At 74.2% G+C, this 57671-nt stretch carries 43 protein-coding genes, 3 tRNA genes and 3 pseudogenes (1 of these 49 only partly in view); 22 read left to right on the top strand and 27 right to left on the bottom strand.

The genetic code is table 11. The annotated features are described in order from the left end of the window. Positions 1-990, top strand: partial view of a chitinase gene (locus tag HUT16_RS11795; protein ID WP_176188027.1) — the 3' portion only. Its footprint begins 693 nt before the window's first position; 990 of the gene's 1683 nt are visible here — the last part of the coding sequence; the start codon falls outside the window, past its left edge; it ends in the stop codon at positions 988-990. A gap of 141 nt (positions 991-1131) precedes the next feature. Then, entirely contained in the window at positions 1132-1518 is a 387-nt protein-coding gene (locus tag HUT16_RS11790; RefSeq protein ID WP_176188025.1) for a VOC family protein, read from the top strand. Positions 1519-1569: 51 nt separating this feature from the next. Here HUT16_RS11790 and HUT16_RS11785 read toward each other — a convergent pair. Continuing rightward, positions 1570-1643: transfer RNA gene (locus tag HUT16_RS11785), tRNA-Lys, on the bottom strand. Positions 1644-1756: 113 nt separating this feature from the next. Here HUT16_RS11785 and HUT16_RS11780 point away from each other — a divergent pair. Both HUT16_RS11780 and pgi read left to right on the top strand, forming a co-directional pair. After that, entirely contained in the window at positions 1757-3337 is a 1581-nt protein-coding gene (locus tag HUT16_RS11780; RefSeq protein WP_176188023.1) for a Na+/H+ antiporter, read from the top strand. A gap of 172 nt (positions 3338-3509) precedes the next feature. Continuing rightward, complete coding sequence (pgi, locus tag HUT16_RS11775) at positions 3510-5171, top strand: glucose-6-phosphate isomerase (RefSeq protein WP_176188021.1); 1662 nt, start codon at positions 3510-3512, stop codon at positions 5169-5171. An 84-nt stretch (positions 5172-5255) separates the two neighbouring features. Here the strand turns inward: pgi and HUT16_RS11770 are convergent. Then, a pseudogene (locus HUT16_RS11770) lies at positions 5256-5789 on the bottom strand (GntR family transcriptional regulator); the annotation flags it as partial. Positions 5790-5846: 57 nt separating this feature from the next. On the opposite strand from HUT16_RS11770, the gene HUT16_RS11765 reads away from it, so the two are divergent. Genes HUT16_RS11765 through HUT16_RS11755 form a run of 3 tightly spaced genes read left to right on the top strand, consistent with a single transcriptional unit; the run spans position 5847 to position 8679 of the window. Then, a complete protein-coding gene (locus tag HUT16_RS11765; RefSeq protein ID WP_176188019.1) occupies positions 5847-6641 on the top strand; it encodes a (Fe-S)-binding protein in 795 nt (264 codons plus the stop codon). Beyond that, positions 6638-8056 carry a lactate utilization protein B gene (locus HUT16_RS11760; RefSeq protein WP_176188017.1) on the top strand — a complete coding sequence of 473 codons (1419 nt, stop codon included), beginning with the start codon at positions 6638-6640 and terminating at the stop codon, positions 8054-8056. Before HUT16_RS11765 ends, HUT16_RS11760 begins: the two co-directional genes overlap by 4 nt. After that, positions 8053-8679: an LUD domain-containing protein gene (locus HUT16_RS11755; RefSeq protein WP_176188015.1), complete on the top strand. Its 627-nt coding sequence runs from the start codon at positions 8053-8055 to the stop codon at positions 8677-8679. Before HUT16_RS11760 ends, HUT16_RS11755 begins: the two co-directional genes overlap by 4 nt. Positions 8680-8693: 14 nt before the next feature. Here HUT16_RS11755 and HUT16_RS11750 read toward each other — a convergent pair whose 3' ends face one another. The 7 genes from HUT16_RS11750 to HUT16_RS11720 form a co-directional block, all read right to left on the bottom strand. Continuing rightward, complete coding sequence (locus tag HUT16_RS11750; protein WP_176188013.1) at positions 8694-8936, bottom strand: hypothetical protein; 243 nt, start codon at positions 8934-8936, stop codon at positions 8694-8696. A gap of 112 nt (positions 8937-9048) precedes the next feature. After that, positions 9049-9122, bottom strand: a tRNA-Lys gene (locus HUT16_RS11745). Positions 9123-9196: 74 nt separating this feature from the next. After that, complete coding sequence (locus HUT16_RS11740; protein WP_176188011.1) at positions 9197-9739, bottom strand: bifunctional DNA primase/polymerase; 543 nt, start codon at positions 9737-9739, stop codon at positions 9197-9199. A gap of 138 nt (positions 9740-9877) precedes the next feature. Further along, on the bottom strand, positions 9878-10276 hold the full coding sequence (locus HUT16_RS11735; protein ID WP_254897766.1) for a hypothetical protein: 399 nt from the start codon (positions 10274-10276) through the stop codon (positions 9878-9880). A 181-nt stretch (positions 10277-10457) separates the two neighbouring features. Beyond that, entirely contained in the window at positions 10458-11861 is a 1404-nt protein-coding gene (locus HUT16_RS11730; RefSeq protein WP_254897765.1) for an AAA family ATPase, read from the bottom strand. Then, positions 11858-13456: a hypothetical protein gene (locus HUT16_RS11725; RefSeq protein ID WP_176188009.1), complete on the bottom strand. Its 1599-nt coding sequence runs from the start codon at positions 13454-13456 to the stop codon at positions 11858-11860. The genes HUT16_RS11730 and HUT16_RS11725 overlap by 4 nt, the downstream gene beginning before the upstream one ends. Continuing rightward, positions 13453-14673 carry a hypothetical protein gene (locus HUT16_RS11720; protein ID WP_176188007.1) on the bottom strand — a complete coding sequence of 407 codons (1221 nt, stop codon included), beginning with the start codon at positions 14671-14673 and terminating at the stop codon, positions 13453-13455. Before HUT16_RS11720 ends, HUT16_RS11725 begins: the two co-directional genes overlap by 4 nt. A 136-nt stretch (positions 14674-14809) precedes the next feature. Here HUT16_RS11720 and HUT16_RS11715 point away from each other — a divergent pair, with 136 nt between their 5' ends. Further along, complete coding sequence (locus HUT16_RS11715) at positions 14810-15460, top strand: histidine phosphatase family protein (RefSeq protein WP_176188005.1); 651 nt, start codon at positions 14810-14812, stop codon at positions 15458-15460. Between the two features lie 116 nt (positions 15461-15576). Here HUT16_RS11715 and HUT16_RS11710 read toward each other — a convergent pair whose 3' ends face one another. Beyond that, positions 15577-16959: a tetratricopeptide repeat protein gene (locus HUT16_RS11710; RefSeq protein WP_176188003.1), complete on the bottom strand. Its 1383-nt coding sequence runs from the start codon at positions 16957-16959 to the stop codon at positions 15577-15579. Positions 16960-17294: 335 nt separating this feature from the next. Here HUT16_RS11710 and HUT16_RS11705 point away from each other — a divergent pair, with 335 nt between their 5' ends. Continuing rightward, positions 17295-17711 carry a hypothetical protein gene (locus HUT16_RS11705; protein WP_254897764.1) on the top strand — a complete coding sequence of 139 codons (417 nt, stop codon included), beginning with the start codon at positions 17295-17297 and terminating at the stop codon, positions 17709-17711. A gap of 192 nt (positions 17712-17903) precedes the next feature. After that, positions 17904-18782: a spermidine synthase gene (locus tag HUT16_RS11700; RefSeq protein WP_176188001.1), complete on the top strand. Its 879-nt coding sequence runs from the start codon at positions 17904-17906 to the stop codon at positions 18780-18782. A gap of 15 nt (positions 18783-18797) precedes the next feature. Here HUT16_RS11700 and HUT16_RS11695 read toward each other — a convergent pair whose 3' ends face one another. The 6 genes from HUT16_RS11695 to HUT16_RS11670 form a co-directional block, all read right to left on the bottom strand. Beyond that, positions 18798-19364: a Uma2 family endonuclease gene (locus tag HUT16_RS11695; protein WP_176187999.1), complete on the bottom strand. Its 567-nt coding sequence runs from the start codon at positions 19362-19364 to the stop codon at positions 18798-18800. A 91-nt stretch (positions 19365-19455) separates the two neighbouring features. Further along, positions 19456-20178 (bottom strand): hypothetical protein, encoded by a 723-nt coding sequence (locus HUT16_RS11690; RefSeq protein ID WP_176187997.1) that lies wholly within the window; start codon positions 20176-20178, stop codon positions 19456-19458. A gap of 166 nt (positions 20179-20344) precedes the next feature. Continuing rightward, positions 20345-21793 carry a glycoside hydrolase family 1 protein gene (locus HUT16_RS11685; RefSeq protein ID WP_176187995.1) on the bottom strand — a complete coding sequence of 483 codons (1449 nt, stop codon included), beginning with the start codon at positions 21791-21793 and terminating at the stop codon, positions 20345-20347. 81 nt (positions 21794-21874) lie between these two features. Continuing rightward, positions 21875-22789 (bottom strand): carbohydrate ABC transporter permease, encoded by a 915-nt coding sequence (locus tag HUT16_RS11680; RefSeq protein WP_176187993.1) that lies wholly within the window; start codon positions 22787-22789, stop codon positions 21875-21877. Between the two features lies 1 nt (position 22790). Beyond that, the gene (locus tag HUT16_RS11675; protein WP_176187991.1) at positions 22791-23747 is read right to left on the bottom strand and encodes a carbohydrate ABC transporter permease; all 957 of its coding nucleotides are present in this window, start codon (positions 23745-23747) and stop codon (positions 22791-22793) included. A gap of 109 nt (positions 23748-23856) precedes the next feature. After that, positions 23857-25176, bottom strand: coding sequence for an ABC transporter substrate-binding protein (locus tag HUT16_RS11670; RefSeq protein ID WP_176187989.1), 1320 nt, complete (start codon positions 25174-25176; stop codon positions 23857-23859). Positions 25177-25627: 451 nt separating this feature from the next. On the opposite strand from HUT16_RS11670, the gene HUT16_RS11665 reads away from it, so the two are divergent. Beyond that, entirely contained in the window at positions 25628-26692 is a 1065-nt protein-coding gene (locus tag HUT16_RS11665; protein ID WP_176187987.1) for a LacI family DNA-binding transcriptional regulator, read from the top strand. A 439-nt stretch (positions 26693-27131) separates the two neighbouring features. On the opposite strand, the gene HUT16_RS11660 is transcribed toward HUT16_RS11665, so the two are convergent. The 4 genes and pseudogenes from HUT16_RS11660 to HUT16_RS11645 form a co-directional block, all read right to left on the bottom strand. After that, positions 27132-27578, bottom strand: coding sequence for a DUF4442 domain-containing protein (locus HUT16_RS11660; protein WP_030462090.1), 447 nt, complete (start codon positions 27576-27578; stop codon positions 27132-27134). A 496-nt stretch (positions 27579-28074) separates the two neighbouring features. Continuing rightward, positions 28075-28150 (bottom strand) — tRNA-His (locus tag HUT16_RS11655). A 114-nt stretch (positions 28151-28264) separates the two neighbouring features. After that, a complete protein-coding gene (orn, locus tag HUT16_RS11650; RefSeq protein WP_176187985.1) occupies positions 28265-28867 on the bottom strand; it encodes an oligoribonuclease in 603 nt (200 codons plus the stop codon). Between the two features lie 684 nt (positions 28868-29551). Next, positions 29552-30544 (bottom strand): annotated as a pseudogene (locus HUT16_RS11645) (helix-turn-helix domain-containing protein); the annotation flags it as partial. Between the two features lie 2232 nt (positions 30545-32776). On the opposite strand from HUT16_RS11645, the gene HUT16_RS11640 reads away from it, so the two are divergent. Next, positions 32777-32995, top strand: a complete 219-nt coding sequence (locus HUT16_RS11640; protein ID WP_176187983.1) for a hypothetical protein — start codon at positions 32777-32779, stop codon at positions 32993-32995. A 210-nt stretch (positions 32996-33205) separates the two neighbouring features. Here the strand turns inward: HUT16_RS11640 and HUT16_RS38100 are convergent, their stop codons facing one another. Beyond that, the gene (locus tag HUT16_RS38100; protein WP_254897763.1) at positions 33206-34237 is read right to left on the bottom strand and encodes an HAD family hydrolase; all 1032 of its coding nucleotides are present in this window, start codon (positions 34235-34237) and stop codon (positions 33206-33208) included. Positions 34238-35222: 985 nt separating this feature from the next. On the opposite strand from HUT16_RS38100, the pseudogene HUT16_RS11630 reads away from it, so the two are divergent. From HUT16_RS11630 to HUT16_RS11620, 3 genes and pseudogenes are all read left to right on the top strand, one after another. Further along, positions 35223-35654, top strand: a pseudogene (locus HUT16_RS11630) (universal stress protein); the annotation flags it as partial. A gap of 1893 nt (positions 35655-37547) precedes the next feature. Next, entirely contained in the window at positions 37548-37766 is a 219-nt protein-coding gene (locus tag HUT16_RS11625) for a hypothetical protein (protein WP_176187981.1), read from the top strand. A gap of 184 nt (positions 37767-37950) precedes the next feature. Further along, positions 37951-38745 (top strand): DUF4239 domain-containing protein, encoded by a 795-nt coding sequence (locus tag HUT16_RS11620; protein ID WP_176187979.1) that lies wholly within the window; start codon positions 37951-37953, stop codon positions 38743-38745. Positions 38746-38755: 10 nt separating this feature from the next. On the opposite strand, the gene HUT16_RS11615 is transcribed toward HUT16_RS11620, so the two are convergent. The 4 genes from HUT16_RS11615 to HUT16_RS11600 all read right to left on the bottom strand — a co-directional run bounded on the left by HUT16_RS11615 (position 38756) and on the right by HUT16_RS11600 (position 44992). Then, positions 38756-39946 (bottom strand): acyl-CoA dehydrogenase family protein, encoded by a 1191-nt coding sequence (locus HUT16_RS11615; protein ID WP_176187977.1) that lies wholly within the window; start codon positions 39944-39946, stop codon positions 38756-38758. 66 nt (positions 39947-40012) lie between these two features. After that, the gene (locus HUT16_RS11610) at positions 40013-40966 is read right to left on the bottom strand and encodes a hydroxymethylglutaryl-CoA lyase (protein WP_176192620.1); all 954 of its coding nucleotides are present in this window, start codon (positions 40964-40966) and stop codon (positions 40013-40015) included. A 53-nt stretch (positions 40967-41019) separates the two neighbouring features. After that, positions 41020-43197 carry a biotin carboxylase N-terminal domain-containing protein gene (locus HUT16_RS11605; RefSeq protein WP_176187975.1) on the bottom strand — a complete coding sequence of 726 codons (2178 nt, stop codon included), beginning with the start codon at positions 43195-43197 and terminating at the stop codon, positions 41020-41022. A 79-nt stretch (positions 43198-43276) separates the two neighbouring features. After that, on the bottom strand, positions 43277-44992 hold the full coding sequence (locus tag HUT16_RS11600) for a carboxyl transferase domain-containing protein (RefSeq protein ID WP_254897762.1): 1716 nt from the start codon (positions 44990-44992) through the stop codon (positions 43277-43279). A gap of 130 nt (positions 44993-45122) precedes the next feature. Between HUT16_RS11600 and HUT16_RS11595 the strand changes: the two genes are divergently transcribed. The 3 genes from HUT16_RS11595 (at position 45123) to HUT16_RS11585 (ending at position 51563) form a co-directional block, all read left to right on the top strand. Next, complete coding sequence (locus tag HUT16_RS11595) at positions 45123-45812, top strand: TetR/AcrR family transcriptional regulator (protein WP_176187973.1); 690 nt, start codon at positions 45123-45125, stop codon at positions 45810-45812. Positions 45813-46044: 232 nt separating this feature from the next. Next, positions 46045-49785, top strand: coding sequence for an ABC transporter ATP-binding protein (locus HUT16_RS11590; RefSeq protein ID WP_176187971.1), 3741 nt, complete (start codon positions 46045-46047; stop codon positions 49783-49785). Between the two features lie 335 nt (positions 49786-50120). Beyond that, complete coding sequence (locus HUT16_RS11585) at positions 50121-51563, top strand: MFS transporter (RefSeq protein ID WP_176187969.1); 1443 nt, start codon at positions 50121-50123, stop codon at positions 51561-51563. Here the strand turns inward: HUT16_RS11585 and HUT16_RS11580 are convergent. Beyond that, the gene (locus tag HUT16_RS11580) at positions 51502-52398 is read right to left on the bottom strand and encodes an ATP-grasp domain-containing protein (protein WP_176187967.1); all 897 of its coding nucleotides are present in this window, start codon (positions 52396-52398) and stop codon (positions 51502-51504) included. The two genes, HUT16_RS11585 and HUT16_RS11580, sit on opposite strands and share 62 nt — an antisense overlap. Before the next feature lie 116 nt (positions 52399-52514). Here HUT16_RS11580 and HUT16_RS11575 point away from each other — a divergent pair, with 116 nt between their 5' ends. Further along, positions 52515-53054 carry an NUDIX hydrolase gene (locus tag HUT16_RS11575; protein WP_254897761.1) on the top strand — a complete coding sequence of 180 codons (540 nt, stop codon included), beginning with the start codon at positions 52515-52517 and terminating at the stop codon, positions 53052-53054. A gap of 171 nt (positions 53055-53225) precedes the next feature. Here HUT16_RS11575 and HUT16_RS11570 read toward each other — a convergent pair whose 3' ends face one another. Beyond that, positions 53226-54092 (bottom strand): hypothetical protein, encoded by an 867-nt coding sequence (locus HUT16_RS11570; RefSeq protein WP_176187965.1) that lies wholly within the window; start codon positions 54090-54092, stop codon positions 53226-53228. A 182-nt stretch (positions 54093-54274) separates the two neighbouring features. Between HUT16_RS11570 and trpS the strand changes: the two genes are divergently transcribed. The 3 genes from trpS (at position 54275) to HUT16_RS11555 (ending at position 57237) form a co-directional block, all read left to right on the top strand. After that, positions 54275-55345 (top strand): tryptophan--tRNA ligase, encoded by a 1071-nt coding sequence (trpS, locus tag HUT16_RS11565; protein WP_176187963.1) that lies wholly within the window; start codon positions 54275-54277, stop codon positions 55343-55345. Between the two features lie 226 nt (positions 55346-55571). Further along, the gene (locus tag HUT16_RS11560) at positions 55572-56501 is read left to right on the top strand and encodes an LD-carboxypeptidase (protein ID WP_176187961.1); all 930 of its coding nucleotides are present in this window, start codon (positions 55572-55574) and stop codon (positions 56499-56501) included. 10 nt (positions 56502-56511) lie between these two features. Next, on the top strand, positions 56512-57237 hold the full coding sequence (locus HUT16_RS11555) for a nucleoside/nucleotide kinase family protein (RefSeq protein ID WP_176187959.1): 726 nt from the start codon (positions 56512-56514) through the stop codon (positions 57235-57237). The last annotated feature ends 434 nt before the right edge of the window (positions 57238-57671 follow it).

Genomic DNA, 57671 nt, shown 5'->3' with positions numbered 1-57671 from the left:
CTGCACGCCAGCTTCGCCAACGGCGCCGGCTACCTGAAGATGGCGGACGTCCCCGACAGCTGGGACATCATCGACCTGGCCTTCGGCGAGCCGGACTCCATCACCTCCGGCAACATCCACTTCAACCGCTGCCCGGTCACCGAGTGCCCGGGCGTCGAGTCCGACGCCGACTTCAAGGCGGCCATCGCCGCCAAGCAGGCCAAGGGCAAGAAGGTGCTGCTGTCGATCGGCGGCCAGAACGGCGAGGTGCAGCTCACCACCACCGCCGCCCGCGACAACTTCGTCAACTCGGTCTCCGCGATCATCGACAAGTGGGGCCTGGACGGCCTCGACATCGACTTCGAGGGCCACTCGCTGTCGCTGAACACCGGCGACAACGACTTCAAGAACCCGACCACCCCGGTGATCACCAACCTGATCTCCGCGGTGAAGACCCTCAAGGCCAAGTACGGCGCGAAGTTCCAGCTCACCATGGCGCCGGAGACCTTCTTCGTCCAGCTCGGCTACCAGTACTACGGCTCGGGCCCCTGGGGCGGCCAGGACCCGCGGGCCGGCGCCTTCCTGCCGGTCATCTACGGCCTGCGCGACGACCTGACCCTGCTGCACGTCCAGGACTACAACTCGGGCTCGATCATGGGCCTCGACAACCAGTACCACAACATGGGCGGCGCGGACTTCCACATCGCGATGACCGACATGCTGCTCACCGGCTTCCCGGTGGCCGGCAACACCAACAACATGTTCCCGGCGCTCAAGCCCTCGCAGGTCGCGATCGGCATGCCCGCCAACACCTACGCCGGCAACGGCTACGTCGCCCCGTCCGTGGTCAACCAGGCGCTGGACTGCCTCACCAAGGGCACCGGCTGCGGTTCCTACACCCCGCGGGCCGGCAAGCAGCCGAACCTGCGCGGCCTGATGACCTGGTCGATCAACTGGGACAACTACAACAACAACGAGTTCTCGAAGAACTTCCACAGCTACTTCGGCTGAGACCCGGCACGGCACCGACGGAGCCGGCCACCCCCCGCGGGGGGTGGCCGGCTCCGGCCGTCGCGCGGGGCCGGGCCGGTCCGGAACGCCGCTGGTCGACCGGGGTGGCAGGCGCGCCTAGCCTGGGGGGAGGAGGAGGTGATGGCGATGCTGGCAGACGCACCCCTGCTCGCGGTGATCCCGGTGACCGACCTCGAACGGGCCAAGCGGTACTACCACGACACGCTCGGGCTCACGCTCGCCCGGGAGAGCGCCGAGGAGGTGGTCTTCCGCTCCGGCAGCACCGAGTTCGGGATGTACCAGACCCCGTACGGCGGACGGGCCGACCACACCCTGGCCAGCTGGAAGGTCGCCGACCTCGGCGCCGAGATGGCCGAACTGCGCGGCCGCGGCGTGGTGTTCGAGGAGTACGACCTGCCCGGGCTGAAGACCGTGGACGGGGTGGCCGAAGAGGACGGCATGCGGGCCGCCTGGTTCAAGGACCCCGACGGCAACGTGCTGTGCGTCAACGAACTGCACGAGGCCTGAACGGGCCGCGAACGCCGAGAGCCTCCCCGGAGGGAGGCTCTCGACCGTCTGTGCGCCGCCAGGGACTCGAACCCCGGACCCGCTGATTAAGAGTCAGCTGCTCTAACCAACTGAGCTAGCGGCGCCTGCTGACGGAGAGAACATTACCTGGTCAGCGCCCGAAACACACAATCGGCCCGGCCGGGGCGCGGACGTATGCTGAGCCTGGCGCACCCCGCACCTGCCGAGAGGAACCACCGTGGGCCAGCTGACCCTGCTCTTCCTGGTGCTGCTCGCCTCGGTGGTGACGATGCCGCTGGCCCGCCGCAGCAGGATCCCGCAGCCGGTGCTGATGACCCTGGTCGGGCTGGTCTTCGCGCTCGTCCCGCAGATCCCCAACGTGCAGATCAACCCCGAGTTCATCCTGCCGCTGGTGCTGCCCCCGCTGATCTTCGCGGTGGCCCGGCGCTCCTCGGTGCGCTACTTCAAGGCCAACATCCGCTCGATCCTGCTGCTCGCCGTCGCCCTGGTGGTGGTCACCACCACCGCGGTGGCCGGCGTGTTCAGCTGGCTGGTGCCCACCGCGCCGCTGGCCGCCGCCGTCGCGCTGGGCGCGCTGGTCTCGCCGCCCGACCCGGTGGCCGCCGTCGCGGTGGCCGGCGAGGTCGGCCTGCCCCGCCGGCTGACCGCGGTGCTGGAGAGCGAGGGCCTGTTCAACGACGTCACCGCGATCGTCATCTACTCGCTGGCCGTCGAGGCCGTGGTCGACGGCGACCTGTCGGTGGGCCGCGCCGTGGAGCGCTTCCTGCTGTCCGCCGTGGTCGCGGTGGCGGTCGGCATCGGCCTCGGCTGGCTGAACGCGAAGATCGCCGGCTTCCTGGACGACCCCACCCAGCAGGTCGCGCTCAACCTGCTCGTCCCGTTCGCGGCCTACACGCTCGCCGAGGAGGCGCACGGCTCCGGCGTGCTGGCCGTCGTGGTCTGCGCGCTCTACCTGGCCGACCGGGCCTCCGACGCCGACGAGGTCTCCTACCGGCTGGTCGGCAACGCGTTCTGGGAGATCGTCGAGACGCTGATCACCGGCGTCGCGTTCGGCCTGATCGGCCTGGAGCTGTCCACCGTCCTGCAGGACGTCCGGGACACCTGGCACACCATGATCGGCGACACCGCGATCGTGGTCGGCGTGGTCGTGCTGCTGCGCCTGCTGTGGCTGCTGCCCGCCGCCTGGCTCTCCCGGCGGGTCACCCACGGCGAGGAGGACACCCCGATCAGCTGGCGGGAGACCGTCGTGCTGTGGTGGTCCGGCATGCGCGGGGTGGCCACCGTCGCGCTCGCGCTCGGCATCCCGCTCGCCCTGCACGACGGGCCGCCGTTCCCCGCCCGCAGCGAGATCGTCTTCATCGCGTTCAGCGTCGTGCTGTTCACCCTGGTGGTCCAGGGCCTCACCCTCCCGTACGTGGTCCGGCTGCTCGGCCTGGACGACGCCCACGACGAGCACGAGCGGGCCGTCCGCGAGCTGTGGTGGCGCGCCGCCAAGGCCGGACTGCACCGGCTCGCCGAACTGGAGGACGAGGACCAGCTCCCGCCGGAGATCACCGAGCGCCTGCGCGAGCGCCAGCACGACCGCCTCGCCCGGCTCTGCCCCGAGAAGTACGAGGAGGAGGAGGCGTTGGAGGCCAAGCGCCGCGGCAAGCAGTGGCGGCAGGCCTTCGCCGTCGAGCAGGAGATGATCGCCGCCTCCCGCCGGGAGGTCCTGGTCGCCCGCGGCGAGGCCGGTGCCGACCCCGAGGTCGCCGACCGGGTGCTGCGCGCGCTCGACCTCCAGTCGGCGCGGAAGTGACGTCCCGTCGACCTCCCGTGGTGGACCGTTGAACCGCTGCCGACAGGGCATAGGGTTGGGGCGGGCAAGGCCGTCGACGGAGCCGGCACACGCACGCGTACCCGCCGGACCAGCGCAACCCTCCCGCCGGAACCAGCCGGTATCCGCACCCGTATGACGCTAGGAGCAACCGATGTCGGACACCCCCGCCAACGGCCGGACCCCGTTGGACCGCACCCCGCAGTGGGCCGCGCTGGGGAAGCACCGGGCGGATCTCGGCGAACAGCACCTGCGCGGGCTGTTCGCCGCCGACCCCGACCGCGGCGCGCGCTACACCCTGCGGGTCGGCGACCTCTTCGTCGACTACTCGAAGCACCTGGTCACCGACCGCACCCTGGAACTGCTGCGCGAACTCGCCGCCGCGACCGGCGTCGCCGAGCTGCGCGACGCCATGTTCCGCGGCGAGAAGATCAACACCACCGAGGACCGGGCCGTCCTGCACACCGCGCTGCGCGCCCCCCGCGACGCCGTCATCGAGGTCGACGGCGAGAACGTGGTGCCCGCCGTGCACGCCGTGCTCGACAAGATGGCCGCCTTCTCCGAGCGGGTGCGCTCCGGCGAGTGGACCGGCCACACCGGCCGCCGCATCCGCAACGTCGTCAACATCGGCATCGGCGGCTCCGACCTCGGCCCCGCGATGGCCTACGAGGTGCTGCGCTCCTACACCGACCGCGACCTGACCGTCCGGTTCGTCTCCAACGTCGACGGCGCCGACCTGCACGAGGCCGTCCGCGACCTGGACGCCGCCGAGACGCTGTTCGTCGTCGCCTCCAAGACCTTCACCACCATCGAGACCGTCACCAACGCGGTCGTCGCCCGCAGCTGGCTGCTGGAGCAGCTCGGCGCCGGCGAGGAGGCCGTCGCCAAGCACTTCGTGGCGCTGTCCACCAACGCGCAGGGCGTCGCCGACTTCGGCATCGACACCGCCAACATGTTCGAGTTCTGGGACTGGGTGGGCGGCCGCTACTCCTACGACTCGGCGATCGGCCTCTCGCTGATGATCGCGATCGGCGCCGAGCGCTTCCAGGAGATGCTGGCCGGCTTCCGCCTGGTCGACGAGCACTTCCGCACCGCCCCCGCCGAGGAGAACGTGCCGCTGCTGCTCGGCCTGCTCGGCGTCTGGTACGGCGCGTTCTTCGACGCCCAGGCGCACGCGGTGCTCCCGTACTCGCACTACCTGTCGAAGTTCACCGCGTACCTGCAGCAGCTCGACATGGAGTCCAACGGCAAGTCCGTCGACCGGGACGGCAACCCCGTCGACTGGCAGACCGGCCCCGTGGTGTGGGGCACCCCGGGCACCAACGGGCAGCACGCCTACTACCAGCTGCTGCACCAGGGCACCAAGCTCATCCCCGCCGACTTCCTCGGCTTCGCCCGCCCGGTCGCCGACCTGCAGCCCGGCCTGGTCGCCCAGCACGACCTGCTGATGGCCAACTTCTTCGCCCAGACCCAGGCGCTCGCCTTCGGCAAGACCGCCGAGGAGGTCGCCGCGGAGGGCGTGCCCGCCGAGCTCGTCCCGCACAAGACCTTCCGGGGCAACCACCCCACCACGACCATCCTGGCCACCGAGCTGACCCCGCACGTCCTGGGCCAGCTGATCGCGCTCTACGAGCACAAGGTCTTCGTCCAGGGCGCGGTCTGGAACATCGACTCCTTCGACCAGTGGGGCGTCGAGCTCGGCAAGGTGCTCGCCAAGAAGATCGAGCCGATCCTGCTCACCGGCGAGGGCGCCGAGGCCCTGGACGCCTCCACCGCCAACCTGGTCGACCAGTACCGGGAGCTGCGCGGCCGGTGAGAACGGCGGGCCCGCATTCAGGGACTCGGCGTGGGCGGTGACCAGGGCCCGGGCGGCGGCGGGGTCGGGGGTGGCGAGGGCGCGGGCCAGGGCCAGGTGTTCGGTGTGGTCCCGCTCGGCGTGGGCGGCGGTCGCCGTCGCGGCGGCCGAGATGCGTATCTGCCGGTCCCAGAGCGCCTCGTACAGCGAGGTCAGGACGGGGTTGCCGGCCGCCCGCAGCAGGGTGAGGTGGAAGTGGCGGCCGGCCTCGACGGGGTGCGGGTCGCGGTGCTCGCAGGCGGCCAGCAGGTCCGCGGCGGCGGCCGTCAGCGCGGTGGGGCCGAGGGCGGCGAGGGTGTCGATCGCGGCGTGCTCGAACAGGACCCGGGCGGCGAGGACGTCCCGGGCCTCGCCCGGGGCGATCGGGACGACCTGGGCGCCGCGCTTGGGGTACAGGCGCAGGAACCCCTCGGACTGCAGGCGCAGGAACGCCTCGCGGACGGGCGTGCGGGACAGGCCCAGCTCGGTCGCGACGACGCCTTCGGACAGCAGGGTGCCGCCGGGCCAGGTGCCGTCCAGCAGACGGGTGCGGACATGCTGGTAGGCCCGGTCGGCGGTGGGGAGGGCGTCGGTCGTCACCCGGTCATTCTGACACGCACCCTGGCTTGCATCTAAGCTTGCATCTATGATGCGGGCATGCCTCCGAACGCCCCGCGCTCCCGCACCGCCCTGTTCGTGACCTGCCTGAACGACACCCTGTTCCCGGGCACCGGCCGGGCCACCGTCACCCTGCTGCGCCGCCTCGGCGTCGAGGTCGACTTCCCCGCGGCGCAGAGCTGCTGCGGCCAGATGCACTTCAACACCGGCTACCGCAAGGAGACCGCGAAGCTCGCCCGGCACTTCGTCGACACCTTCGCCGGGTACGAGGAGATCGTCGTCCCGTCCGCCTCCTGCGCCGGGATGCCCGCCGAGTCGTACCCGCTGGCCGCCGAAGCCGCGGGCGACCCCGGGCTGGCCCGGGCGGTGGCCGAACTCGCGCCCCGGGTCGTCGAGTTGACCGAGTACCTGACGGACCGGCTGGGCGTCGAACAGGTCGGGGCGTACTTCCCGCACCGGGTCACCTACCACCCCACCTGCCACAGCCTGCGGGCCACCGGGCTGGGGGAGCGGCCGCACCGGCTGCTGCGCGCCGTCGCCGGGATCGACTACGTCGAACTGCCCGCCCAGGAGGAGTGCTGCGGCTTCGGCGGCACCTTCTCGGTGAAGAACCCGGCGGTCTCCGGCGCGATGAACGGCGACAAGGCCCGGCACGTCCTGGAGACCGGGGCGTCCGTGCTGGCCGCCGTCGACAACTCCTGCCTGATGAACATCGGCGGCCGGCTCACCCGGGACGGGCACCCGGTGCGCACCCTGCACCTCGCCGAGATCCTCGCCCGCACCGAACAGGACGGGCCGCTGCCCGGCCTCCCCGTGACGGAGGCGGTCCGATGAGCAGGTCGTTCCTCGGCTGGCCCGCGTTCCCCGAGGCCGCCGCGCACGAGGTCGGCAACCGGCAGCTGCGCGAGAACGTGCGCCGCGCCACCCACACCATCCGGGGCAAGCGGGCCGTGCTGGCCGCCGAGCGCCCCGACTGGGAGCAGCTGCGCGACAGCGCCGCCGCGATCAAGGACCGGGTGCTGGCCGGCCTGGAGGAGCACCTGCTGCGGGTCGAGGAGAAGGTCACCGCGGCCGGCGGCACCGTCCACTGGGCCCGCGACGCCGCCGAGGCCAACCGGATCGTCACCGAGCTGGTCCGGGCCACCGGCGAACGCGAGATCGTCAAGGTCAAGTCGATGCTCACCGAGGAGATCGGCCTCGACGCCGCCCTCGAAGCCGCCGGCATCACCGCCCGCGAGACCGACCTCGCCGCCACCATCGTCCAGCTCGGCGACGACCTGCCCTCGCACGTGGTCGTCCCCGCGCTGCACCGCAACCGCGCCGAGATCCGGGAGATCTTCGTCCGCGAGATGGGCCGGCACGGCCGCCCCGCCCCCGAAGGGCTCACCGACGACCCCGCCGAACTCGCCGAAGCCGCCCGGCTGCACCTGCGGGAGAAGTTCCTCGGCGCCAAGGTCGCCGTCTCCGGCGCCAACTTCGTCGTCGCCGAGACCGGCACCCTGGTCGTCGTCGAGTCCGAGGGCAACGGCCGGATGTGCCTCACCCTCGCCGACACCCTGATCTCCGTGGTCGGCATCGAGAAGACCGTCCCCAGCTGGCAGGACCTGGAGGTCTTCCTGCAACTGCTGGCCCGCAACGCCACCGGCGAGCGGATGGCCCCCTACACCAGCACCTGGACCGGCACCACCGACGGCGACGGCCCGCGCGACTTCCACCTCGTCCTGGTCGACAACGGGCGCACCCGCGCCCTCGCCGACCCCGTCGGCCGCCAGGCCCTGCGCTGCATCCGCTGCGGCGCCTGCATGAACACCTGCCCCGTCTACGAGCGCACCGGCGGCCACGCCTACGGCTCCGTCTACCCCGGGCCGATCGGCGCGATCCTCAACCCGCTGCTCAAGGGGACCGACGACCCGCAGACCGCCTCGCTGCCGTACGCCTCCACCCTGTGCGGCGCCTGCAACGAGGTCTGCCCCGTGCGGATCAGGTTCACCGACGTGCTGCTCGACCAGCGCGCCCGGATCGCCGACGGCGGGAAGCACCCCGTCGAACGGGCCGCGCTGAACACCGTCGGCGCCGTGATGGAGCGCCCCGCGGTCTGGAAGGCCGCCGTCCGGGCCGCCGGACTGGTCGGGCCGCTGCTGCCCGCCCGCACCCCCGTCCCCGGCTGGACCGACAACCGGGCGCTGCCCGACATCCCCCGGGAGTCCTTCCGCAGCTGGTGGAAGCGCAACGAAGGAGAGCAGGCATGACCGCCACCGCCCGCGAGGAGATCCTCCGCCGGATCCGCGCCGCCGCCGTCCCGCCCGCCCCCGAACCGCCCCGCCACTACCTGCGGCACGCCCCCGGCCTCGACCCCGACGACCGGGAGGCGGTGCTCGCGCTGTTCGCCGAACGGCTGGAGGAGTACGGCGCCCGCGTGCTGCGCGCCGCGGAACCCGCCCCGGCCGTCGCCCGGGCGCTGGCCGACGAGGGCGCCCGCAGCCTGGTCGTCCCGGACGGGCTGCCCGCCGACTGGACCGCCGACTGGGACGGGCGGATCCGGGTCGACCGCCCGCCGCTCGGCACGGCCGAACTCGACGCCACCGACGCCGTCCTGACCGGTTGCGCGGCCGCCGTCGCCGACTCCGGCACCCTGGTCCTGGACGGCGGCCCCGCCCAGGGGCGCCGCGCCGCGACCCTGCTGCCCGACCTGCACGTGTGCGTCGTCCGCGCCGAACAGGTGCACTCCGCGCTGCCCGGGGCGATCACCCGGCTCGACCCGGCCCGGCCGCTCACCTTCGTCAGCGGGCCCTCCGCCACCGCCGACATCGAGATGATCCGGGTCAAGGGCGTCCACGGGCCGCGCCGACTGGCGGTGGTCCTGCTGGGCTGAGCGCCGGTCCCCGGCTAGGACCCGGGCGTGGGCGAGGCCGTCACCGCCGGGCGCGGGGCCGGGCCGTGCTGCGCCGTGTACACCAGGCCGAAACCGAGGCCGGCCGCCAGCGCCGCCGCGCCCGCCCAGGCCAGCGACCGGAGCAGCCGCCGCCGGTGCCGCTCCCGCCGGTGCCCGCGCAGCGCGGCCGCCTCGGCCTCGGCGAGCTCCGCGTCGAGCCAGGCGGCCCAGTCGGAATGGAGATCATCGAACGCCATGGGCCGGACATTAGCAGCCCTTTACGCACCGCCGGGGGCTGCGCGACACGTCGTTCGGCCGCGCGCCGCAACGCGAAAGGCCCCCCGGTGAAGGGGGGCCTCTCGCTGTCTGTGCGCCGCCAGGGACTCGAACCCCGGACCCGCTGATTAAGAGTCAGCTGCTCTAACCAACTGAGCTAGCGGCGCCTGCTGACGTGGAAGACTCTAGCAGCGGCCGGGGCCGGAGCCAAAATCGATTCCCCCGGCGCGGCACCTCCCGTTCAGCGCGCGTTCGACACCGGGTCGCCGGCCTCCCGGGCCCGCCCGCGGGCCGCCCGGACGCACGCCCACAGCACCACCGACGCCCCCGGCAGCCACGGCTCGCTGGTGTCCGGCGCCACGATCCACCGGCTGGACGTGGACTCCGGCGCGTCGATCGCCCGCTGCACCGGCGGCACCGTCACCGCGTCCCCCTGGCCGTGGCACAGCAGCGGCGGCACGTCCCGGGCCCACTCCTCCCAGGCCAGCAGCGTCCGCAGCCGCCCCGCGGCCCCCGGCTGCACGAACAGCAGCGTCCGGCCCCGGTACGTCGCCACCGGGCCGCAGCCCGGGCCCGAGGTCCACAGCTCGTCCAGCACCCGGCGGCCGAACACGGCCGGCAGGCTGATCACGTCGAACGCCCGGCCGCACGGGAGGACCGCGGGCGCCCACGGGCGGGCCTCCCACAGGGCGCGCATGCTGCTCGGGTACTCGCTGGCGGAGGCGAGCCACGCCTCCCCGGCGACGCTGACGTACTCCACGGATTGATAGGTCCAGATGTCCACCTGGTCAGGGTGGACCGGCGGCGCGGCCGGCCGGGGAGAAAACGGCGTTCGCCGGACAGCCGGGGGTGCGGGGGCGTACCATCGCCCGCCGCATATGCCAGTGGCCTGGCGGGCCCGCCGTCGCCCCTCGGTGCGGGCCTACTCCTCCGGGCCGCGGCGCTGGAGCGACCGGCCGTACTCGACCATCCGCACCGCGTAGTCCGGCGTCCAGTCGGCCCGCTCGGCGATCTGCTCCGGCGAGAGCGCGTCGAAACGGCGCGGGTCGGCGAGCTGCGCGGCGGCCAGCGCCTGGAAGTCGGTCGCCCGCTCCGCCGCGGCCCGGAACGCCAGGGCCAACTCGGTGGAGCGCGACAGCAGTTGGGAGGGGTCGTCGATCGACTCCAGGTCGAAGAACCGCTCCGGCTCCGGCTCCGGCCCCGCCGGCTCGAAGATCAACTCAACCGGGCGGATCCGCCGGGCCGGGCCAGGCACCGGGGAGGCGACCGCCGGAGTCGGCGAACCGCCCTGGTCGGACGCCTGCGGATGCGAGTCGGGCATGACGGGGCACCTCCGGGAGTGCGAGGGAAAGACGGCCGCCGTCCATTGTCGCGCGCGAACCGCCAGAACCGGAACGGTGCGCCCACGCGCGCTATTCCCCGCCGGGGGCGCGCGAGACGCCCCGCGCGCCCTTGGCGCGGGCCCCGCCAGGGGCTCTCCCGGAGCCCCCGGCGGTGCCCCCCTACAGGCGGACGCGGTGTTCGGCGAGGTGGGAGAGGACCGCGTGGTTGGCCTCCCAGCCGTCGGGGAACTTGACGGCGACGCCCAGCTGGACGGGTTCGGTGGCGGGGTGGGCGTCCAGGAGCTCGGGGATGCCGGCGCGGGCCACGACGATGCAGGCGTGCCGGTGCCGGGAGGCCAGCACGCACAGGCGGCCGGTCTCCAGGTGGAAGGCGGTCGCGTCGGGGCGGCCGGAGAGCGGGTGCAGGACGACCGTGACGTCGTACTCGCGGCCCTGCAGCCGGTTCGCGGTGTCGACCGTGACGCACTCGCCGGCCGCCGGGTCGACCGGCACGCCCAGCCGGGCCAGCTCGGCGCGCACCGCGGCGGCCTGGTCCCGGTGCGCGGTGCCGACCGCGACCCGGCCGGCGGTGAGCGGGGCGGTGCCCTGCTCGGAGTGCGCGGTCAGCCCGCGGTCCAGCAGCCGGCGGACGGTGGCCGCCACCGCCGCGACGGCCTGGGCGTCGGTGCGCACGGTGTGCCGGGCGGGCAGCTCCAGCAGCGCCCAGCCGGTGGCCGCCGCCTCGTCGATCGCGGCGTCCACCGCGGAGCCGTCGCCGCGCAGGCCCGGCCGCAGGACGCGGTCGTCCGGCCCGGTGCCGGACCGGAACGGCGTGTACGGGTAGAACGCGGCGGAGACCAGCGGCGCCGCCGAGGCGGGCAGCCGCCAGGAGACCGGGAGCCGGTGCGGCCGGATCGCCGGGTTGTGGGCGAGCAGGGTGACCACCGCGGAGGAGGACGGGTCGTAGGACAGGCCCGCCCACTGGTCGGTGCCCACCACGGTGAACGGGTCGAGCTGGCCCGGGTCGCCCACGAACAGCGCCCGCTCGAAGAGCCGGGCCACCGCCAGCAGCGCGTCCGAGCGCATCTGGTAGGCCTCGTCCACGATGGCCTGCCGCCAGGGCTGCTCGGTCCGCACCCACTGCCACTTCGCCGCCGTGGAGATCACCACGTCCTGCTCCAGCAGGTCGGCGACCTTGTCCCTGGCGGTGACGTTGGCGTGCCGCAGGGCCTCCGGCGCGGGCCGGGAGTCGCTCGCGTGCAGCCGGCCGACGCCGATGTCCGGCGCCTTGGACGCCAGCCGGTCGACCAGGTCGTCCACCTGGCTGTTGGTCTGGGCGACGATCATCAGGCGCTCGCCCGCGCCGACCAGTTCGCGGGCCGCCCGCACCACCAGCGTCGACTTGCCCGCGCCCGGCGGGGAGTCCACCACCACGCCGCGCGGCGCGCCCGGCGCGGGGCGCACCACCGCGTCGAGGATCCCCGCGACGGCCCGGTCGGCGGCCTCGCCGGGGGCCGGTTCGGCGGAGCGGTCGTCCTGACGGCCGGTCACCGGCCCGGAGGAGAGGTCCATGTAACGCGTCATTCCCATTCGTCCGCACCGACCGGTGCATCCTCGACGGCCACCGGGGGGCCGCCGTGCGTCCACGGGGTGTCGGCGGGCTCCGGCAGCGGCGCGGACTGCCGGGGCGCCAGCTCGAACAGGGTGAACACCACCGTGCTGCCCGGCTCCGGGACGCTGCCCGGCTCCGGGTCCTTGCGGCGGCCCATGCCGGACAGCAGCCGCACCACCACCTCGCCCGGCCCGGACGAGACGACCTCGGCCCGCTGGGCGGGCTCCGCGTGCGCCCGGTGCAGCTCGCGGCCCGGATCGGCGTGCGGCCGGTCCCCGGTGCGCACCACCAGCAGCGGCCGCGGCTTGGGGGAGCGGCCCGCCGACCACTCCGGGACGACGTCCACCACCTCGCCGACGAACGCCTCGCCGGACAGCCGGCGCTCCGCCATCGCCAGCGGGTCGTCCAGCGCCTCCTGGATCTCCAGCTTCGCCTGCTCGCGCTCGCGCTGGGCCAGCTTGCGGGCCGCCGTCACCGCGTCGTCCCGGCGCGGCTGCGGGGGCTCGCCCGCCGCCACCCGCTCCCGGTGCATGGTGAACGACCAGCGGTCGCCCTCCCAGCGGTCCGGCAGGTGGCCGGCCCCCGGCAGGGCCCGCAGCAGGTCGACGCCGTTCCACACGTCGTGCCAGGCCGGCAGCGCCGCCGCCAGCAGCACCCGGGCCAGTTCGGCGTGCGCCCGCTCGACCAGGGCGGCGGCCCGGCGGACCTCCGCGCCGTCCCGCGCGGCCCCGGCCCGCTCGCGCACCGCCACCGCCGCGTCGTGCCGCAGGATCGCCGGGGCCAGCACCCGCTCGTCGAACCGCGGATCGGTGACCGGACCGGCCGGCGGGTGCAGCAGCAGGCCCTCGCCGTCCCGCGCGGACTCCACCCACTCGGCGGCCTCCGCGCCCACGGCGGCCGGCTCCAGGCCGGCCGGCGGCAGGTGCCAGGCCAGCCGGGCGGCCAGGTGCTGGTCCTCCAGGTTGCTCTGCCCGGTCGCCCAGTGCCGCGACAGCAGGCCGGTCATCGCCAGCAGCATCGAGGACCCCGGCACCTGCGCCCGGTCCGTCAGGTGCGTCAACCACCGCCCCAGCAGCGGGACCTCGGTCGGCGACGGGTACTCGCCCGGATCCGGGTCCTCGACCGTGCGGCGGAACCGGGTCGAGCGGCCCAGCAGCGCCAGGTGCGCCACGCCGCCCGCGTTCGGCACCAGCAGCTGCGGCGCGTCGGCGCACAGCTCCCGCACCACCGGCACCTTCTCGCCGCTCACCGGGTCCTTCTCGGAGCCCTCCAGCAGCTCCACCTCGTCCCCGAAGGACTCCAGGTACGGCACCACCTCGCGGGCCACCGCGGCCAGGAACTCCGAACGCTGGGTGCGGTTCAGCGGCTGCGGCACGAAGTGCAGCCGGGGCGCCCCCCGGTCGGTGCCCAGCAGCATCGCCAGCGGGGCCCCCGACTCGCCGGCCGCCGCCAGCGGCACCAGCACCATCGGACGCTCCGACAGGTGCCGGTGCCGCACCGTGGCCAGCGGCTGCGCCCGCTGCGCCCGCACCGCCTCCAGCCGGGCCAGCGTGGACAGCAGGCTCACCGCGCGCCACCCGCCGACGCCAGCGCCTCGGCCCGCAGCCGGGCCGCGTACGCCAGCCGCTCGGATGCCTCGTCCAGGCCCAACCCGCCTTCCAGCTCCGGCTCCAGGCCCTCCTCGCCGCCGCGCCCGGCGGCCGCCAGCGCCTCCTCGACGGTGCGCAGCGAACCCAGCTCGCCGCGCACCCCGCGGCCCAACTGCTCCACCGCGCCCGCGCAGCGCGCCTGCGAACGGCAGTGGAAGCCCAGCTCGCAGGTGGAGATGCACTCCGGGGCGTACGCGGCGGGCACCGCGGCGACCGCCTCGGCCAGCTCCCCCGCCGGGCGGGTCGGTGCGCCCGAGGCGTCCCGGGCCAGGTCGAAGGTGACGCCCTCGGGCAGCGCTTCGAGCAGCTGCTCGATCCGGGTCATCCGGGACAACTGCCGCCGGGTGACCGCCAGTTCGCGCCGGACGTCGACCGGGACGGCGACCGGCCGGGTGGAGAAGTCCTTCGGGCAGACCAGCAGCACCGTCAACTCCGGGGCGCCGGGCAGCTCCTGGACGGCGTACGGGTCCCCGGACGGGGGCAGGCCGGCCCGGCGGGCCGCCGCCTCCTGGAGCGCCAGCACGTACACCGCGGCCTGCCGGGCGGCCGCGCCCACGTTCGCCGGATCGGCCGAACCGTCCAGCACCGGGAAGGACTTGATCTCCACCACGGTGCACCGGCCGGCGTGCACCACCAGCGCGTCCGGCTCCAGGTAGGCCGGGCTGCCCGCGACGTCCAGCCGCAGCAGCGGGTGGTCCAGCAGCGTCCAGGCCGCGGGGTCGGCGGCGGCCTCGGCCAGCACCGCCGCCGTCCGCTCCGCGCGGACCGCGGGGGAGGCCGCGGGCAGCAGGTCCGGCACGGCGAGCGAGGAGAGTTCGTCGTCCGGGACGCCCAGCCGGCGGCGCAGCGGCTCCAGCAGCACCGCGTACCCGTCCCGCTTCAGCCGGGACTCGAACAGCAGGCCGCGCCGGATCGCGAACGGCGACTGGCCGAACGGCGCGGGGCGGCCCAGGTGTTGGGCGATCGCGATCTTGTCGACGCCCGCGGCGTCCAGCAGGGCGCGGCGGCGGCAGCCCGGATTGGCGGCGAGGGCGGCGAGGGCACGGGCGTCGAGGCTGCGCTGCGGTGCCGGGCCGCGCAACTCGGAGAGCCGCCGCAGCGGCGGGGTGGCCTGCCCCAGGTGCGAGACGTTCATGGTGCGGCCCAGTCTCGCATCCGGAGCCGACAAAGCGGAGCCCGGTCGTCGGTCCGGCCGGTCGGGTGGGGGATCATGGGGCGGTGGCCCTCGACGGCGGGGCCGCCGAACCGCACCCCTTCGAACGAGGTACCCCATGCCCGCCCGCATCGTGCTGGTCCGCCACGGCGAGACCTCCTGGTCGGCCACCGGTCGGCACACCGGCCGCACCGACGTCCCGCTCACCGAGGAGGGCCGCGCGATGGCCCGCGCCCTCGGCGAACGCCTCGCCCGCGCCCCGTGGAACGGCCTGCCGGACGCCACCGTCTACACCAGCCCGCTCTCCCGCGCCCGGGAGACCGCCGAACTCGCCGGCTTCGGCGAGCGCGCCGTCGAGCGTCCCGAACTCCTCGAGTGGGACTACGGGCAGTACGAGGGCCGCACCGGCGGCGAGATCCGGGAGAAGGACCAGCCCGGCTGGCTGATCTGGCGCGACGGCGTGCCCGGCGGCGAGACGCTGGCCCAGGTCTCCGCCCGGGTCGACGGCTTCCTCGCCGGGATCAACGCGGAGCACGGGACGCCGGACCCCGACACCACCACCATGCACTGCGCCGACCGGGACGTCGTCCTGTTCGCCCACGGCCACCTGCTGCGGATCCTCACCGCCCGCTGGCTCGGCCTGCCCGCCGAGTACGCCCAGCGGCTCAAGCTCGGCACCGCCGCGCTGTGCGTGCTGTCCTGGGAGTACGGGCTGCCCGCGGTCGAGATCTGGAACGACCACAGCCACCTGGAGCGGCTGGGGCACTGACGCCCGCTCGGGGCGCGGGCCGCCGGGCCGTCGGGCCTTCGTCGGATGGCGGGCCGTCGGGTTGTCGGGCCGTCGGCGGGTGGCGGGTTGTCGGGCGGTCGGCGGGTGCCGGGTCGTCAGGCCGCCGCGTCGTGGCCGTCCAGGAACTCCCGGACCTCCGGCACGGCGGCGTGCCCGCGCAGCCGGTCCGCGGTGTGCGCCAGCATGCCGCGGATCCGCGCGGAGCGGACCTGGCCGAGCAGGGCCACCGCCGCCGAGCCGTGCGCGCCCGCGCCCGCCAGGTCGCCCCGGCCCAGCCGGTCGTGCGCCAACTCGGCGGTGTACAGCATCCGGTTGCGCACGAAGTGCGGCTCCTGGAGCCCTATCGCCCGCTCGGCCCGGGCGCTGGCCCGGTCCCAGTCGCCCAGCGCCGACCAGCACTGCGCCTCCTGCCCGGCCAGCTCCGCCTCGCCGAAGAAGGACATCCACTCCGGGTCGGCGTCCGGCCGCTCGCCCCGCTCGAACAGCGCGTACGCCCGGGACAGCGAGCGCTCGCAGGCCGAGCGGTCGCCCAGCAGCGCCCAGCCGCCGGCCTCGCGCAGCACCAGCAGCGACATCAGCCGGTCCGAGCCCAGCCCCTCGGCCGCGGCCTGCCCCGCCTGGGCGGCCCGCAGCGCCTCCCGGGGGCGGCCCGCGTCCCGGGCCAGGAAGGCGCTGTTGCTGAACACGTGCGCCTCCAGGTGCGGGTCGCGGGCCATCCGGGCGGTGGCCAGCGCCTCCGAGTAGAACGACCTGGCGTCGGTGAGCCGGTTCGAGTCGTGCGCCAGCCAGCCCACCGAGATGGCGAGTTCGCCGGCCCCGGACTGCAGGCGGCGCTCGGTCGCGGCGCTGTAGTCGCCGTCGTTGAGCAGCACGTAGGCGCTGCGCAGCGACTGCCCGGCCAGCTCGAACAGGGCGTCCGCGCCGTGCGCGTCGTCCAGCAGCCGGATGTCGCGGACCGCCTGCTCGACCCCCTGCACCTCGGCGGCGCCGACCCGGCGGCGCTCGGGCAGCGGCGGTGCCGCGGGCGGCACCGCGGCGGTCGGCGGGGCCTGGTCCAGGCCCAGCACGGTCGCCAGGGCGGTCGGACCGCCGTTCAGGAACGTGCGGCGAAGCACCTCGTCGTTCTCCTCGTCAGACCGGTGCGGCGCGTCCGGCGGATCTGCCGGGACGGGCGGTTCGGTGGTCGTCGGCGCGCGGCGGCGGACCGCCGTGCGGGGCGCGAACCCGAGCTCCGCCAGCGAGCGCTCCGGCCACATGTGCCGGAACACCCGCTCGTACGCGTAGTTGGGGCAGCGGATCTCGCCGGACTCGACCCGTCCGACGTAGCGCGCGTCGCAGGACACGTGCTCGCCGATCTCCCGGGCGGCCCGGCGGACCAGGGTGGCGAACTCCCCCGGCGAGAGGCCGCCGCGCAGCTCGCGCATCGCCTGGTTGGGGACGGGCGACGGGCGGGGCCCGCCGGTTCGGGTGGCTGCCATGCTGCACTCCGAGGTCGTGCCGGGGTGGTCGCGCCGGCTCCGGGGGGAGGGCCGCCGCGTCGCCAGAACAGTACCGGCAGTCACCGTGCGAACACGTCGGGTTGCCGGGACCCGTCGGGTCAATTGCGGACAATCCGGACGGAGTTGCCGCCTTGTGCCATGAAATGCCATGGCTTGCTGTATCGGAGGCCGTGGCCTGCGCGACCGGTTCCGCGTTGTCCTGATACATGGACACCGGCGGTACGGGCCCCCTCCCGCACCGGCCCCCCGTCGCACGACCGGGTGACGGAGTGCCATCCGGTTTCCGCGCGTCCCGAGGCGACAGGAGGTCCCCCATGGCCACCGGAGTTCCCCAGTACCGGCGTCCGGCCGTCCCCGCCGCGCCGCCGCCCGCCCCCGCGGGCTCCTCGGCCAGCCGCGTGGTCCAGTACGACACCGTCACCGTGCAGGTCCGGCACGGGCTGGAGGCGGTCGACATCCTCCGGCTGCGGCGGGCCTGCGGGGCCGTGCAGCAGACCGCCGCCGGCACCGCCGTCGCCTTCCTGGTCCCGGCCGGAACCGCGCTGCGCTGGCACCTGCTCGGCTCCGCCTGTACCCCGGGAGCCGAACTGCTCCCGCCCACCGACCCGCGCTGGATCATCCCGCCCTCCGGCCCCCAGCCGCACCCCCGCCCCACCGACGCCTGGGTGCTGCGCTCCGCGCTCTGCGAAGCCGCCACCACGCTCGCGGCGGGCGGTCTCGGCCCGCTCTGAGCGCGCCCCGTACGTCGGCTGACGATTCGTCAGAGAACTTGCCGCACCCGAGAGTTGGCATGCAAGCGTCGTCTCGGTGGGTGGACCGCCCGACCCCGCAGCGGGCAGCACCCGTCACCCACCGTCGCCACCGCCCGCGTTCGCGCCCGCCGCCCGTGCCCGCTCGAACGCCGCCCGGCGATAATGGACGCCATGGGCCGCCCACGCACCACCCCCACCGTCCCCGGCCGCGCGCACGCCGAAGGCCCGCTCACCGCCGCCGTCGCCTCCGGCACCGCCGAGCTGCGCCCCGACCGGGACCGGCCGCACGCCTGGCAGCTGCTGCTCGACGGCGCCCCGCAGTCCCTGGTCGACCTGGCCGACCCCACCCACCTCGGCTTCGCCTACCAGCGCCGGATCGGCCACCTGATCGACCTCGCCGCCCCCGCCCGGCAGCCGCTCACCGCGCTGCACCTCGGCGGCGGCGCGCTCACCCTGGCCCGCTACACCGCCGCCACCCGGCCGCGCTCCCGCCAGCAGGTCGCCGAGATCGACACCGAGCTCACCGCCCTGGTCCGGGCCGAACTGCCGCTCGACCGCGGCTGGCAGATCAAGGTCCGCGGCGGCGACGCCCGCGCCGTCCTGGAACGCACCCCCGACGACTCCGCCGACCTGGTCGTCACCGACGTCTTCGCCGGGGCCCGCGTCCCCGCGCACTGCGCCACCACCGAGTTCGCCCGGCACGCCGCCCGCGTCCTCACCGGCGCGGGCCACTACGCCGCCAACACCACCGACGGCGGCGCGCTCGCCTTCGCCCGCGCCCAGACCGCCACCCTGCTCGCGGTCTTCCCCGAGGTCTGCCTGGTCGCCGACCCCGCCGTGCTGCGCGGCAAGCGCTTCGGCAACCTCGTCCTGCTGGCCGCCCGCACCCCCCTCCCGCTCGCCGACCTCACCCGCCGCCTGGCCACCGACCCCGCCCAGGCCCGGCTGCTGCACGGCCGCGACCTCGCCGACTTCACCGCCGGAGCGGCCCCCGTCACCGACACCGCCGCGGTCCCCTCCCCGGCCCCGCCCCCCAAGACCTTCGGCTGATCCGGGGCCCGGCGGTCAGCGCCGCAGCGCCGCCGGATCGAGGTCGAACGGGAACGGGTCGGTGAGGGCGGTGGACTCCCCGGGGCCGACGGTGCGGTCGAGGTAGCCGCCGCCGTCGGCGGTCAGCCGACCGAGGTGCAGGCGCGGTGCCGGGGCGAGCTCCAGGCGCCAGTAGTGCGGGATGCCGGCGGCGGCGTACAGGCCGGGCTTGGTGCGGCGGTCGATCACCTCGGTGGAGGGCGACGCGATCTCGACGGCGACCACGACGTCGTCCGCGTGCAGGGTGGAGCCCGCCTCGGCGGCCGCGGCGGCGTCGGCGATCACCAGGTCGGGGATCAGCAGACCGTCCGGGACGAGCACGTTGACGGCCTCCAGTACCTCGAACGGGGCGCCGGTGGCGACGATCGCGGTGCCGAGGAGCACGGCCAGACGAAGGCTGGCCCGCTGGTGCGGGACTCCGGGGTTGGGGCTCATCAGCAGGGCCCCCCCGAGCAGTTCGATCCGGTGGCGGGTGTCCTCGGGCAGTGCCAGGACGTCGTCGACCGTCCACGGTCCGAGGTGATCGGAGACAGCAACACTCATGATCCTTCCTACCTTCCTCCGACGCCGTGGAGTGGAACACCTCCATTGTCCCCACAGGTGTCGGTCTGCGATACCGGTTGCCGGGGTCGGCTCAGTGGCCGCCCGGGAGGCCGCGGTGCTTGTACATGGCGGCGGCGGTGAGCAGCAGGCCGGCCGCGATCGGGAGCAGGACGGCGACGGCGCTTCCGGCGGCCGGGTGGGCGGGGGCGGCGGTGAGGGCGAGGCGGTCGGGGCCGGGCCGGGGGGCGGGGGGCGGCGGGGTGTCGAGCGCCGGGGCGGGGCGCCGGGCCGGGGTGCGGGCGGCGGTGGCGGTCGCGGCGGCCGTACCGGCCGGGGCGGGGGTGGTGGTGGCGCCGGCGGGGCGGCGTCGGCGGGGTGCGCTGGGCCGGGACGGCGGGTGCGGGCGCGGGCGCGGTGCCGCTCGCGGCCGTTCTCGGGGCCGGAGCGGGAGGCCCGGGGCGTCGTCCGCGGCGCGGGGCTGCGGGGGGACGGCGGAGAGCAGGCCCGCGGCGAGCGAGAACGCGTCGGGGCGGTCGGCGTGGTGGCCGGGCAGCGGGAGTTCGCCGCCGAGCTGCTGGCCGAGGGCGTCGCCGAGGCCCTGCACCGGCCGGGCGTCCACGGCGTCGGCCGGGTCGAGGCCGTCGACGGTGCGGATCGTGCCCTCGACCGTGCCGTCGAGCGGTCCGCCGTCGTCCGCGCCGGTGCGGACGGGGGTGCCGAGGGTGCGGCCGGGGTGCCGCGGGGGGTGCCCGGCGTCGGCGGCGCGGGCGTCGGCCGCGCCGAGTCCGAGGCCCAGCACCTGGGCGGCGAGCACTCCGCTCGCCGCCAGCGTGCCGGGCCGCCCCCACCGGCGCCGGGAGGTGTCCGAACGTCGCGGTCGCTTCGCGTGGTTGGTTCGCACACCAGGGGAGAACGAGCGGGACTCCCCGCGGTCACGCCCGTCGCTCACACTCCGTCACACTGTGCGGGGGTGCGGGAGTTCAGGCGAGCCCCCCGCGGCGGATCACCTCCGCGTACCAGCGGGCGCTGGTCTTGGGCGTGCGCTGCTGGGTGTCGTAGTCGACGTGGACGATGCCGAAGCGCTTGCTGTAGCCGTACGCCCACTCGAAGTTGTCCAGGAACGACCAGAGGTAGTAGCCCCGGACGTCGGCGCCCGCCGCGACGGCGTCGGCCACCGCCCGCAGGTGCAGGTCGACGTAGCGGACCCGCTCGGGGTCGTCGACCCCGCCGTCCGGGCCGACCACGTCCTCGAAGGCGGCGCCGTTCTCGGTGACCAGCAGCGGCAGGCCGAAGTCGCGGTGCATGCCGACCAGCGAGTCGGACAGGCCGGAGGCGTCGATCGGCCAGCCCATCGCGGTGACGTCCTCGTTGGCGAGGTGGAAGACCACGTCCTCGGAGCCCGGCCAGCAGCTGAACTCGCTGTCGCCGTGGCCGTCGTTGCGGGCCGCCTCGGCGGTCTCGACCTCGCCGCCCGGCGCCGAGACGACGGTCGGGTTGTAGTAGTTGAGGCCGAGCAGGTCGATCGGCCGGCCGATCTCCGCCTCGTCGCCCGGGCGCACCAGCTCGTCCCAGTCGACGAGGTGGGCGGTGTCCGCCTTCAGGTCCGCGTCGTAGCCGCCCTTGAACATCGGGCCGGTCCAGACCCGGTTGCCGACCGCCTCGATCCGGCGGGCCGCCTCGCGGTCCCCGTCGGTGTCGGTGAGCGGGCGGACCAGGTGCAGGTTGAGCGAGACCGCGATCTTCGCCGAGGCGGGCAGCACCTCGCGCAGCGCGCCGACGGCCAGGCCGTGGCCGAGGTTGAGGTGGTGGGCGGCCTTGAGCGCGTCCGCCGGGTTGGTGCGGCCGGGGGCGTGCACGCCGGAGCCGTAGCCGAGGAAGGCGCTGCACCAGGGCTCGTTCAGGGTGGTCCACACCGGGACGCGGTCGCCGAGCGCCGCGCCGGCCAGCGCCGCGTACTCGGCGAAGCGGTACGCGGTCTCCCGGACCGGCCAGCCGCCGGCCTCCTCCAGGTCCTGCGGGAGGTCCCAGTGGTAGAGCGTGGCGACCGGGGAGATGCCGTGCTCCAGCAGGGTGTCGACCAGGGCGCGGTAGAAGTCCAGGCCGCGCTCGACGGCCGGGCCGCGGCCGGTGGGCTGGATGCGCGGCCAGGACAGCGAGAACCGGTACGAGGTGAGGCCCAGGTCGGCCATCAGCCGGACGTCCTCGCGGAAGCGGTGGTAGTGGTCCACCGCCACGTCGCCGGTGTCGCCGTTCAGCACCTTGCCGGGGGTCTTGGCGAAGACGTCCCAGATGGACGGGGTGCGTCCGTCCTCGGCGGCCGCGCCCTCGATCTGGTAGGCGGCGGTGGCCGCGCCCCAGGCGAAGCCGGGCGGGAAGGCCACCCGGGGGGCCGCCACCGATGCGTGGGCGGCTGTGGTCGGATCGGTCATGGTCATACGGGAGCGCTCCCATGGCTCGGGGGTGGACGGGGCGGTGTGCCGGGGCCGGCCGGCGGGCCGGTTCGCGGCGGATCAGCTCTTGACGGCGCCGGAGGTGATGCCGCCGACGATGTGCTTCCCCAGAACGGCGAAGATCAACAGCAGCGGCAGGGTGCCGACGAGCGCGCCGGTCATGATCACGGCCTGGTTGATGTCGTGGCCGGAGCCGCCGCCGATCGCGGAGAGCGCGACCTGCACGGTCGGGTTCTGCTGGGTGAGCACCACGAACGGCCAGAAGAAGTCGTTCCAGGACTGCACGAAGACCAGCATGCCGAGCACCGCCATCGCGGGCCGGGCGATCGGGAACACCACGTGCCAGATGATCCGCAGGCTGTTCGCGCCGTCCACCCGGGCCGCCTCGATCAGCTCGAACGGCAGCGCCTCGGAGAGGAACTGGCGCATGAAGAACACGCCGAACGCCGCCACCAGCGAGGGCAGGATCACCGACTGCAGTTGGTTGCCCCACTCCAGCTTGGTGACGATCCGGTACAGCGGGATGACGCTGAGCTGCGGCGGGATGGTCATGGTGGCGACCACCAGGGTCAGCAGCGCGTTGCGGCCGCGGAAGCGCAGCTTGGCGAAGGCGAAGCCGGCCAGCGTGGAGAACAGCACCGTGGACAGCGACACGCAGCCCGCCACGATGGTGGAGTTCAGCAGCGCCTTGCCCATGTCCGCCTGGTCCCAGGCGGTGGTGATGTTGGTCCACAGCTCGCCGCCGGGCACCATCGGCGGCGGCGACTGGGCCACCCGCTCACCGGTGTTGGAGGCGGCGACGAAGGTCCAGTACAGCGGGAACAGCGAGACCACGGCGGCGATCGCCAGCAGCACGTAGGCCACCGGCCCGGCCTTGTCGTGGTCGCCCGCCCGGCGGCGGAACAACCCGCGCGGGCGGTCCTGCTCGGCGTGCTTCGCCCCGCGGGCGGAGGGAGTGGACAGGGTGGCGGCCATGTCAGGCTCCCAGCTCGTTGCGCTTGCGGTAACGGGTGATCAGGAACTGCGCCAGGCCGATCAGCAGCAGGAGCAGCAGCATCGTCCAGGCCACCGCCGAGGCGCGGCCCAGCTGGCGGGACGGCCAGCCCAGCTCGTACAGGTAGAGGCTGAGCGTCTGGAACTGGTGCGCGGAGCCGCCGGACACGCCGACGCCGCCTCCGAACAGCATCGGCTCGCCGAACAGCTGGGTGGCGCCGATGGTGGAGACGATGATGGTGAACAGGATGGTCGGGCGGATCGACGGGACGGTGATCCGGGTGAACTGCTGCCAGCGGTTGGCCCCGTCCAGGCTGGCCGCCTCGTACAGGTCCTTCGGCACCGCCTGCATCGCGGCCAGGTAGATCAGCGCGTTGTAGCCGGTCCAGCGCCAGGTCACGATGGTGGAGATGGCGATCTGCGAGGGCCAGGTGTCGGAGTACCAGTTCGGGTGGATCCCGACCGCGCCCAGCATCCAGTTGATGAACCCGTAGTCCGGGTTGAACAGCTGGACGAACACCAGGGTCGCGGCGGCGATCGAGGTGGCGTACGGGGCGAGGATCGCGACCCGGAAGAAGCCCCGGCCGCGCATCCGGTAGTTGAGCAGGTGGGCGAGGCCGAGGGCCGTCAGCAGCTGCGGGACGGTCGAGATCACACCGATGGTGAAGGTGTTGCGCAGCGCGTTCCAGAACTGGTCGTTGGACCACAGGCGGGTGTAGTTGCCGAAGCCCCGCCACTCCATCACGTCCGGCTTGAGCAGGTCGACGTAGTGCAGCGACAGCCAGCCCGTCCAGATCAGCGGGAAGAGGCCGAAGGCGGCGAAGCAGAGGAAGAACGGGGCGATGAAGGCGTACGGGGAGGCCTTCAGGTCGAACCGGTACAGGCGGGAGCGCCAGGCGGGGCGCGCGGGCGGGGCCTCGGCGCGGACGTGGGTGGCCACTTGGGGTTTCCTTCCCGGGGGTGGCGAGGGGCGGCGGAACGGCGCCCGGCCGGGTGGGCGGACCCGGCCGGGCAGTAGGGATCGGCTACCGGCGCGTTGCCGGCCCGGATCAGTTGCTGGTCTTGTCGTCGATCAGCTTGGTGACGTTGGACCAGGCCTTGGCCGGGTCCGTGCCGTGCTCCTCGATGTCGAGGATGCCGTTGTCGGTGATGATCGTCTTCACGTTGCCGTCCTGCTCGCCGATCGGCGCCGGCTTGATGGACTGCGCGGCGGCGGCGAAGATCTGGCCGGTCGGCGCGTTGTTGAAGTACTCCTGCTTGGCGCCCTGGACGGCGGGCTGCTGCAGGCCGCCCACGGTGGAGGGCAGGTTGCCGACCTTGGTGAAGACCTTGGCCTGCTGCTCCGGCGCGGTCAGCCAGGCGACGAGGGCCGCGGCCTCCTTGGTGTGCTTGCCGGCCTTCGGGACGGTCAGGAAGGCGCCGCCCCAGTTGGAGGCGACCGGCGGGGCCGCGACGTCCCACTTGCCCTTGCCGGAGTCGCCGGAGTACTTGCTGATGATGCCGGTCATCCAGGACGGGCAGACCACGGTGGCGAACTTGGCGTTGGCGAACGCGGCGTTCCACGGGTCCTGGAACTGGCGCAGACCGGCGCTGATCTTCGCCTGCGAGGCGGAGACCGCGAGGTCCCAGGCGGTCTTCACGCCGGGGCTGGTCTTGTAGGCGAGCTTGCCGGAGGCGTCCGAGTACTGCTCGGGCTGGGCCGACAGCACGGCGTTGAACAGGCCGGAGGCGGAGTCGGTGAAGAAGGTGCCGGCCGGGGCCTTGGCCTGGTACTGCTTGCCCGCCTCGACGAACTTCGACCAGTCGCCCGCCCACAGCTTGCCGACCTCCTCGCGGTCGGTCGGCAGGCCGGCCTGCTGGAACAGGTCGCTGCGGTAGCAGATCGCCATCGGGCCGATGTCGGTGCCCAGGCCGATCAGCGAGCCGGACGGGGTGGTGGCCTGCTTCGACTTCCAGTCCAGCCAGTTGCTCGGGTTGACGCCCTCGGTCTTGCCGAGGTCCACGAACTTGTCGCCCAGGGTGTTGGTGGCCTGCGCGATGTAGCCGACCTCGACCGCCTGGATGTCGGCCAGACCGCTGCCGGAGCTCAGGTGGGTGGTCAGCGCGTCCCAGTACTTCTGGCCGTCCTGGACGGTGTCGTACTTGATGGTGATGTTCGGGTGCGCGGCCATGTACTCGTCGTACAGGCCGGCCTCCACGTAGCCGAAGGTGCCGAAGTCACCGACGTTCAGGGTGATCTTCGCGTTCGGGTCCGCCTTGTCGCCGCCCTTGTCCGAGCTCGACGAGCAGGCCGTGAGCAGCAGGGTGGAGGCGGCGAGGACCGCGGTGGCGGCGACAGCGGCTCTGCGGGGGCGGGAGGTGGTGCGCATGGGGACGAACTCCTTTGTCCGGGTGGTTGGTCCGGTGCCGGTCCGGGGCTCCGGTGGTCTTTCGGGGGCCTGCCGGTGGTCTTCCGTGGGTCGTGCCGGGCTGGAAACGAGAGCTTCGTTGGGTGTTCTTGGTGCGCTGAATCTTGGCTACAGTGTGGGAGCGCTCCCACAGCTGGCATGCCGGAAGGTTGCTGTGTCGCGGGGGTGAGTGTCAAGACGTGGTGACATAAACGTTGCCGGAGCGTTTCCGGCTTCGTTGCCACCGCCGTTGACGCCCTCGGGCTCCGCTCCGACCGCTCCCGGGCCGCCCGGATGGTCGGAAACGCCGCGGGACCGGCCACAATGAACAGTCCGTACGGGTCCGGGGCGGCCCGGCGGCTCGTCCCGCCCGCCCCGACCCGTCCGTCCCATCCGTCCGTCCCATCCGTTCCAGAGACCGAGAGGTGTAGCGATGAGCCCGACCGCACAGCGCCCCGACGCGCTCCATCCGGGCGCCGGCGGCAGAGCCACCGCGCGCCCCACCCTGGAGGAGGTGGCCGCGCTGGCAGGCGTCGGCCGCGGCACCGTCTCCCGGGTCATCAACGGCTCCCCGCGGGTCAGCGCCAAGGCCCGCGAAGCCGTCCAGGCCGCCATCGCCGAACTCGGCTACGTGCCCAACCGGGCCGCCCGCACCCTGGTCACCTCGCGCACCGACTCGATCGCGCTGGTCGTTCCCGAGGCCGAGACCAGGCTCTTCTCCGAGCCGTACTTCTCCGACATCATCAGCGGCGTCTCGGCCGAGCTCGCCGAGACCGACATGCAGCTGCTGCTGATCCTGGTCCGCAACCAGCGCGAGCGCGACCGCCTCTCGGCCTACCTGACCGCCCAGCGGGTCGACGGCGTCCTGGTCGTCTCGGTGCACCGCGACGACCCGCTGCCCGGACTGCTGGAGAGCCTGGAGATCCCCTCCGTGCTGGCCGGCCGGCGCGGCGACCTCGAACCGCTCAGCTACGTCCACGCCGACAACGCCGGCGGCGCCCGGATGGCGGTGCGCCACCTGCTCCGGCGCGGCTGCACCCGGGTCGCCACCCTCACCGGCCCGCTCGACATGGAGGTCGCCCAGGCCCGACTCGGCGGCTACCGCCGAGCCCTGGAGGAGGCCGGCCACGCCTACGACGAGGCGCTGGTCGGACTGGCCGACTTCACCGAGGAGGGCGGGCGGGTCGCGATGCGCGAACTCCTCGCCCGCAGGCCCGAGTTGGACGGCGTGTTCTGCGCCTCCGACGTGATGGCGGCCGGCGCGATGCAGGTGCTGCGGGCCGCCGGGCGGCGGATTCCCGACGACGTCGCGGTGATCGGTTTCGACGACTCGATCGTGGCCCGGCACACCGACCCGCCGATGACCAGCGTCCGCCAGCCGATCGAGGAGATGGGCCGCACCATGGCTCGGCTGCTGCTCGACGAGATCCACGAGCGGGGCCGGGCCCGGCGGCAGGTGGTACTGGCGACCGAGCTGATCGTCCGCGACTCCGCCTGACGGCGGGGGAGCGGGGCGGTTCGGCGTTCGGTTGGGCCTGCGGTTCGGTGGGCCGGCGGTTCGGCTGGGCTGGGGTTCGGCTGGGTCGGCGGTTCTGTTGGGCGGCTGGGCGGCTGGGCGGCTGGGCGGCTGGGCGGCGGGGTGGCGGGGTGGCGGGGTGGCGGTGCCGGATGGTGGGCGGGTGGTGGGCGGGTGGCGGGTCGAGGTGTTCCCGGGGTGCGGTCGGGGACCCGTCCGGCCCGGCTGGCGGGTTCACCCCCGGGCCCGGTCGCGCCCGGGGCCTCACGGTGGGTTTCCGCGGCCGGGCCGGGCCCGTCGATCGGAACCGTCGGCCGGTCCCCTCGGCGGGCCTCCGGGGTGGACGCCCGGGCCCGCCGCTCGTCGTGGCCGCCGCTCGTCGTGGCCGCCGCTCGTCGTGGCCGCTGCTCGCCGGGCCGGGTCAGGAGTTGGGGCGCAGCGTCCAGACGATCTCCAGCACGCCGGTGACGGCGCCGTCCTCGCGGGTGATCTCCACGGTGATCGGGAACTCGGGACGCTTGCCCTCGTCCAGCTCGGCGATCACCTCGGCGACCGGCCGGCCGAGCGTCGCGGTGGCGGTCACCACGCCGCGGGCGAGCTTCTTGAACGAGATCTCGCCGACCGTCGGCAGCGGCACCGCGCGCCCCAGCTGGTCGCCGAACGCCGCCAGCACGATCGCCCCGCTGGCGGACTCGGCCAGCGTGAACATCGCCCCCGCGTGCGGCCCGCCGACGTGGTTGCGGTACTCCGGCAGGTCGGGCAGCCGCAGCACGGCCCGCTCCGGGGTGGTCTCCAGGTACTCCAGCTGCAGCGTCTTCACCATCGGGACGGTGGAGGTGAGCAGCTCGCCGATCGCAGTAGTGGTCATGCCGCGATGTTACTAGTGGGTAGCTTGGTCGTCCATGGGCTGCCGCCCACTGCCCCCCGCTGTCGCCCGCCGCTGCCCGCCGGTGTCCGTCGTGGTCCGTCGTGGTCCGCTGTGGTCCGCCGGGTTTCCCGGCCGCGTTCTTCCGCGCTGCTTTCCGGTCGCGCTTCCGGTCGCGCTTCCCTCGGGCTTCCGGCGGCGTTTCCGGTCCGTCCAGGGCGGTGGTCCGTGAACGGCGGCGGAAACGGCTGCCGGGTGGGGTGCGGAAGCCGGCCCGGGGGCTTTTCCTCCATGCCGGGCCCGGGGCGACGCCGCTGGTGGACGCCGTCGTGCGGCCGGTGCGCGGGAGTTCACGGCGTGCGGTGCGGAAAAGCGGTCCGGGAAGGTGCGGGGACGACCGGTCCGGCCCGGGCGCGGGCGTCCCAACTCGCGGGCACGGCGGGCGTTCCGGGGAACGCCGAAGGCCCCGGTCGATTTCTCGACCGGGGCCTTCGTGCGCTGGGGTGAGTGACGGGACTCGAACCCGCGGCCACCTGGACCACAACCAGGTGCTCTACCAACTGAGCTACACCCACCATCTGTCAGGTGCTTTCCCGCTTCCGCGTTCTCGCTCCGACAGGAAGAACTCTACAGGATGCCGAGGGGTGCTCGCGCCAGGGTTTCCCCGACCGCCCGGACCGGACCGCTGGTCAGGTGGTGGGCACCTGGTGGCGGGCGGCGATCTCCCGGGCGGTGTCGGTGTCCGGGCCGGGCGGCGGGACGAACACCGCCTCGCGGTAGTACCGGAGCTCGGCGATCGACTCGCGGATGTCGGCCAGCGCGCGGTGGCTGCCGCCCTTCCGCGGGCTGTTGTAGTAGGCGCGCGGGTACCACCGGCGGGCCAGCTCCTTGATCGAGGAGACGTCCACGATCCGGTAGTGCAGGTGCCCCTCCAGCTCGGGCATGTCCCGGGACAGGAAACCGCGGTCGGTGGCCACCGAGTTCCCGCACAGCGGGGTCTTGCCGGCCTCCGGCACGTGCTCGCGGACGTACGCCAGCACCCGCTCCTGCGCCTCGGCCATGGTCAGGCCGTCCGCAAGCTCGTCGAGCAGGCCCGAGGCGGTGTGCATCTGCCGCACCACCTCGGGCATGGTCTCCAGCGCCTCGGCGGGCGGCCGGATGATCACATCCACGCCTTCGCCGAGCACGTTCAGCTCGGAGTCGGTCACCAGGGCGGCGACCTCGATCAGGGCGTCCCGATCGAGGTCGAGGCCGGTCATCTCACAGTCGATCCATACCAGACGGTCATTCACGCACTCACCCTACGGCGCGATCGCGCGCCCCCGACACCGCACGCGCGCCGTCCGGGCCGAACTCCGCCGTGCCGCGCGCTCCGCGCTCCGGCTCGGCCTCGGGGCGGTGCGCCCCCCGCCGGTCTCGGGCGCTCGGCTGCTTGCCGTCCGCGTCCTCCGCGATGGCGTGCTCCACCGGACGGTCCGGACGCTCGGCCGGACCCGACCCGCGCCCGCCCGGGTACGCCGCGCTCGGCCGCACCGGCTGCCCCGGCGAGGGCTGCGCGTGCGCGCGGGCGGCGGCCCTGGTGGGCCCCGGGTGGCGCCCCACCCGGGTACGGGCCCCGTGCTGCCCCGGCTGGCCGTGCTGACCGCCCGGCGCGGCCGGACCGGCGGCCCGGCCCGCGTACCGGGATCGCCCGGACGCTCCGGCCCGGGCCGACCGAAGGCGCCCGGCGGCGGACCGGCCTGCGGCGGCACCAGCGGACGCGGACGCTGCCGCCCCGCCGCGACCCCGCCGGGCCCGTTCGCCCCGCCGAGCGCCCCGGCACCGCCCGGCACCTGCTGACCGTGGCTCACCGGCCCGTGGGCGGCCGCCCCGTGGCTCACCGCCCCGTGGGACGGCACCTGCGGGTGCCCGAGCTGGCCCGCGCCGCGTTCGACCGGGACGCCGTTCGGCGACTGCGCCACCGGACCGCCCACCGCCGGACGCCTGGCCCGGAAGGTGGTCCGGTAGGCGGCCGGGGAGACCCCCAGCTGCCGCCGGAAGTGCCCGCGCAGCGCCACCGGCGAGCGGAAGCCGCAGCGGCGGGCGACGTCGTCCACCGACAGGTCCGAGGTCTCCAGCAACCGCTGCGCCTGCAGCACCCGCTGGGTGATCAGCCACTGCAGCGGCGCGCTGCCGGTCAGCGTGCGGAACCGGCGGTCGAAGGTGCGCCGCGACATGTAGGCGCGGGCCGCCAGCACCTCCACGTCGAACTGCTGGTTGAGGTTCTCCAGCGCCCAGGTGACCACCTCGGCCAGCGGGTCGTTGCCGATCTCTTCCGGTAAAGACTGATCGATGTACTGGGCCTGGCCTCCGCCGCTGCGGCGGTTCGGCACCACCAGCCGGCGGGCCAGCGCGTTGGCGGCCTCGGCGCCGTGGTCGCTGCGGACCACGTGCAGGCACAGGTCGATCCCGGCCGCGGTGCCCGCGGAGGTGAGCACGTCGCCGTCGTCCACGAACAGCTCGCGCGGGTCGACGTGCACCCGCGGGTAGCGCTTGGCCAGCGTCGGCGCGTACATCCAGTGGGTGGTCGCCGGACGGCCGTCCAGCAGCCCGGCGGCGGCCAGGACGAAGGCGCCGGTGCACAGGCCGATGATCCGGGCGCCCTCGTGGTGGGCCTTGCGCAGCGCGGCGATCGCCTCGACCGGCGGCGGCTGCGAGATCGAGCGCCAGGCCGGCACCACGATGGTGCCCGCCCGGGACAGCGCCTCCAACCCGTACGGGGCGGTCAGCGTCAGCCCGCCGGTGGTGGTCAGCGGGCCCTCCTCGCCCGCGCACACCAGCAGCCGGTAGCGGGGGACCCCGGCGTCCTGCCGGTCCACGCCGAACACCGACAGCGGGATCGAGCTCTCGAAGATCGGGGCCCCGCTGAACAGCAGCACCGCCACCGTCTCGCGCCGCCGCCGCCCCGCCAGCTTGCGCGGGGAGGACATCGCGCCCGGGCCGGTGGCGGCGGAGAGCACGTCCGTCGCCGCGCCCGCGCCCCCGTGCGCGCCCGTGCCCGTGGTGAGGCTGCCGTGGCCGGAGACCGTCGTCGACGGGGCCTGGGCCGACGGGTACTGACCGCCCGTCACCGCGCCGGGCCCGCCCTGGAGCTGACCGCCGCCCGGGCCGCCGATCGGACCGCTGTTCGGGCCGCCGCCCGGTGAACCGGACGCGGCGCCACCGAATTTGCCGAGTCTCGCCGTGCCACCGGGATAGGACGACGGCTGGCGGCCGCTTTCAGGACCCGCGTCGCTCCTGCTCACCCTGCTCAAGGCGCTCCAGCCCCCTCGGTGGTGTGGTGGTCTCGGCTGCCGCTCTGCGAGCCAAGATCGAATCTACTTGGTGGACCGTTGCCGTTGTGACAAGTTCACCATCCGACGCTATGTCGACATGGCAATTTGGCGTGAAGCATTCGATCACGAAGCGTGGCACCCGTCGACCCCGCTGTGAAGGGGGCGCGAAGAAGCGTGGCCGGTTGTCGCACGACCTGCCGGTGATTCGCCCGTCGACGGTGCACCCACCGTCCGCTTTGTGCTGCGGATTTGCCCGAACGGCAGGGCAGCGGTGCAAGTTGGCCGAAAACATACGGTTCGAATCGGGGGCGTGAAACCGCCTTCCACGCGCCACAGCGCACACCTGAGCCATGATCCCCACGCCCCGTCAGCCCCCCGGCTCAACCCGAACCGGCCACTCCTGAACGCCTCTCACCTCACAATCCGTCACTTCGAACTCGCTGTTCCACTTCCACCACACCAGCACCAGCCGCCCCACCGCCCCCGACTGCCCCGCCGGTCCGCCCGCGCCCCGGCCAGCCCGCCCCACCGATCCGGCCGCCCGCACATTCGTCCGAATCCGATCGCTCGCCCACGACCGCCGTACCGGGCCGGGAACCTGGGCCCTGGAACCTCGGACGGGGTGGTAGTCGGGGGTGGTGGCCGGGGGTGGGGGTGTGGGTGGGCGTACGGGTCCGGATCGGAGCGCACCCGCGTCGGACGCCACCCAGGCAGGCAGGTACAGGGGCGCCAGCCCGGTTCCCGCCGGGCCGCCGCGGTCGACATCAGGCCCTCCCATGGGTCGAAGGCCGCGACGGCCGAACCCGACGGGTGCACCAGGCGGTTGAGCCGGGGCGGGTTCCCCGCGGTCGGCGGGGTGCCGTCCGCGACGTTGACGGCTCGCCCGAAGACGCCCGGGGCCTGGGTCCCGTCCGCGTGGTGCACCACGTGGCAGGTAGGCGCTGTTCGGCGGGCGGCCAACGCGCTGCCCAGCTCGGCGGTTGCTCCAGGTGCGTGCGGGTCGCCCTCGCCGTAGACCGGTGCCGGCCGCGCCACCATGAGCGGTCAGCCGACTCGCGCAGGGCCGTCCCCACCTACGCCTCGGATGCCGCGCGCACCCCCGCGCCGGGTGCGCCGTCGGCGCGTCCTCCTCCACGGCGGGACGGCCCGGCCCTCGGCCCTGCACCAGGCTCGTGCTCACCCGGACGGACCGTGACACCCCCGGCCGCCTCCCGTTCCGGCGCGACCGCCGCATCCCGGTTCACCGCCCCCAACGCCGGGCCCGGGTTCGCCTCCTCGCCCAGGTCGCCTACCGCCGCCCCCACCCCCGCTCCGCGTCCCACCCCCGCTCCGCGTCCCACACCAGCACCGCCCCGGTCCGGCCCACCCTGCCGGCACGCCACACCACGCCTCTCGCCGCCGCCGGGTGGCCCGCTCGCGTCCGTCGAACCGCGGCCACCCTGCCGAACTCGCTGTCGGGCCCGGCCGTCGGGCCGATCGTTCCGGCCCCGGAGGCCACCCTGGGAGCGGCAGGGGCGGGCAGAGACCTCCTGGGCCAGGGACCGTCCGATCCCTGAGCGACGCCGAGCCGCTTCGGCCATCCGGCACTTGCCGTTCTCCGCACCCGCGCCCGCGCCCGCGCCCGCCTCGCCCCGACCCCCGCCGACCTCGGCCCGGCCCTGGCAGCCGCCGCCGCACCCCCGGGTTGCGCCGCGAGGAGGTTGCCCACCCGGCCGGACTCTCCGTCGACTCCTACGCGCGCCCCTGGCCCGCACCCTGTGGCCGACCGAGGATGAACGCGAGCACCTCTGTTACCCGGCTGCCCACCGACCTCCGCGCCACCGCAGCCTTTGGGGCCACGTCCACCCCGGACACCTGCTGATCTCCGACCTCGGCGACGTCTCCGCAGTGCCGCCCGCTGCCCGCTGCTTCGCCTCGCGCTGGTTCACCGCCCCCGAGACCCGGGCCCGCTTCCCGGCCGAGCAGCATGGCGGCCTCGTCCGCGCCCACATCGTCCGCCCCGACGACCCGCGCATCGCCGAGCTCCTCCGGCAACTCCACGCCGCCGGAAACGAGTTCGAAGCCCACTGCGGCCGGTGCGAGGTCTCCGCGCGCCGCGCCGGGTAGAAGACCGTTCCGCCCCGCCGGGCGGCGAGACCGCAGGCCCGCCTCGACCTCCTGTACATCTGCGGCGTGGCGCCGGATCCCACCGTTCAGCGACTTCCTCTCCATGGGCGCGGAATCCGACGGCCCGTTCTTTCGGCGCGGTGCAGTGCGGTGCAGTGCGGTGCGGTGTAGTGCAGTGCGGCGCGGCAGGACGCGAGGTGGGGCGGTGGGTCAGCCCGCAGCCGCCGAGGTGGTCGGCGCGGTCGACACGGTCGAGGCGTCGCCCCAGCGGGCCTGGGCGGTGGCGACCGCTACCGGGGCGGGCTCCAGCGGGGTGAGCGGGACGGCCTTCGTCAGGGGCGTGGTCAGCGAGGCCGCCGGGGCGAGCGGCTGGACGGCGGGCTGGGCGAGCGGGGTACCAGGAGTGATCGGGGTGATCGGGGTGATCGGGGCCTTCGGCATGGCCGGTGCGTTGGGCGCGTTCGGGGAGACCCGGGCGGTCGCCGGGGCCAACCGGGAGGCCGGGATGGCCAGGTGCGCGTGCGGACGCTGGGGGCGACCGGCCGCAGCGGCGGCGAACCCCCGTCCGGCGGTGGGGCGTTCGGCCGCGGTGAGGATCACCTGCACGGCCTCCGGCAGGCTCGGCGCGCTGATCGTCGGACGGTAGGCCCGCTCGGCCCACGGCCGCCCGTGGTGCAGCCAGGCGCTGCGCAGCCCCGTCGCCGCCGCCCCCGCGATGTCGGCCGGACCGTAGTCGCCGACCATCCAGGTCTGGGCCTTCCAGTCCCCGGCCGGCCGGAACCCGCACCGCCGCGCGGCGATCTCGAAGATCAGCGGGTCCGGCTTCAGGCAGTGCGCCTCCTCCGAGATGACCCAGCCGTCCACCAGCGAGGCGACCCCGGTCAGCCGGATCTTCTCCAGTTGGGGGAGCGTCCCGCCGTTGCTGACGATCCCCAGCGTCCACCCCGCCTCGCGTGCCTTCCGGAGCGCTGCGACATGCGAATCCGGGCACTGGATACGCGAGTTGATGCCATGCCGGTAGTGGGCGAGCATCGACTCGACCGAGCGGTCGAAGCCGTAGCGGCGCTTCGCCGCACCCAGTACCGTGCTGCGCGGCACGTAGCCGCTGCCGTCGAGCATGACCAGCCAGTCGAGGTCCCCGGCGGGCAGGTCGTTCTCGGCGAGGAAGTCCTCCGCCCACGCCCGGAACGCGGCGTCCCTGGGCAGCAGGGTGTTGTCGAGGTCGAGCAGGAGCAGCGGCATGCCGAGCATGCTGCCAGCGGCCGCCTCGTATGCACCTGGCAATTGCCAAAGGCGGGGGGAATTTCCGCGAATTGGCCGAATCCGGTTGGTACGCACGCAACCTGGACCATGATCCGAAAAGGGACCGGCCCCGGCCGGGATTCCGGCCCGACCGCCCGGTGGGACGCGCTGCGGGGACGGTGCACGGGTGGTGTGCGAGCGGCCCCGACCCGGTCCGGGCCCGGTGCCGGACGGGCGTTGGTGGTCGGGTGGTGGCGGTCGGGCAACTGCCGTGCGCCGCCTACGGACAGGGGCGATGACAGTCCGGTCACGTTGTGTCGGCGCACTGTTGCGCACATCGCGTGTCGTCGGTCAAGCTCCTGGGAACCTGTCGTGCGCGGGGGGCGTACGTCTCGGCGTGTGTTTCCCCCACACGCGGGAAACCCGATCGCCCGAGGGCGCCGCCGCTGGGCGGGGCCCGTTCCGAGCCGTACTCTGAAAGGCACAGGTCGCCAACGGTGGTAGTCGTTCCCGGACGCATCCCCACCGCCGCCGCTCCTGTCACCGGGGCCGGACGGTCCGCCGCCGCGTCCCCCTGCGTAGGCCCGCTTCAGTCGAAGAGTTTTGAGCCATGGCCGGTCATGAGCCTTCCGCTTCTGCCCACGGAAGCCCGTACGACGGCAGGTCCGCCGCCGAGAGCCTCGGCGCCCCGCCGCTCGCCGATCCACCGCGCCGCCCAGACGCCCGGCGCCCCAATGCCCGGCGCCCTGGCGTCCGGCTGCGGCCGGGCCCGGGCCGTGAACCGGGCCGTGAACCGGGCCGCCGCCCGGAGTGCGGCACCCCTGAGCGTGACACCCCCGGGAACGACACCCCCGGGACGGCGGCGGACGCCGCCGTCGGACCTCGACCCGGTACTGCGGAGGACGCGATGACCGACCGATCCCGTCCCACCGTCGGCCGCCGCGACGGTGAGGGCGAACCCCAGCTCCAGGAGCACGGCTCGCGCGCCTGCGACCCGCAGTTCCAGCACGGCGTGGTGGTCGGCTTCGACGGCTCGCTCTCCAGTGAGCGCGCCCTGGCCTACGCCGTCGGCATGGCCCGCCGCTCCCGCTGCGGCCTGGTGATCGTCCACGTCGCCAACCGGCTCCCCGCCACCGTCTGGGCCGGCTGCGAACCGCCCGTCTTCGTCGACCTCCCGGACCAGCGCACCGAGATCCTCGGCCTCGAACTGGCCTGCGCCGACTTCCTCTCCGGCGTCCCCTGGATCCTGGTCGAGCGCGGCGGTGACATCTGCCACGAGATCGAGGAGGTCGGCCGGGAGTACGCCGCGGACGCGATCGTGGTCGGCAGCACCCACGGCCTGCTGGGCAAGATCTTCGGCTCGGTCTCCGGCCGCCTCGCTCGCCGCGCCAACCGCCCGGTGATCGTCATCCCCTGACCCGGATCCTGACCCTGACTCTGACCCTGGCCTTACTGCGGCGACCTGGCCTTATCGGCCGATCGAGTCGTTCCCGACCACTCCGGTGCGCCGTACCGGTGATCGGCCGATTGCCTGATCGACCATGCCAAGGTGACCAATCGTCATATCGACGTACTGACCGCCGGGCGGCACGTCGCAGCGGCCGCACCCCGTCGCTGCCCCCTACCCGTCGCGCTCGGGGTCGCGCTGCTGGCTCCCGCCGTCCTCGGCGCCTGGACATCGGGGCCGGGCACCACGCGGGGCGGCGAGGTGCGCAACGAACTGCGGCTGAGCGTCAGCACCAACACCAGCACCGACCCCGCGGTGCGGCTCCGCGCGGGGGAGTCGGCCACGCGCACGTACCACCTGAGCAACCACGCCGAGTACCCGCTCGACGGTGTGCTGCTGACTGATCCTCAGCTACCCGGCGGGCAGCTCTCCTGCGGCCCGGACCGCAGCATCCCGCCGGGCGGGACCATCGACTGCACCGCCACCCTCACCGTCGCTCCCGGCCCGCAGTCGGTCCGGGTCTCCGCGGTCGCCGACGCACCGAACCACCTGCCGCAGTCGCACGCCGACGCACCCACCGGCTACCTGGGCGTCACCGCAGGCATCCGGCTCACCCGGGTGGGCACGCCCGCCGGCACGGGCCTGTCCCGCCGGTCCGCTCCTCGGACGTCCCCGACCGCCGCTCCTGCCCCTGCCCCTGCTCCTGCCCCTGCCGAGCCCGCCGGGGCGCCTGGACCCTCCGGAATCGCAACCACAGCCGCAACCACAGCCACAGCCCCAGTCTCGTTCGGTCCCGGTCCCGCTCCCGCAGCCGCGTTCACCGTGGACGCGCTCGCTCGACCGGCGACCCGGGCAGTGGCCGATACGGGCGGGACCGTTGAACTCCATTACCGACTGGAGGCGTTCGGCGATGTCCCGATCACCGCCGCCTCGATCACCGAAGGGCTGCCCGGCCTGGGCACGGTGAACTGCGCGGGCCCCGACGGCGGGCACACCCTCGCCCCCGGACAGGCCGTCGACTGCCGGGCGACCGGTACTGCCCGCCCGGGGCGCCAGACCGGCAGCGCCCGTGCGGACGGCTTGGCGGACGACGCGACCGTCGGCCCGGACGGCAGCCGCCAGGGCCCCCGCCGGGTCTCCGCAGAGGCCGACGGCGCCTACGACGGCCTGCAGCCGATCCCGCCTGCCCCGCAGCCGACCGAACCCGCGCCCGCCGGAGCAGGCGCCGCCCCGGTGACGGGTGCCGGTTCCACCTCCGGCACGGCCCCCGGTTCCGGGCCGGGAGCGAACCAGGGGCCGGGCAGCGCCGTGGGCGCCGGTGCTGGCCCAGGAGCTGCCGACCCGGGAGTTGCCGACCCGGGAGTTGCCGGTGCGGGAGTTGCCGGTGCGGTGGGCGCCGGCGGTATCGGCGGCGCCGGGGGTGTGGGCGGTACCGGAGGCGTGGGCGCGGCCCCAGGAACCTCGGAGGACGCCGTCCCGCCAGGGCTGTTCCCGGTCTCCGTCCCGGCCGGTTCCCGACCTGCCGCCGCCGCTCCCGGACAGCAGCCCGGCAACGCGGCACAGGCACAGCCCGCAGCACAGCCCGGCAACGCGGCACAGGCGCAGCCCGCAGCAGAGGCCGCAGCCCTGGCGGGACAGCTGCTCGTCCCGTTCCTCCCCGGGCAGGCGCCCGCGCTGCTCCCGGGCGGAACCGCCTTCGCCCGCCCGGCCTCGCCCTTCGCCGCTCCCGGGCCGATCGGAGCGGCAACTCCGTTCGCCGGGAACCCCGTTGGTGCCGCAGCGGGCAATCAGGGCACGGCAAGGCCCGCGTCCGGACCGGCGTCCGGGTCCTCGCCCGGTTCGGGCCGCTCGCCCGACCAAGGGGTGAGCCCTGCCGCAGGCTCGCAGCAGCCGGGGGCCACGACCGGTCGTTCTGCGGGCACCCAGACAGCGGACCAGTACGCGGCGGAGGACTGGCCCCCCGGCGAGGAGGACAACCCATGGGACAGCACCGAAGTGATGATGCTCCTGCTGGCGATCCTCCTGCCGGTGCTGTGCGTGCTGGCGGCGGCGTTCACCGTCCGGAACCGGGGACGGCGTTGACGACGACGGTGCCGAACACAACGGTGACAATGCCGACGGTGATAACACCGACGGCGGCAGCGGGGCGAGGCGTGCCCCGCCAGGGGCCTGGCGCGGGGGTCGTTGACAGCGCAACTGTTGTCGAGTCAAGGAACGAGTCGGAGCGTGCTCCAGTGACCGGCGGCGCGGGCATGGTCGGGCCGCGATGCTGACCGTCGCCCTCGCCGCCCTGTCGGGCGCGGCGCTGGCGCTGGTGATCGGCTTGCTGCTGGGACGCACCAAACGAGCGCGCGAAGGGTCGACGACGCCGCAGGCGATGTCCTTCGCCGGGGCGGCGATCCTCGGCTTCTTCGCGCTCTTCCTGGGGTTCAGCATCGCCGGCACCTGGCAGCAGCTGAACGCGGCGCGTCAGCACACCTATGAGGAGTCGCGGGCCCTCACGGAGGCCTACTGGACCGCAGGGGGCCTGCCCAGCGCCGACCGGCCCGTGGTGCGGAACAGGCTGCGGGCCTACACCAGGGTGGTGATCGACGACGAGTGGTCCACCATGCAGCACGACACCGGGAGTCAGGCCGCCTGGCGGGCGGTCGACCAGGTGCGGGCCGCCGTCGACCAGGCCGCGGCGCACAGCCAGACCGAGGCGAGTGCTCGGACCGATGTGCTGCGGAGCCTGTCCGAGGTCAACGCCAAGCGGAACGCGCGGCTGGGTGATCTCCGTGCGTCGGTGCCCGTCCTGGCGATCGGCGGCCTGCTGGTGGGGGCGGTGTTCGTGCTGGCCACCCCCTCGGTGATCGGGCTGACCTCCAACCCGCGGAACCTGGTGCTGATGTGTTTCGTGGGCGCCTCCGTGGCGTTCGGGGTGAGTATGGTGACGGTGATGAGCGGTCCGTTCTCCGGCGCGGTGCGCGTCCAACCGACGGCGTTCGAGCTGGCGTTGGAGCGCTACGACCAGATCGACAGCGACGCCGGGGTGTCGGCCCCGCCCCCGTTCCGGTCCTGACCGGTGTGGTTCAGGAGGTCATGCCGAGCTCCCGGGCGATGAGCATCCGCTGGACCTCCGAGGTGCCCTCGCCGATCTCCAGGATCTTGCAGTCGCGCCAGAACCGGGCGACCGGGTACTCGTTCATGAAGCCGTAGCCGCCGTGGATCTGGGTCGCCTCCCGGGCGTTGTCGACCGCTGCCTCGGAGGCGTACAGCTTGGCGATGGCTGCCTCCTTCTTGAAGGGCTCGGAGTGCAGCAGCCGGGAGGCGGCGTCCCGCCAGGCCAGGCGGGAGGTGTGTGCGCGCGTCTCCATGTCGGCGAGCTTGAACTGGATGACCTGGTTGGCGCCGATCGGCCGGCCGAAGGCGCGGCGCGTGCCGGCGTACGCGAGGGACTGGTCGACGCACCCCTGGGCCAGGCCGGTGGCCAGGGCCGCGATGGCGATGCGGCCCTCGTCGAGGATGCGCAGGAACTGGGCGTAACCGCGGCCTCGGCGTCCGAGCAGGTTGGCCGCGGGCACTCGACAGTCGGTGAAGGACAGTTCGCGGGTGTCCGAGGCGTTCCACCCGACCTTCGAGTACTTCTTCGACACCTGGAACCCGGGAGTCCCAGTGGGAACGATGATGGACGAGATTTCCCTGGTGGGCGAGGGATTTGCCGATCCATCACTCGAATGTGTGATCGGTTCGGTCAGTGCGGTGACGGTCACCAGCCCGGTGACCTCGGTGCCGGAGTTGGTGATGAAGCACTTGCTGCCGTTGATCACCCACTCGTCGGTGGCCTCGTCGTAGCGCGCGGTGGTCCGGGTCGCCCCGGCGTCCGTGCCGCCCTCGGGCTCGGTCAGGCCGAAGGCGCCGAGCACCTCGCCGGAGGTGAGCTTCGGCAGCCACTCGCGCTTCTGCTCCTCGGTGCCGAACAGGTGGATGGGCATCGCGCCGAGCGAGACCGCGGCCTCCAGGGTGATCGCCACCGAGGAGTCGACCCGGGCCAGCTCCTCCAGGGCCAGGCAGAGCGCGAAGTAGTCGCCGCCCATGCCGCCGTACTCCTCCGGGAAGGGCAGCCCGAACAGGCCCATCCGCCCCATCTCCCGGACGATTTCGTACGGGAATTCGTTCTGTTCGTAGTATTCGCCGATCTTCGGCGCAACCACGTCGTTGGCGAACTCCGCGACGGTGCGGCGGAGTTCCTCGTACTCACTGCTCAGGCGGTGGTCGAGCACGGCTGATCCTCCCGGGATCGCGGCCTGGTGGGCCTGGTGGGGTGGGGAGTCGGAGGGTGTCGGGGATCAGTCCGCCGGCCCGAGCAGGGCGCGGACGGTCCTCGACGGGCTGGGGCGACCGAGGTGACGGGCCATCCAGCCGCTGGTCGCGGCGAGCGCGGCGAGGTCCACGCCGGTCTCCACGCCCAGGCCGTTCAGCATCCAGACGAGGTCCTCGGTGGCCAGGTTGCCCGTCGCGCTCTTGGCGTACGGGCAGCCGCCGAGGCCGCCGGCCGACGCGTCCACCACGGTCACGCCGGAGCGCAGCGCCGCCAGGGTGTTGGCGAGGGCCTGTCCGTAGGTGTCGTGGAAGTGCACCGCCAACCGTTCGACCGGTGCACCGGAACGGGTGAACGCGTCGATCAGCGCGTTGACGTGACCGGGGGTGGCGACCCCGATCGTGTCGCCGAGGCTCAGCTCGGCGCAGCCCATCTCCAGCAGCGCCAGGCCGTGGCGGACCACCTGCTCGACCGGGACCGGGCCCTCCCAGGGGTCGCCGAAGCACATCGACAGGTAGCCGCGGACCGGGACCCCGGCCTCCGCGGCGCGCTCGACCACCGGGCGGAACATCGCCATCGCCTCGTCCGCCGAGCGGTTGAGGTTGCGCCTGGCGAAGGTCTCGGTGGCGCTGGCGAACACCGCGACCTCGGTGGCGTGGTGGGCCAGCGCCCGGTCCAGGCCGCGCTCGTTGGGCACCAGCACCGGCAGCCGCAGCCCCGGGTACCGCCCGGGCAGCCCGGCCAGCCGGGGCATCAGCTCCTCGGCGTCGGCCAGCTGCGGCACCCACTTCGGGTGGACGAAGCTGGTGGCCTCGACGGTGCGCAGCCCGGCGGCGGCGAGCCGGGCGACGAACTCGGCCTTCACCTCGACGGGGACGAGGGCGCTCTCGTTCTGCAGCCCGTCGCGCGCGCCGACCTCGTGGACGCGGACCCGGGCGGGCAGCCCGGGGTCGCGCACCGGCTGGGGCAGGCCGAGGTCCAGGACGGTCGGCTCGGCCGTCGCGGCGGGCGCGGCCGAGCCGGACGGAACGGCGTTCACCGGGCGGCCTCCGGGAGGGGCTCGGCGGCGGACGAGTCCTCGGCCGCCTCGACCGTCACCAGGGGCGCGTCCATCGCGACGGTCGCTCCGGCGGAGACCCGCAGGTCGGCGACGGTGCCGTCGTGCGGCGCGGAGATGACGTGCTCCATCTTCATGGCCTCCAGGACCAGCAGGGCCTGGCCCCGGCGAACGAGTTCGCCGGGTTCGACCTTGACCACGGTGACGGTCCCGGGCATCGGCGCGGTGAGGGTGCCGTGGTGGGCGGTGCCGGCCGCGGCGCGCTCCGCGATTGCATCGAACGGGTGAACGGGCCAGGCGTCCCCGTCGACGCCGAGCCAGTGGGCGACACCGTCCGGGGTGTGCTCAGGAGCGACCGTGAAAGTGGCCTGCAGGCCGTCAACCGCAAGGCGGAGCAGGTTTCCGGACCGGCTCGCGCGGGCCCTCCGGGCGGGGCCCCCGTCCAGCCGCACCTCCCAGTCGGGGGCGGTCGTCGCGGAAAAACCGCTGGCGGCCTCGACTTCGCCGTTGGTAATCATTCGGCAGCTCACGGTGACCGGTTCGCGGCCGGGCAGCCGGAGCCGGTGCGCGGTCCACGCGGCCTCGCCACCGAGCCGCCAGCCCGAAGGGAGGGAGAAGGGGTCGGTCCAGCCGTCGGAGGCGTCGGCGCGGCCGAGTTCGAGCTGCCGCAGCAGTGCGGCGGCGAAGTAGAGCAGGTCGATCGACCCGGGACGGGTGTACGGGGAGCTCAGCAGGGAGGCGTCCTGCTGGGCGCTGCGTTCCACCAGGCCGGTGTCGAGCAGACCTGCCGTCACCTCGGGCTGCGCCAGCAGCCGGCGCAGGTAGCCGGTGTTGGTGGTGACGCCCAGGATGCGGGTCGCGGCGAGTGCGGCCCGCAGCCGACGGATCGCGGTCGGGCGGTCGGGCCCGTACGCGATCACCTTGGCGAGCATCGGGTCGTACAGGCTGCCGACCCGGTCGCCGGGTGCGATTCCGGAGTCCACCCGGACGCCCTCCCCGGAGGGCTCGTCCAGCAGCAGTACCTCGCCGCCGGTGGGCAGGAAGTCCCGTTCCGGGTCCTCGGCGCAGATCCGGGCCTCGATCGCGTGGCCCAGGAAGGAGACGTCCGACTGCGCGAACGGCAGTGCCTCGCCCGCGGCGACGCGCAGCTGCCACTCGACCAGGTCCAGCCGCTGCGGGCCTTCGGGCCCGTCCACGGCGACGGCCAGTTCGGTGACGGGGTGTTCCACCTGGAGGCGGGTGTTCATCTCCATGAAGAAGAAGTCGAGGACGTCGTCCCCGTCCGGCCCCGCGGAGCCGCCGCCGGGGACGATGAACTCGACCGTGCCGGCGCCGGTGTAGCCGCAGGCCTCGGCGGCGCGCACCGCGGCCGCGCCCATCGCGGCGCGGGTCCGAGGGTTCAACAGGACGGAAGGGGCCTCTTCGATGAGCTTCTGATGGCGGCGCTGCAGACTGCACTCGCGCTCGCCGAGGTGGACGGTCCGGCCGTGGGTGTCGGCCAGGACCTGGACCTCGATGTGCCGGGGCTGGTCGACCCAGCGCTCCAGCAACAGGGTGTCGTCGCCGAACGCGGTGCGGGCCACCCGGCGGGCGGCGGCGAGCTCGGCGGGCAGCTCGGCCGGGTCGCGGACCAGCCGCATGCCCTTGCCGCCGCCGCCGGCCGAGGGCTTGAGCAGCACCGGGTAGCCGATCCGGGCCGCCGCCTCGACCAGCTGCTCGTCGCTGGGCGAGCCGTCCTCGCTGCCGGGGACGACGGGCACTCCGGCGGTCCGGACGGCCTCCTTGGCGTTGATCTTGTCGCCCATCAGCTCCACCGCGGCCGGCGGCGGGCCGATGAAGACCAGCCCGGCCCCGGCGCAGGCCTCGGCGAACGCGGAGTTCTCGGCCAGGAACCCGTAGCCGGGGTGGACGGCCTGCGCGCCGGTCCGGCGGGCGGCCTCCAGGATCAGGTCGGAGCGCAGGTAGGTCTCGGCGGCCGAGCTGTCGCTCCGGTCGGCGGGCCCGAGCCGGACCGCGAGGTCGGCGGCCCGGACGTGCGGCGCGTCGGCGTCCGCGTCGCTGTGCACGGCGACCGACCGCACGCCCAGCCGCCGCAGGGTGCGGATCACCCGCAGCGCGATCTCGCCGCGGTTGGCGACGAGCACGGTGTCGAACATGAGAGGTGTTCCTCCGTCACGAAGGGAACGGTGAGCGGGTTGACGGTGTGTCACTGACGGTGGTCCGGCCGGCCGGACGTCACATCCGGAAGACCCCGAACGGGCGCGGTTCGGCGAGCGGGGCGTTGGCGCAGGCGGTGAGCGCCAGCCCGAGCGCCGTGCGGGTCTGCAGCGGGTCGATCACGCCGTCGTCCCACAGCCTGGCGGTGGCGTAGTACGCGTTGCCCTGGCGCTCGTACTGCTCGCGGACGGGGCGCTTGAACCCGTCCTCGTCCTCGGCGCTCCAGGGCTCGCCCCGGGCCTCCAACTGGTCGCGGCGGACGGTGGCCAGCACCGACGCCGCCTGCTCCCCGCCCATCACGGAGATCTTCGCGTTCGGCCACATCCACAGGAAGCGGGGTGAGTAGGCCCGCCCGCACATCGAGTAGTTGCCCGCCCCGTACGAGCCGCCGATCACCACCGTCAGCTTGGGCACCCGGGTGCAGGCCACCGCGGTGACCATCTTGGCGCCGTGCTTGGCGATGCCGCCGGCCTCGTACTGGCGGCCCACCATGAACCCGGTGATGTTCTGCAGGAAGAGGAGGGGGATGCCGCGCTGGTCGCACAGTTCCACGAAGTGCGCGCCCTTGAGCGCGGACTCGGCGAACAGCACGCCGTTGTTGGCGACGATGCCGACGGGGTGGCCGTGGATCCGGGCGAAGCCGGTCACCAGGGTGGTGCCGTACTCGGCCTTGAACTCGGCGAACCGGCTGCCGTCCACCAGCCGAGCGATCACCTCGCGCACGTCGTAGGGGGTGCGCGGGTCCACCGGCACCACGCAGTACAACCCGGCCGGGTCGACCGCGGGCGGCTCGACCGGGGCGAGCGGCCACGGCCTGGCGGCGCGCGGGCCGAGCCCGGCCACGATGGTGCGGACGATGGAGAGGGCGTGCGCGTCGTCCTCCGCGAGGTGGTCGGTCACGCCCGAGGTGCGGGAGTGGAGGTCGCCGCCGCCCAGCTCCTCGGCGGTCACCACCTCGCCGGTGGCGGCCTTCACCAGCGGGGGGCCGCCCAGGAAGATGGTGCCCTGGTTGCGGACGATCACCGCCTCGTCGCTCATCGCCGGGACGTACGCGCCGCCCGCGGTGCAGGAGCCCAGCACCGCCGCGATCTGCGGGATCCCGGCGGCGGACAGGCGCGCCTGGTTGTAGAAGATCCGGCCGAAGTGGTCGCGGTCGGGGAACACCTCGTCCTGCATCGGCAGGAACGCCCCGCCGGAGTCCACCAGGTAGACGCAGGGCAGCCGGTTCTCCAGGGCCACCTCCTGCGCGCGCAGGTGCTTCTTCACCGTCATCGGGTAGTACGTGCCGCCCTTGACCGTGGCGTCGTTCGCCACCACCAGGACCTCGCGCCCGGCGACCCGGCCGATGCCGGCGATCACCCCGGCGGCCGGGGCGGCGCCGTCGTACAGCCCGTCGGCGGCCAGCGGCGCCAGTTCGAGGAACGGCGAGCCGGGGTCCAGCAGGGTGTCCACCCGTTCCCGGGGGAGCAGTTTGCCGCGGGCGACGTGCTTGGCGCGCGCCTTCTCGCCGCCGCCGAGCGCCGCCGCCGCGAGCTTGCCGCGCAGCTCGGCGACCAGCTCCCGGTGGGCCCGGGCATTGGCCAGCCCGGCCGGGGAGGACGGGTCGACCGTGCTCTCCAGCCGGGGCGCCGGTGCGTCGGCGGCCCGGAAGGGCGGGGCGTCCGGCGCCGCCGGGCCCGCGTCCCGCGCAGGGGCGGAGGACCACGGAGGGGTCTGTGCCGAAGAGAGGACCATCCCAAGAGCTCCCTTGCCCTCGGATTCGGATCCGGGCAGGCCGAAGGGCGAGCCGGCCAGCCCGTGTTAATGAGCGTTAACTCTGTGGCCAGGTTAACCACCGATAACCCGACTGTCTACGATGGGCAGCATGCCCAACCGCGCTCCCGCCCCCGCGCTCCCACGCCGTGACCAGATCCGGAAAGAGGCCGCCAGGCTGTTCGCAGCCCGCGGGTTCCTGGGCGTCGGCGTCGACGAGATCGGCAAGGCGGTCGGCATCAGCGGCCCCGGCCTGTACCGCCACTTCGCCGGCAAGGACGCGATGCTCGCCGACCTCCTGGTCGGCATCAGCGAGCGCCTGCTGGAGGAGGGGCGCCGCCGCGAGGGCGAGGCCGACGGGCCGCGCGCCGCACTGGACTCCCTGATCGACGGGCACGTCGACTTCGCCCTCGACGACCGGGACCTGATCACCCTCCACGACCGCGAACTGCTCCACCTCAAGGAGACGGACCGCCGCCGGGTGCGCCGGCTCCAGCGCGGCTACGTCGAACTGTGGGTCACGGTGGTGCGCGAGGCGTTCCCGCCGCTGGCCGCGCCCGAGGCGGAGCCGGTCGCCCGCGCCGCCGTGCACGCGGTGTTCGGCCTGCTCAACTCCACCCCGCACAGCGCCGCGCCGCAGTCGGCCCAGAGCGGCCAGGCCACCCCGGGAGCCCAGGCCGATGCCGGCTCCGAGCGGACCGGACTGGCCCGCGACAGCATGGCGGCCCTGCTGCGCGCGCTGGCGCAGGGGGCGTTCGCGGCCGCCGCCGCCGAGGTGGAAGGGGCCCGCCCGACCGCCTGACCTGCGGACGGCGACCCCCGGCGGTCCTCGGCGGCCGGCCGGGGTAAGGCTGGCTACACCCTCCGCCTAGGACGATCGGCTGACCCAGGTCTAGCCGATCGCATGAGGCGCACCCCGGTGCGGCGCGGGCAATCTGTAGACGGGAAGGAAGCTCGGCCCGGAGTCGTTCAGCCTTCCAGCGCCCTCGAACCCGATGGACGCTCGCCCGGCCGAATGGTTAGCATCACTAAATATGCCCGAGACTCATGGTTTCCCAGAGCGAAGTTGGCTCCGCCGGCTCGGCGGCTACTGCTGGCGGTACCGTCGCAACCTGTCGCTGTCCTTCGGGGCGTCCCTGGTGGGCATGGCGGTCACCGCGATCGTCCCGCTCATCACCAAGCTGATCATCGACGACGTGATCACCACGCACAGCCGTCCGCTCACCCCGTGGGCGGTGCTGCTGCTGGTCGCGGCTGCGGTGGTGTTCCTCTGCACCCAGGTCCGGCGCTACTACGGCGGACAGCTCGCGCTGGACGTCCAGCACGACCTGCGCGCCGACCTGTTCCGGTCGCTGACCAGGCTCGACGGGCACCGGCAGGACCGGCTGGACACCGGCCAGGTGGTCGGCCGGGCCACCTCCGACCTGCAGCTCGTCAACGGCCTGCTCTCGATGCTGCCGATGATGACGGGCTACGCCCTGATGTTCGGCATGTCGCTGGTGGTCATGCTCTGGCTCTCCCCGCCGCTCACCCTGATCGCCCTGGTGATGGGCCCGGCCCTGTGGTGGCTGGCCACGCGCAGCCGCAAGCGCTTGTTCCCCGCCACCTGGGCCGCCCAGCAGCAGGCCGCCGAGGTCGCGGGCGTGGTCGACGCCGCGATCGGCGGCGTCCGGGTGGTCAAGGGCTTCGGCCAGGAGGCGCAGGAGCGCGGCAAGCTGGAGCGCGCCTCGCACGAGCTGTTCGCGGCCCGGCTGCGCTCGATCAAGCTGAACGCCCGCTACACCCCGGCGATGCAGGCCGTCCCCGCGCTCGGGCAGGTCGCGGTGCTCGCCGTCGGCGGCTGGCTGGCCGTCCGGGGAGACGTCACGCTCGGCACCTTCGTCGCCTTCTCCACCTACCTGGCGCAGATGACCGGCCCGGTCCGGATGCTCGCCATGGTGATCACCGTCGGCCAGCAGGCCCGCGCCGGGGTCGAGCGCGTCCTCCAGCTGATCGACCAGCGCCCGCTGGTCTCCGAGCCGGCCGACGCCCGCCCGCTCGACCCGGCCGCCGCGCCGCCCGGCACCCCGGCGCTGGAGCTCGACCGGGTCGACTTCCACTACCGCGCCGAGGAGCACCCCGAGCCCGGCAGCGTCCCCGACGGCGTCCCGGTGCTGGAGGGCCTCAGCCTGCGGCTCGCCCAGGGGGAGACGCTGGCCCTGGTCGGTGCGTCCGGCTCCGGCAAGTCCACCGTCGCCCAGCTCGTGCCCCGCTTCTACGACCCCACCTCCGGAACGGTCCGGCTGTTCGGGCAGGACGTCCGCGAGGCCACCCTCGACTCGGTGCGCGCCACCATCGGCATCGTGCCCGAGGAGAGCTTCCTGTTCTCCGAGAGCGTCCGCACCAACATCGCCTACGGGCACCCGGACGCCACCGACGAGCAGATCGAGACCGCCGCCCGGATCGCCCAGGCCGACGGCTTCGTCCGCGAGCTGCCCGACGGCTACGACACCAAGGTCGGCGAGCAGGGCCTCACCCTCTCCGGCGGCCAGCGCCAGCGCATCGCGCTCGCCCGGGCCGTCCTCACCGACCCGCGCATCCTGCTGCTCGACGACGCCACCTCCGCGGTGGACCCGCAGATCGAGGCGGAGATCCACGACGCGCTGCACAGCGTGATGGCCGGCCGCACCACCCTGCTGATCGCCCACCGCCGCTCCACCCTGCAGCTCGCCGACCGGATCGCCGTCCTGGAGGCGGGCCGGCTGATCGACCTCGGCACGCACGAGGAGCTCACCGCCCGATGTCCGCGCTACCGATCGCTGATCACCGACCCGGACGCCCTGGCAGCCCCGGCCCCGGCCCCGACCGGCGAGGCCGCGCCCGCGCGGTCCGCCACCGCCGCCGCCACCACCCCGGACGCCGAGAAGCCGGGTGCGGACGCTGAGAAGCCGGGCGCGGACGCCGAACTGCTCGCCAAGGTCGCCGCACTGCCGCCCGCGACCGACACCCCCGACATCCCGGTCGAACAGGCCGAGGCCGCCGACCCCCGGTTCAGCCTCGCCCGCCTGCTCGCCCCGTTCCGCGGCCCCCTGCTGATCGCCCTGTTCCTGGTCGCCCTGGACACCGCCGCGGGCCTCACCCTGCCGGTCCTGATCCGGCACGGCATCGACGACGGCGTCAGCAAGGCGGCGCTCGGCGGCGTCGTGGTCGCCGCCCTGCTGGCGCTCGCCGTCGTCCTGCTCGACTGGCTGGTGCAGGCCACCGAGAGCAGGGTCTCCGGCCGCACCGGCGAACGCGTCCTCTACACGCTGCGGCTGAAGATCTTCGCGCACCTCAACCGGCTCGGCCTCGACTACTACGAGCGGGAGCTGACCGGCCGGATCATGACCCGGATGACCACCGACGTCGACTCCATCTCGTCGTTCCTGCAGACCGGCGTGGTCACCGCCGTGGTCAGCCTATTCACCTTCTTCGGCATCTTCGCCGCACTGATCGTGATCGACCCCGGCCTCGCCCTGGTGGTCTTCGCGGTGCTCCCGCCGCTGGTCATCGCCACGCTGGTGTTCCGCCGGAAGTCCGCCCGCCAGTACCAGGTCTCCCGGGACCTGATCAGCACCGTCAACGCGGACCTGCAGGAGAACGTCGCCGGGATGCGGATCGTCCAGGCCTTCCGCCGGCAGGACGCCAACACCGAGCGGTTCGTCGAGCGCGGCCTCGCCTACCGGCAGGCCAGGGCCAAGGCGCAGTTCTACATCTCGTTGTACTTCCCGTTCGTGCAGTTCCTCTCCAGCGTCGCCTCCGCCCTGGTGCTGATCGCCGGAGCCTCCCGGGTCGACGACGGCACCCTCACCATCGGCGCCCTGGTCGCCTACCTGCTGTACATCGACCTGTTCTTCGCGCCGGTCAACCAGCTCTCGCAGATCTTCGACGGCTACCAGCAGGCCGCCGTCGGCCTCGGCCGGATCCGCGACCTGCTGCGCACCCCCACCAGCACCCCCGAGGCCGAGCACCCCGTCCCGGTCCGCACGCTGCGCGGCGAAGTCGAGTTCCGGAACGTCAGCTTCGCCTACAACGGCGGCGGGGAGGGCAACCCCGACGTGCTCTCCGGCATCGACCTGCACATCCCGCCCGGCCAGACCGTCGCCCTGGTCGGCGAGACCGGAGCGGGCAAGTCGACCCTGGTCAAACTGGTCGCCCGGTTCTACGACGCCACCGGCGGCACCCTGCGGGTGGACGGCACCGACCTCACCAGCTACGACCTGGACGGGTACCGGCACCGGCTCGGCGTCGTCCCGCAGGAGGCCTACCTCTTCGCGGGGACGGTCCGGGACGCCATCGCCTACGGCCGCCCCGACGCGAGCGACGCCGAGGTCGAAGCGGCGGCCAGGGCGGTCGGCGCCCACGAGATGATCACCGGGCTGGCCGGCGGGTACCGGCACCGGGTCGCGCCCCGGGGCCGCAACCTCTCGGCCGGCCAGCGCCAGCTCATCGCACTCGCCAGGGCCGAACTGGTCGACCCCGACATCCTGCTCCTGGACGAGGCCACCGCCGCGCTCGACCTCGCCACCGAGGCCGCCGTCAACCACGCCGCCGACCGGCTCAGCGGCGGGCGCACCACCCTGGTCATCGCCCACCGGCTCACCACCGCCGAGCGGGCCGACCGGATCGTGGTCCTCGACCACGGCCGCGTAGTGGAGGACGGCACCCACACCGAACTGCTCGACCGCGACGGCGCCTACGCCAAGCTGTGGGGCGCGTTCATCGCCGAGGGGCACCCGACACCGGCCCTGGGCTGAGCCGACTCCGAGCCGGGCCCGGCTCCCGGCCGAGCCGCGATCAGCTGAGGACGAGGCCGTGCCGGAGTGGTGGGCAGCGACCGGGCGCTGCCCCCGGCCACCGAGCAGCGCCCCTGGGCGTCACCCGCCGGGCGAGGTGAACCGGGCGCCATCGGCCTTGGCGGCAAAGGGCCGTTCGATTACGGAGCTGTCTCGGTCGGGACGCAACTGGGCGGCTCACCGGTTGCGACTCGGCCACCGGCCACCTCCACCGGCGGCACGCCTGGTACACAGAACGGGCGACCGACGGAGGGGACGGGAGCACCACCCCGTCACCAGGTCGAGAGGCCACGCCCATGCGCCCACGCGCGTCCGCGCCGCCCCCGGTCGCCCTCTACGCGGCCGGCCAGCTCCCCGCCTACCTGCTGCCCACCCTGGTGGGCCGCCTCACCGGCGGGGCGGGCCTGACCCCCACTCAGGCCGGAGCCCTCGGCAGCACCCTGCTGCTCGCCTCCGCCACCGTCGCGCTGCTGCTCGCCGGGCGCGTCGCCGCCCTCGGCCCGGGCCGCACCGCCCGGGCCGGCCTCGCCCTGCTCGGGCTCGGCTGCGCCCTCGTCGCCACCGGACCACAACTGCCGCTGCTCACGGTCGCCCTGGCGGTGGCCGGCCTCGGCGGGGGCGCCGCCACCGCCGTCGCCACCACGGCCATCGCCGGTACGTCCGATCCGCACCGCGCCACCGTCCGCGCCCTGCTCGCCACCTCGGGCACCGCGGCCGGCCTCTACCTGCTGCTGCCGCACCTGGGCGGCGGCCCGGCGGCGCCCTTCACCGCGCTCGCCCTGGCCGCCCTGGTCGCGGCCGCCACCAGGAGCGGCAGGCTCCGGACCGGTCCGGCGCGGGTCGGCGGACCGGAGCGGAAGGGCAGGCCCCGGACCGGCCCGCAGCCGCGCACCGTGGTCACGCCCGGCGACGGCGGGAGGCGGGCCGCGACCGCGCTCATCCTGGCCGTCCCGTTCTGGTCGATGGCGCAGAACGCGCTCTGGGGCATCAGCGGCCAACTGGGCCACCGCCAGGCAGGGCTGGGGGAGGGCGCCCTCGGTCTGGTGTTCGCGCTGGCACTGCTCGGCGGCCTGCTGGGCGTGACCGCCGCCGGTCTGCTCGGCACCCGGGTCGGCCGCACGGCCCCGATCGGGCTCGGCACCCTGGTCATCGCCGGGTGCGTCCTGCTAACCGGCACCGCCCGTGGCCCGGCGGCCTTCACCACGGGCGAGCTGCTGTGGAACCTGCTCTACCCGTTGGTGCTCAGCCACCTGCTCGGCCTCGCCGCCGCCCTCGACCCGAGCGGTCGCCGCGCCGTCCAGACCTCCGCCGCCTCCGCCCTCGGCATCGCGTGCGGACCGCTGGTCGGCACCGCACTGGCCGGCGGCCTCGGGTACCCGGGCGCGGGCGCGGTGCTCGCTGCCCTGCTGGCGGCCAGCGCCGGGCCGCTGGTGCTGGCCGCCCGCCCGCGCGGGCTCCGCCGTCCGGCCGCTTCCCGCTCCGTGACCGGCCGCCCGACCAGGCGCCGGGTCACCGTCCGACGGCGCCCCGGGAGCAGGCCCGCCACCGCCCACCTCGCCGCCCACCCGGCCGCCCGCGTCCCCGGCCGACGCCGGGCGGCGTCCGCCTCCCGCCCCGAAGGACGCCCCGAGGGCCGTACGGAAGGGGCCGTACCGAGAGCCGCACCGACCGCCCGGACTACGCCTTCAGCAACGTCCGGAACAGCGCCTCGACGTCCACCCCGGACGGCAGTTCGCTGACCTGACCGTCCCCGACCTCCACCACCCGCCACCGCCCGGGCCCGTCCGCCGAATTCGGCCCGGGCAGCCGGGCCAGGTCGGTGGTGACGAAGCGGCACCCCAACTGCCGGACCAGCGGGCGGACCTCGGTCAGGTCGGGTTCCACCCGGTTCGCCGGGCTGTCGGGGTGCGGGCCGACCAGCACCGGTTCGCCGTCCAGCCACCAGACCCGGGCCTCCTCGGCCCGCCCGTCCGCGGCCCGGACGAACGGCTCGAAGCGGCGCAGCACCAGCCCGCCCGCCAGGAACTCGCCCTGTAGCTCGGCGAAGCGCGACACCACCCGCTCCAGCGCGTCGAGGTCGGCCAGGTCCGGCACGTAGCAGGCCTCGGCCCACTCGTGCTTGCGGGACTTCACGTAGTCCTTCACCACCGCGGGCCCCCGCCCGCCCAGCTCCGCGGCCGCCGCGGCCAGCGCCTGTCGGTCCCAGTCCGTACCGGGCAGCCAGCTGCTGGCCGGCGTCACCGACTCGAACGTCCGGTACCAGCCGGGCAGTTCGTGGGCGGTCGCGTACGCGTCCGGCCCGGTCAGCAGCGGTCGGCCGCGCGCCGCCAGGGCCTCGGCGAGCTCGGCGTACCGGGCGGTGGGGATCATCCAGCCCCGGTACCAGAGCGGGCCGGGGCCGGCCGGGATCCGGCGGACGGCGGACTCGACGTCCCCGGCGAGCAGCGCGTCGTGGTCGAGCAGGGCGTGGTCGCCGCCCACCGCCCGGACCGCCCCCGCCTCCCAGGCGAAGTGCGGGTCCACCCGACGGGGGAACAACGGGTCTGACGGAAGGATGACGGAGACCTCGACCATGCGGCTCAGACTAGGTCCACCGACCGGCGCAGGGCCCGGAAACCCCTTGTCCGCGCCGGTGGATCCGCCCGAAAACCCGATCGACACCCCGTCGCGGGCTCTGCCAGGGTGATCGCGTGCGATGGATCACGCGGAGTCGGAGACCCGAAGGCGAGCGGCGCCCCCGCCAGGCGGCGCGGACGCTGGTGCTCTCGCCGGAGGGCGAGGTGTTCCTGTTCCGGTCGGACAACTCCGAAGTCGGGGTCCACTGGAACGCCCCGGGCGGCGGCCTGGAGCGCGGCGAGTCCCCGGCCGAGGGCGCCCTCCGGGAACTGCACGAGGAGACCGGCTGGACCGACCTCCGGCCGGGCCCGCTCGTCTGCACCTGGGAGCACGACTTCACCTGGCACGGCACCCCGGTCCGCCAGCACGAGCACATCTTCCTGACCCACGGCCCGCGGCGTGAACCGGGAGACGTGGCGGCGGTCCACCGCGTCGACGGCATCCTCGGCTGGCACTGGTGGACGCAGGCCGAACTCGCCGCACCGGACGCCGATCCGACCTGGCCGCCGAACCTGGCCGCGCTGCTCGTCGGCCTCCGGGACGCGGCACCCGGCCCGATCGCACCGGTCCACCTCGGCTACCTGCCCAACGCCGCCCCGCCGCAAGGCGACTGACCGCCGCCCGCCGTTCCTCCCGAGCGGAGCCGTTCCTCCCGAGCCGAGCCGAGCCCAGCCGGGCCGGGCCGGGCCGGGCCGCAGGGCCAGAGGCCGCACGGCCGGACCCGCCGCTCCTCCCGGCTGCGCGGAACCGGACCAGGGGGAACCGGACCACGCGGTCGAGCCGGCTCAGCGGACCGGACGCCGACCCCGCCGACGTCCGCGCGCCGCCGGCACCTCGGCCTGCCAGTCGCGCATCCCCAACTCCCGGTCGTGCACCGCCTCCGGGTTGATCACCACCGACAGCAGGGCGGAACGCAGTTCCTCCGGGCTCAATCCGGTCGAGCGCTGCAACTGCTCGGTGGGAACCGACACCGCGATGGCCGGTCGCCAGTCCGGCAGCACCACCTGGCAGGTGCCGGAACCGAACCGCAGCAGCCGCGCCGCCACCCGGCGCTCCGGAGCCCGCCCACCGGGGCCGGTGCCCTCGGCCGAGCCGGGCGACCCGCCGATCAGGACCCCCATCGGCACCCCCATCGGCACCCCCGCCGGTTCCACCGGCAGGCCCCCGCCCGCGGCCACGGCGTCCCCCGCCCCGGCCCGCTGCCCGCCCGGCGCCGGTGCCACCGCCCGCACCTGGCTCAGCCGCCGCGAGGGCGCGGGCCGCCGCTGCGGACGCGCCCGCCCCGCCACCTCGCCGACACCCCAGGCCCCCGACGACCACTCGACCGCGCCGGGAGCGCCCGCACCCGAACCCGCGCCCGCGCCGGTACCAACACCGACGGCAGCACCGGCGTCCGGCACCGGGCTCCCGCCATCGACCCGCCCCGGTGCGTCCGCGCCGCCGCTGACCGCCGAACCCGCTTGCACCGCAAGACGGTTGGCGTCCGTGCGGGATCGGTCCGACGCGTTCTGGTCGAGCGAGGTCATGACTGTGCCCTTCCGGATTCCGAGCTCGCCCGATCCTGCACCACCGGTGCGTGCCGGGCCAAGGGACGTGAGCACACCGCCGATGGTTCCCGCCCGCCGGGCAAACCCGTTGCGGGCCCTGAGCACGGAGTTAGGATCGGTGTCATGTCTCTCACGTCATGCCTGCGCTGGTGGCCGTCCTAGGACGGCCACTCCCCACGCATGACTCCAGGGCCGTCCGCAAGGGCGGCCCCGGCGCGATCGTCTCGGACGGTCCAGGGCGCCATCCCGGCGGGCGGCCGACCACCGCGACCGAGGAGCACCTCACCATGACCGCCGCCACCGAAGCCACCGGCCGCCCCGCCGCCCCCACCGCCGCCGAGAGCGCGAACCCCCTGGTGGCCCCCACCGCCGCAGGGCACCACCGCATCCTGACCGGCGACCGCCCCACCGGCCCGCTGCACCTCGGCCACTACTTCGGGACGCTCCGCAACCGGGTGGAACTCCAGTCCCGGGGCCTCGAACTCATGATCGTGATCCCCGACTACCAGGCGATCACCGACCGGGACCGCGCCGACCGCCCCGCCGAGCACGCGGAGAACCTGGTCCTCGACTACCTGGCCGCGGGCGTCGACCCGGACCGCGCCACGATCTTCACCCACAGCGCCGTCCCCGCCCTCAACCAGCTGATGCTGCCCTTCCTCAGCCTGGTCAGCGTCGCCGAACTCTCCCGCAACCCCACCGTCAAGGACGAGATCGCCCACTCCCGGCAGTCCACCGTCAGCGGGCTGATGTTCACCTACCCCGTCCACCAGGCCGCCGACATCCTGTTCTGCAAGGCCGACCTCGTCCCGGTCGGCCGGGACCAACTGCCGCACCTGGAAGTCACCCGCACCATCGCCCGCCGCTTCAACGACCGCTACGCCCCCCTCGCCCCCCTCTTCCCCGAACCGCAGGCCCTGCTCTCGCGCGCCCCCCTGCTGCTCGGCACCGACGCGGGCAAGATGAGCAAGAGCCGGGGCAACGCCATCGCCCTCGGCGCCGACGAGGACGAGACCGCCCGGCTGCTCCGCGGCGCCGTCACCGACCCCGACCGCCGCATCGCCTACGACCCCGAGAACCGCCCCGGCGTCTCCAACCTCCTGCTGCTCACCGCGCTCTGCCAGGACCGCGACCCGCGCGCCGTCGCCGAGGAGATCGGCGACGGTGGCGCCACCCTCCTCAAGCGCACGGCCACCGAAGCGGTTAACGAGCACCTCCGCCCGCTGCGGGCCCGCCGCGCCGAACTCGCCGCCGACCGCACCGTCCTGCGCGAAGTCCTGCGCACCGGCAACGCCCGCGCCAACGCCGTCGCCGACCGGACGCTCGGCGAAGTGCGCGCCGCCATGGGCACCTGCTGAAGGACACCCGTCCCGAGCCGCCGCTCCGGCGGGCCGCCCACCCCGGCCCGGCCGGAGCGACGGCGGCACACGGGGGATGGGTCGTTCCCGGACGGGGGATACCGTCAGCAGACGGAAGAGCGGAGCGGCTCCCGGCCCACCACTCCGGTACCCGCCCCGTCCCCCCTCACCCCACTCCCGTTACCCCCCGTTCCGACGCCGCTCGCGCTCCCCGAAGGAGTACCGGATGCCCCTGCGCCCGCTCCGCCCCGGCGACCGGGTCGCCCTCGCCGCCACCAGCGGCGCGATCGACCCCGCCCGACTCGCCCTCGGCATCGACGTCCTCCGCTCCTGGGGCCTGGACGTGACCGTCCTCCCGCACCTCCACGACACCCACCCCACGCTGCCGCACCTGGCCGGCAGTGACGCCCACCGCGCCGCGGACCTGCAGGCCGCCTGGCTCGACCCCGACATCGACGCCGTCCTCTGCGCCCGCGGCGGCTTCGGCGCGCACCGGATGGTCGACCTCCTCGACTGGGACGCGATGCGCGCCGCCGAACCGAAACCGCTGGTCGGCTTCAGCGACGTCACCGTCCTGCACGAAGCCTTCGCCCAGCGCCTCGGCATCCCCACCTTCTACGGCCCGATGCCCGGAACCGTCGTGTTCAGCACCGACCCCGCCACCGCCGAACACCTGCGCCGCACCCTCTTCGAACCCGCCGGCACCACCGCGCTCACCGGCCCCGACGCCACCGCCCTCGTCCCCGGCCGGGCACACGGCGTCCTGATGGGCGGCTGCGCCTCCCTGCTCGCGGCCGACCGCGGCACCCCCGGCGCGCGTCCGTCCTTCGCCGGCGGCCTGCTCCTCCTGGAGGACGTCAACGAGCAGCCCTACCAGCTCGACCGGATGCTCACCCAGCTCCGCCGCAGCGGAGCCCTGGAGGGAGTGGCCGGAGTGGTCCTCGGCTCCTGGGACGGCTGCGGCCCGCTCGACGGTGTGCGCGCCGTGATGCTCGACCACCTCGGCGGACTCGGCGTCCCCGTCCTGTGGGAGCTCGGCTTCGGTCACTGCCCCTCCTCGATCACCGTCCCGCTCGGCGTCCCCGCCACCCTCGACGCCGACGCCGGCACGCTCACCCTGGACGCACCCGTTCTCAGCGGCCCTACCGGCGCGTAGGGTGCGAGCCATGCACGTCGAAGGCAGCTCCGCCCCCACCTCCACCCCCGCCACCGAGCAGCCCGCGGCCGTCGCGGAACAGGTGGTGGTTCGAGCCCTCGGCCTGCTCCACGGCCCCGGCAGCGGCACCGGACGGACCATCCTCGGCCTGGCCGGAGCGCCCGCCGCCGGAAAGTCCACCCTCGCGCGCCTCCTCACCGAAGAGATCAACCGCCGCGAGGGCCCCGACACCGCCGCCCACCTCCCGCTCGACGGCTTCCACCTCTCCAACGCCCAGCTCGACCGCCTCGGCCTGCGCCCCCGCAAGGGCGCCCCCGAGACCTTCGACGCCCACGGCTACCTCGCGCTCCTCCGACGCGTCGCCGCCGACCGCTTCCACGACCTCTACGCCCCCGACTTCGACCGCACCCTCGACGAACCGGTCGCCGCCCGCCACCTCATCCGCCCCCACACCCGGCTCGTCATCACCGAGGGCAACTACCTCGCCGCCCCCACCGCTCCGTGGACGGACGCCCGGGCCCTGCTGCGCGAACTCTGGTACGTCGAAGCGGACGAGAGCACCCGCGCCACCCGCCTGCTCGCCCGCCACACTGCCGGCGGCCAGGACCCGGAAGCCGCCCGCCGACGCATCGACGACAACGACCGCCCCAACGCCGCCTACGTGACGACCACCCGGGCGGCCTGCGACTGGACCGTCCGCACGGGCGAGTTTGCACCTGGCGCGGATCCGGCGTAGTGTTCACTGGTCGCTCGGCAGGGAGCACCGGACACGCATCTGTGTGGACGGTCCCGGGGCGGCCAATCCCTTGAGAAACCAGTTCGATGATCCGTGACGGGTCGCGTCCTTTTCGCGTCCCCGTTCGTATTGTCGGCGTGCGCTTTTCCGGAGATTGCGGCCGATTCGCTTTACGGAGCGGGGATCGGCTAGAGTTTGAAACGTCGGACGGGGCGTCAAGCCGCAGAAGACGAAAGCGAGTCGGGAAAGAGCACAGGCTCGGATCTGATAAGCTGGAAACACGAAAGAACGAAGCGCCCGGAGGGTCCGCAGGAATGCGGCTCGAAGGAAGCATCCGTTCCTTGAGAACTCAACAGCGTGCCAAAAGTCAACGCCAGATATGTTGACATCCCCGGCCAGCCGGTATCGGTTGGTTGGAGATTCCTTTATGAAGT

The sequence above is a fragment of the Kitasatospora sp. NA04385 genome (assembly GCF_013364235.1).
Lineage (GTDB): Bacteria > Actinomycetota > Actinomycetes > Streptomycetales > Streptomycetaceae > Kitasatospora.
The sequence above is the reverse complement of the archived record's forward strand: the minus strand, read 5'-3'. Positions and strand labels throughout refer to the sequence as shown.

What these genes read in the sequence shown, in the direction of transcription:
- HUT16_RS11790 (WP_176188025.1), top strand. Translation starts at nt 1,132, where the DNA reads ATGGCGATGCTGGCAGACGCACCCCTGCTCGCGGTGATCCCGGTGACC.
- pgi (WP_176188021.1), top strand. Translation starts at nt 3,510, where the DNA reads ATGTCGGACACCCCCGCCAACGGCCGGACCCCGTTGGACCGCACCCCG.
- HUT16_RS11765 (WP_176188019.1), top strand. Translation starts at nt 5,847, where the DNA reads ATGCCTCCGAACGCCCCGCGCTCCCGCACCGCCCTGTTCGTGACCTGC.
- HUT16_RS11760 (WP_176188017.1), top strand. Translation starts at nt 6,638, where the DNA reads ATGAGCAGGTCGTTCCTCGGCTGGCCCGCGTTCCCCGAGGCCGCCGCG.
- HUT16_RS11755 (WP_176188015.1), top strand. Translation starts at nt 8,053, where the DNA reads ATGACCGCCACCGCCCGCGAGGAGATCCTCCGCCGGATCCGCGCCGCC.
- HUT16_RS11750 (WP_176188013.1), bottom strand. Translation starts at nt 8,936, where the DNA reads ATGGCGTTCGATGATCTCCATTCCGACTGGGCCGCCTGGCTCGACGCG.
- HUT16_RS11735 (WP_254897766.1), bottom strand. Translation starts at nt 10,276, where the DNA reads ATGCCCGACTCGCATCCGCAGGCGTCCGACCAGGGCGGTTCGCCGACT.
- HUT16_RS11730 (WP_254897765.1), bottom strand. Translation starts at nt 11,861, where the DNA reads ATGACGCGTTACATGGACCTCTCCTCCGGGCCGGTGACCGGCCGTCAG.
- HUT16_RS11720 (WP_176188007.1), bottom strand. Translation starts at nt 14,673, where the DNA reads ATGAACGTCTCGCACCTGGGGCAGGCCACCCCGCCGCTGCGGCGGCTC.
- HUT16_RS11715 (WP_176188005.1), top strand. Translation starts at nt 14,810, where the DNA reads ATGCCCGCCCGCATCGTGCTGGTCCGCCACGGCGAGACCTCCTGGTCG.
- HUT16_RS11710 (WP_176188003.1), bottom strand. Translation starts at nt 16,959, where the DNA reads ATGGCAGCCACCCGAACCGGCGGGCCCCGCCCGTCGCCCGTCCCCAAC.
- HUT16_RS11705 (WP_254897764.1), top strand. Translation starts at nt 17,295, where the DNA reads ATGGCCACCGGAGTTCCCCAGTACCGGCGTCCGGCCGTCCCCGCCGCG.
- HUT16_RS11700 (WP_176188001.1), top strand. Translation starts at nt 17,904, where the DNA reads ATGGGCCGCCCACGCACCACCCCCACCGTCCCCGGCCGCGCGCACGCC.
- HUT16_RS11695 (WP_176187999.1), bottom strand. Translation starts at nt 19,364, where the DNA reads ATGAGTGTTGCTGTCTCCGATCACCTCGGACCGTGGACGGTCGACGAC.
- HUT16_RS11685 (WP_176187995.1), bottom strand. Translation starts at nt 21,793, where the DNA reads ATGACCGATCCGACCACAGCCGCCCACGCATCGGTGGCGGCCCCCCGG.
- HUT16_RS11680 (WP_176187993.1), bottom strand. Translation starts at nt 22,789, where the DNA reads ATGGCCGCCACCCTGTCCACTCCCTCCGCCCGCGGGGCGAAGCACGCC.
- HUT16_RS11670 (WP_176187989.1), bottom strand. Translation starts at nt 25,176, where the DNA reads ATGCGCACCACCTCCCGCCCCCGCAGAGCCGCTGTCGCCGCCACCGCG.
- HUT16_RS11665 (WP_176187987.1), top strand. Translation starts at nt 25,628, where the DNA reads ATGAGCCCGACCGCACAGCGCCCCGACGCGCTCCATCCGGGCGCCGGC.
- HUT16_RS11660 (WP_030462090.1), bottom strand. Translation starts at nt 27,578, where the DNA reads ATGACCACTACTGCGATCGGCGAGCTGCTCACCTCCACCGTCCCGATG.
- HUT16_RS38100 (WP_254897763.1), bottom strand. Translation starts at nt 34,237, where the DNA reads ATGCCGCTGCTCCTGCTCGACCTCGACAACACCCTGCTGCCCAGGGAC.
- HUT16_RS11620 (WP_176187979.1), top strand. Translation starts at nt 37,951, where the DNA reads ATGCTGACCGTCGCCCTCGCCGCCCTGTCGGGCGCGGCGCTGGCGCTG.
- HUT16_RS11605 (WP_176187975.1), bottom strand. Translation starts at nt 43,197, where the DNA reads ATGTTCGACACCGTGCTCGTCGCCAACCGCGGCGAGATCGCGCTGCGG.
- HUT16_RS11600 (WP_254897762.1), bottom strand. Translation starts at nt 44,992, where the DNA reads ATGGTCCTCTCTTCGGCACAGACCCCTCCGTGGTCCTCCGCCCCTGCG.
- HUT16_RS11595 (WP_176187973.1), top strand. Translation starts at nt 45,123, where the DNA reads ATGCCCAACCGCGCTCCCGCCCCCGCGCTCCCACGCCGTGACCAGATC.
- HUT16_RS11590 (WP_176187971.1), top strand. Translation starts at nt 46,045, where the DNA reads ATGCCCGAGACTCATGGTTTCCCAGAGCGAAGTTGGCTCCGCCGGCTC.
- HUT16_RS11585 (WP_176187969.1), top strand. Translation starts at nt 50,121, where the DNA reads ATGCGCCCACGCGCGTCCGCGCCGCCCCCGGTCGCCCTCTACGCGGCC.
- HUT16_RS11580 (WP_176187967.1), bottom strand. Translation starts at nt 52,398, where the DNA reads ATGGTCGAGGTCTCCGTCATCCTTCCGTCAGACCCGTTGTTCCCCCGT.
- trpS (WP_176187963.1), top strand. Translation starts at nt 54,275, where the DNA reads ATGACCGCCGCCACCGAAGCCACCGGCCGCCCCGCCGCCCCCACCGCC.
- HUT16_RS11560 (WP_176187961.1), top strand. Translation starts at nt 55,572, where the DNA reads ATGCCCCTGCGCCCGCTCCGCCCCGGCGACCGGGTCGCCCTCGCCGCC.
- HUT16_RS11555 (WP_176187959.1), top strand. Translation starts at nt 56,512, where the DNA reads ATGCACGTCGAAGGCAGCTCCGCCCCCACCTCCACCCCCGCCACCGAG.